The organism is Vibrio phycocola (genome assembly GCF_053850235.1).
This window is the reverse complement of the sequence record NZ_JBSQDJ010000006.1, coordinates 287,646-345,316: the sequence shown is the minus strand read 5'-3', so window position 1 is coordinate 345,316 and position 57,671 is coordinate 287,646. Positions and strand designations below refer to the sequence as shown.

General features: G+C 42.1%; 46 protein-coding genes, 1 tRNA gene and 2 pseudogenes (1 of these 49 only partly in view). 13 read left to right on the top strand and 36 right to left on the bottom strand.

Translation table 11 applies throughout. The features are described from left to right. Positions 1-71: the final stretch of a hypothetical protein gene (locus ACWU4D_RS10570; RefSeq protein WP_456051387.1), read on the top strand. 3,034 nt of this gene lie to the left of the window's left edge; only the last 71 of its 3,105 coding nucleotides appear in the window; its start codon lies beyond the left edge, outside the window; its stop codon occupies positions 69-71. A gap of 831 nt (positions 72-902) precedes the next feature. Here the strand turns inward: ACWU4D_RS10570 and ACWU4D_RS10565 are convergent. After that, entirely contained in the window at positions 903-1,841 is a 939-nt protein-coding gene (locus ACWU4D_RS10565) for a LysR family transcriptional regulator (protein ID WP_456051386.1), read from the bottom strand. Positions 1,842-2,022: 181 nt separating this feature from the next. Here ACWU4D_RS10565 and ACWU4D_RS10560 point away from each other — a divergent pair, with 181 nt between their 5' ends. From ACWU4D_RS10560 to ACWU4D_RS10550, 3 genes are all read left to right on the top strand, one after another. After that, complete coding sequence (locus ACWU4D_RS10560) at positions 2,023-3,336, top strand: aminotransferase class V-fold PLP-dependent enzyme (protein ID WP_456051385.1); 1,314 nt, start codon at positions 2,023-2,025, stop codon at positions 3,334-3,336. Between the two features lie 181 nt (positions 3,337-3,517). Continuing rightward, a complete protein-coding gene (locus ACWU4D_RS10555) occupies positions 3,518-4,483 on the top strand; it encodes a TAXI family TRAP transporter solute-binding subunit (protein ID WP_456051384.1) in 966 nt (321 codons plus the stop codon). Positions 4,484-4,780: 297 nt separating this feature from the next. Next, on the top strand, positions 4,781-7,576 hold the full coding sequence (locus ACWU4D_RS10550; RefSeq protein ID WP_456051536.1) for a TRAP transporter permease: 2,796 nt from the start codon (positions 4,781-4,783) through the stop codon (positions 7,574-7,576). Positions 7,577-7,974: 398 nt separating this feature from the next. On the opposite strand, the gene ACWU4D_RS10545 is transcribed toward ACWU4D_RS10550, so the two are convergent. Further along, positions 7,975-9,258: an aminotransferase class V-fold PLP-dependent enzyme gene (locus ACWU4D_RS10545; protein WP_456051383.1), complete on the bottom strand. Its 1,284-nt coding sequence runs from the start codon at positions 9,256-9,258 to the stop codon at positions 7,975-7,977. Positions 9,259-9,510: 252 nt separating this feature from the next. Between ACWU4D_RS10545 and ACWU4D_RS10540 the strand changes: the two genes are divergently transcribed. Then, positions 9,511-9,666: a hypothetical protein gene (locus ACWU4D_RS10540; RefSeq protein ID WP_456051382.1), complete on the top strand. Its 156-nt coding sequence runs from the start codon at positions 9,511-9,513 to the stop codon at positions 9,664-9,666. A gap of 329 nt (positions 9,667-9,995) precedes the next feature. Here ACWU4D_RS10540 and ACWU4D_RS10535 read toward each other — a convergent pair whose 3' ends face one another. From ACWU4D_RS10535 to ACWU4D_RS10510, 6 genes are all read right to left on the bottom strand, one after another. After that, complete coding sequence (locus ACWU4D_RS10535; RefSeq protein WP_456051381.1) at positions 9,996-10,757, bottom strand: LamB/YcsF family protein; 762 nt, start codon at positions 10,755-10,757, stop codon at positions 9,996-9,998. A 42-nt stretch (positions 10,758-10,799) separates the two neighbouring features. Continuing rightward, positions 10,800-11,783 carry a 5-oxoprolinase subunit C family protein gene (locus ACWU4D_RS10530; protein WP_456051380.1) on the bottom strand — a complete coding sequence of 328 codons (984 nt, stop codon included), beginning with the start codon at positions 11,781-11,783 and terminating at the stop codon, positions 10,800-10,802. Continuing rightward, positions 11,780-12,466, bottom strand: a complete 687-nt coding sequence (gene pxpB, locus ACWU4D_RS10525) for a 5-oxoprolinase subunit PxpB (protein WP_456051379.1) — start codon at positions 12,464-12,466, stop codon at positions 11,780-11,782. The genes ACWU4D_RS10530 and pxpB overlap by 4 nt, the downstream gene beginning before the upstream one ends. 152 nt (positions 12,467-12,618) lie before the next feature. Continuing rightward, positions 12,619-13,926, bottom strand: a complete 1,308-nt coding sequence (locus ACWU4D_RS10520) for a TRAP transporter large permease (protein ID WP_456051378.1) — start codon at positions 13,924-13,926, stop codon at positions 12,619-12,621. A 3-nt stretch (positions 13,927-13,929) separates the two neighbouring features. Next, positions 13,930-14,508, bottom strand: coding sequence for a TRAP transporter small permease subunit (locus ACWU4D_RS10515; protein ID WP_456051377.1), 579 nt, complete (start codon positions 14,506-14,508; stop codon positions 13,930-13,932). Between the two features lie 54 nt (positions 14,509-14,562). Next, a complete protein-coding gene (locus ACWU4D_RS10510) occupies positions 14,563-15,555 on the bottom strand; it encodes a TRAP transporter substrate-binding protein (RefSeq protein WP_456051376.1) in 993 nt (330 codons plus the stop codon). 549 nt (positions 15,556-16,104) lie between these two features. Here ACWU4D_RS10510 and ACWU4D_RS10505 point away from each other — a divergent pair. Further along, complete coding sequence (locus tag ACWU4D_RS10505) at positions 16,105-16,485, top strand: hypothetical protein (RefSeq protein WP_456051375.1); 381 nt, start codon at positions 16,105-16,107, stop codon at positions 16,483-16,485. A 44-nt stretch (positions 16,486-16,529) separates the two neighbouring features. Next, a pseudogene (locus ACWU4D_RS10500) lies at positions 16,530-16,847 on the top strand (DUF3394 domain-containing protein). A gap of 512 nt (positions 16,848-17,359) precedes the next feature. On the opposite strand, the gene ACWU4D_RS10495 reads toward ACWU4D_RS10500, so the two are convergent. The 9 genes from ACWU4D_RS10495 to osmF form a co-directional block, all read right to left on the bottom strand. Further along, a complete protein-coding gene (locus ACWU4D_RS10495; protein ID WP_456051374.1) occupies positions 17,360-18,994 on the bottom strand; it encodes an HAL/PAL/TAL family ammonia-lyase in 1,635 nt (544 codons plus the stop codon). A gap of 27 nt (positions 18,995-19,021) precedes the next feature. Then, the gene (locus ACWU4D_RS10490; protein ID WP_456051373.1) at positions 19,022-20,686 is read right to left on the bottom strand and encodes a urocanate hydratase; all 1,665 of its coding nucleotides are present in this window, start codon (positions 20,684-20,686) and stop codon (positions 19,022-19,024) included. Between the two features lie 95 nt (positions 20,687-20,781). Next, positions 20,782-21,870, bottom strand: a complete 1,089-nt coding sequence (locus tag ACWU4D_RS10485; RefSeq protein WP_456051372.1) for a DUF917 domain-containing protein — start codon at positions 21,868-21,870, stop codon at positions 20,782-20,784. 27 nt (positions 21,871-21,897) lie between these two features. Beyond that, the gene (locus ACWU4D_RS10480; RefSeq protein ID WP_456051371.1) at positions 21,898-23,142 is read right to left on the bottom strand and encodes a hydantoinase/carbamoylase family amidase; all 1,245 of its coding nucleotides are present in this window, start codon (positions 23,140-23,142) and stop codon (positions 21,898-21,900) included. After that, entirely contained in the window at positions 23,139-24,524 is a 1,386-nt protein-coding gene (locus ACWU4D_RS10475; protein ID WP_456051370.1) for a dihydroorotase, read from the bottom strand. Before ACWU4D_RS10475 ends, ACWU4D_RS10480 begins: the two co-directional genes overlap by 4 nt. 4 nt (positions 24,525-24,528) lie before the next feature. Then, positions 24,529-25,293 carry an ABC transporter permease gene (locus ACWU4D_RS10470; protein WP_456051369.1) on the bottom strand — a complete coding sequence of 255 codons (765 nt, stop codon included), beginning with the start codon at positions 25,291-25,293 and terminating at the stop codon, positions 24,529-24,531. Next, complete coding sequence (locus ACWU4D_RS10465) at positions 25,283-26,275, bottom strand: ABC transporter ATP-binding protein (RefSeq protein WP_456051368.1); 993 nt, start codon at positions 26,273-26,275, stop codon at positions 25,283-25,285. The genes ACWU4D_RS10470 and ACWU4D_RS10465 overlap by 11 nt, the downstream gene beginning before the upstream one ends. Beyond that, the gene (locus ACWU4D_RS10460; RefSeq protein WP_456051367.1) at positions 26,272-27,483 is read right to left on the bottom strand and encodes an ABC transporter permease; all 1,212 of its coding nucleotides are present in this window, start codon (positions 27,481-27,483) and stop codon (positions 26,272-26,274) included. The genes ACWU4D_RS10465 and ACWU4D_RS10460 overlap by 4 nt, the downstream gene beginning before the upstream one ends. Further along, complete coding sequence (osmF, locus tag ACWU4D_RS10455) at positions 27,483-28,469, bottom strand: glycine betaine ABC transporter substrate-binding protein OsmF (RefSeq protein WP_456051366.1); 987 nt, start codon at positions 28,467-28,469, stop codon at positions 27,483-27,485. Before osmF ends, ACWU4D_RS10460 begins: the two co-directional genes overlap by 1 nt. Positions 28,470-28,793: 324 nt before the next feature. Here osmF and ACWU4D_RS10450 point away from each other — a divergent pair, with 324 nt between their 5' ends. Further along, complete coding sequence (locus ACWU4D_RS10450) at positions 28,794-29,816, top strand: LacI family DNA-binding transcriptional regulator (RefSeq protein WP_456051365.1); 1,023 nt, start codon at positions 28,794-28,796, stop codon at positions 29,814-29,816. Between the two features lie 886 nt (positions 29,817-30,702). On the opposite strand, the gene ACWU4D_RS10445 is transcribed toward ACWU4D_RS10450, so the two are convergent. The 4 genes from ACWU4D_RS10445 to ACWU4D_RS10430 form a co-directional block, all read right to left on the bottom strand. Continuing rightward, positions 30,703-31,485: an amino acid ABC transporter ATP-binding protein gene (locus ACWU4D_RS10445; protein WP_456051364.1), complete on the bottom strand. Its 783-nt coding sequence runs from the start codon at positions 31,483-31,485 to the stop codon at positions 30,703-30,705. Positions 31,486-31,568: 83 nt separating this feature from the next. Beyond that, entirely contained in the window at positions 31,569-32,666 is a 1,098-nt protein-coding gene (locus ACWU4D_RS10440) for an amino acid ABC transporter permease (RefSeq protein WP_456051363.1), read from the bottom strand. Between the two features lies 1 nt (position 32,667). Next, positions 32,668-33,804: an ABC transporter permease subunit gene (locus ACWU4D_RS10435; RefSeq protein ID WP_456051362.1), complete on the bottom strand. Its 1,137-nt coding sequence runs from the start codon at positions 33,802-33,804 to the stop codon at positions 32,668-32,670. A gap of 76 nt (positions 33,805-33,880) precedes the next feature. Beyond that, positions 33,881-34,924 carry an amino acid ABC transporter substrate-binding protein gene (locus ACWU4D_RS10430; RefSeq protein ID WP_456051361.1) on the bottom strand — a complete coding sequence of 348 codons (1,044 nt, stop codon included), beginning with the start codon at positions 34,922-34,924 and terminating at the stop codon, positions 33,881-33,883. 442 nt (positions 34,925-35,366) lie between these two features. On the opposite strand from ACWU4D_RS10430, the gene ACWU4D_RS10425 reads away from it, so the two are divergent. From ACWU4D_RS10425 to ACWU4D_RS10410, 4 genes are all read left to right on the top strand, one after another. Further along, complete coding sequence (locus ACWU4D_RS10425) at positions 35,367-37,700, top strand: molybdopterin-dependent oxidoreductase (protein ID WP_456051360.1); 2,334 nt, start codon at positions 35,367-35,369, stop codon at positions 37,698-37,700. Positions 37,701-38,039: 339 nt separating this feature from the next. Continuing rightward, positions 38,040-38,792, top strand: coding sequence for an SDR family NAD(P)-dependent oxidoreductase (locus ACWU4D_RS10420; protein ID WP_456051359.1), 753 nt, complete (start codon positions 38,040-38,042; stop codon positions 38,790-38,792). A 161-nt stretch (positions 38,793-38,953) separates the two neighbouring features. Then, positions 38,954-40,162 (top strand): YbfB/YjiJ family MFS transporter, encoded by a 1,209-nt coding sequence (locus ACWU4D_RS10415; RefSeq protein WP_456051358.1) that lies wholly within the window; start codon positions 38,954-38,956, stop codon positions 40,160-40,162. A gap of 207 nt (positions 40,163-40,369) precedes the next feature. Beyond that, complete coding sequence (locus ACWU4D_RS10410) at positions 40,370-41,146, top strand: IclR family transcriptional regulator (RefSeq protein ID WP_456051357.1); 777 nt, start codon at positions 40,370-40,372, stop codon at positions 41,144-41,146. A gap of 129 nt (positions 41,147-41,275) precedes the next feature. Here ACWU4D_RS10410 and ACWU4D_RS10405 read toward each other — a convergent pair whose 3' ends face one another. From ACWU4D_RS10405 to ACWU4D_RS10365, 9 genes and pseudogenes are all read right to left on the bottom strand, one after another. Next, a complete protein-coding gene (locus ACWU4D_RS10405; RefSeq protein WP_456051356.1) occupies positions 41,276-42,922 on the bottom strand; it encodes a hydantoinase B/oxoprolinase family protein in 1,647 nt (548 codons plus the stop codon). Continuing rightward, positions 42,919-45,015, bottom strand: a complete 2,097-nt coding sequence (locus ACWU4D_RS10400) for a hydantoinase/oxoprolinase family protein (RefSeq protein WP_456051355.1) — start codon at positions 45,013-45,015, stop codon at positions 42,919-42,921. The genes ACWU4D_RS10405 and ACWU4D_RS10400 overlap by 4 nt, the downstream gene beginning before the upstream one ends. Positions 45,016-45,040: 25 nt before the next feature. Next, positions 45,041-46,330, bottom strand: a complete 1,290-nt coding sequence (locus ACWU4D_RS10395; protein WP_456051354.1) for an NAD(P)/FAD-dependent oxidoreductase — start codon at positions 46,328-46,330, stop codon at positions 45,041-45,043. Positions 46,331-46,661: 331 nt separating this feature from the next. Further along, positions 46,662-47,309, bottom strand: coding sequence for a VOC family protein (locus ACWU4D_RS10390; RefSeq protein WP_456051353.1), 648 nt, complete (start codon positions 47,307-47,309; stop codon positions 46,662-46,664). 34 nt (positions 47,310-47,343) lie between these two features. Continuing rightward, complete coding sequence (gene metC / locus ACWU4D_RS10385) at positions 47,344-48,525, bottom strand: cystathionine beta-lyase (protein ID WP_456051352.1); 1,182 nt, start codon at positions 48,523-48,525, stop codon at positions 47,344-47,346. A 480-nt stretch (positions 48,526-49,005) separates the two neighbouring features. Further along, a pseudogene (locus tag ACWU4D_RS10380) lies at positions 49,006-49,766 on the bottom strand (IS110 family transposase); the annotation flags it as partial. 95 nt (positions 49,767-49,861) lie between these two features. After that, on the bottom strand, positions 49,862-50,170 hold the full coding sequence (locus ACWU4D_RS10375; protein WP_456051351.1) for a hypothetical protein: 309 nt from the start codon (positions 50,168-50,170) through the stop codon (positions 49,862-49,864). Further along, positions 50,167-51,342, bottom strand: coding sequence for an Arm DNA-binding domain-containing protein (locus ACWU4D_RS10370; protein WP_456051350.1), 1,176 nt, complete (start codon positions 51,340-51,342; stop codon positions 50,167-50,169). The genes ACWU4D_RS10375 and ACWU4D_RS10370 overlap by 4 nt, the downstream gene beginning before the upstream one ends. A gap of 12 nt (positions 51,343-51,354) precedes the next feature. Beyond that, positions 51,355-51,567 carry a hypothetical protein gene (locus tag ACWU4D_RS10365; protein WP_456051349.1) on the bottom strand — a complete coding sequence of 71 codons (213 nt, stop codon included), beginning with the start codon at positions 51,565-51,567 and terminating at the stop codon, positions 51,355-51,357. A gap of 133 nt (positions 51,568-51,700) precedes the next feature. On the opposite strand from ACWU4D_RS10365, the gene ACWU4D_RS10360 reads away from it, so the two are divergent. Next, positions 51,701-51,922, top strand: coding sequence for a helix-turn-helix domain-containing protein (locus ACWU4D_RS10360; RefSeq protein ID WP_456051348.1), 222 nt, complete (start codon positions 51,701-51,703; stop codon positions 51,920-51,922). A gap of 211 nt (positions 51,923-52,133) precedes the next feature. On the opposite strand, the gene ACWU4D_RS10355 is transcribed toward ACWU4D_RS10360, so the two are convergent. The 6 genes from ACWU4D_RS10355 to ACWU4D_RS10330 form a co-directional block, all read right to left on the bottom strand. Continuing rightward, a tRNA-Gly gene (locus tag ACWU4D_RS10355) sits at positions 52,134-52,208 on the bottom strand. 138 nt (positions 52,209-52,346) lie between these two features. Beyond that, positions 52,347-54,314 carry a Fe(3+)-hydroxamate ABC transporter permease FhuB gene (gene fhuB / locus ACWU4D_RS10350; protein ID WP_456051347.1) on the bottom strand — a complete coding sequence of 656 codons (1,968 nt, stop codon included), beginning with the start codon at positions 54,312-54,314 and terminating at the stop codon, positions 52,347-52,349. Further along, the gene (locus tag ACWU4D_RS10345; RefSeq protein ID WP_456051346.1) at positions 54,311-55,243 is read right to left on the bottom strand and encodes an iron-siderophore ABC transporter substrate-binding protein; all 933 of its coding nucleotides are present in this window, start codon (positions 55,241-55,243) and stop codon (positions 54,311-54,313) included. Before ACWU4D_RS10345 ends, fhuB begins: the two co-directional genes overlap by 4 nt. Continuing rightward, complete coding sequence (locus tag ACWU4D_RS10340; protein ID WP_456051345.1) at positions 55,237-56,004, bottom strand: ABC transporter ATP-binding protein; 768 nt, start codon at positions 56,002-56,004, stop codon at positions 55,237-55,239. Before ACWU4D_RS10340 ends, ACWU4D_RS10345 begins: the two co-directional genes overlap by 7 nt. Positions 56,005-56,180: 176 nt before the next feature. Continuing rightward, positions 56,181-56,336: a hypothetical protein gene (locus tag ACWU4D_RS10335; RefSeq protein ID WP_456051344.1), complete on the bottom strand. Its 156-nt coding sequence runs from the start codon at positions 56,334-56,336 to the stop codon at positions 56,181-56,183. A 330-nt stretch (positions 56,337-56,666) separates the two neighbouring features. Further along, positions 56,667-57,578 carry a helix-turn-helix domain-containing protein gene (locus ACWU4D_RS10330; RefSeq protein ID WP_456051535.1) on the bottom strand — a complete coding sequence of 304 codons (912 nt, stop codon included), beginning with the start codon at positions 57,576-57,578 and terminating at the stop codon, positions 56,667-56,669. Between the last annotated feature and the right edge of the window lie 93 nt (positions 57,579-57,671).

Sequence of the window (57,671 nt, the reverse complement as noted above, 5' to 3'; positions counted from 1 at the left end):
TGTCATTTATCATGTTAGCCAAAATAAAAAATAAAGGGTCATGTTTAGGAACGCTAACTAAGGTGTACTAGCTCAGACCTGACAATTATCCAATTTTTATGGCGTTGATTGAATAGCCACCTGATTAATTCACATGTGTCGTGACGCAAAGCTGTAGCTCTATTTGATTCCTCTCAACCTAATCAGCCAATTGCATGGAAATAAACTCTGGCCGATTGTCCATACGGTTCTTTTGTGAATAACTACGTCAAGCGAAAGCTCGATTATATACTAGAAGTACACATTCTGCGGGAAACTCAAATCAATCCCAATTACGAGTGCTTCACGCTTAAAATTATCTAGAAAATTCAAGGTACGAAAGCATCTACCGTACGTTAACGAGCTCATTATAAAACCAATTACCTATCACTTATTTCCCTGCTTTAGAACGCATAACAGGATTGGGTTACGATCTGAAAATCGTTTCTTTCAACGTCGTCATTGGTTTAAGCTCAATAAACCGTATATTCGAGAAACTGAATCGCTAATGCTAGCTACTCGACACGCTCTACCTAAACCAACGTCATGTTCTTACTTTACATCATCAACCAGTTCACGGAGAACCGATAAGAGCTTTCGGACCACCGTATTTTATTTCTAGTTGTATTAAGTTGCATAATCAATACCGTATTCTCGGCACACATCTGAGACTTTTCGGCTGGCTTCAACTTCCGTCAAGATCTAAACAATATGTGATTCGGCATAGCGTAGTTTTTTCATAAGAATTCTCCGTTTGGATTAGTTTAAACGGACAACCTCTAAATCAGAATACAGCTATTTTAGGAGATAGCTACACTTCTAATCAATACTCATGTGGAAATTCAAACATTAACAATACCAACAGACAGATACCCAACTCAAAGCTAATGTGAGCCTGTCGGTGCGCTGCGAGTAGATGAATAATTATTTAGTAAAAATCGGCTAAAATCACATGCTTGTTTAGCATAACCTGATACATCTTTGTAGAACTGTGAATCTCGGTCTGAACGATAAACCGCAGCATACCGGACCAGAGGTAACTTCGGGCTAACATCTAAAATTCTGAGTTCATTGTTTTCTATTAGTGAGCTCATCGGTTTAAGTGGTAGATAAGTGACTCCAAAACCAGATAATGTAAGTCCTATTTGGGCTACGAGATCGTTGCTTACTAACGTATGACCAGCATAAATTTTATTTTGTGAAAACCATCTGTCGTAAATGACACCAGTTCCAGACCGTGGTCCCTGCATCAAAACATTAAACTGAGCGATATCTTGCAATGTAATTGTACCCTGCATATCAGTATATCCAGGAGTGCACATCCATGCATTTTCGACAGTTCCAAGTGGTTGTACCTTAAACCGAGCATCTTCATGGATATCTGGGACAATAATGAGATCAAGCGAGTCATCATTCATTCTTTCGAATAGGACTGAAGTTAATTCAACCTGTGGCTCAATAATTAACCGAGGATAATTCTGCTTGATCAATTTTACCAACTTTGGTAACCAAGTTAGGGCGGTTAACTCTGTAACTCCTATTCGAAAATGTTTACGTAAAACGGTGGGTGATGCCATACGCTCCAGCATGTCATCTCTGATTCCAATTAGGTCCTTTGACATGACCAATAATTCTCTACCTTTTTCCGTCAATTTTGCATTCCGACGAGAGCGGTCAAATATTTGAATACCAAATGCCTCTTCTAACTCATTGACTCGCTTAGATATCGCTGATTGTGTAGTGTGTAACTTGTCTGCAGCTGCGAAAAAACTACCCAATTCAGATATCCAATACAATGCTTCGATCTGCTTGAATGTGATCATTATCCATGGCCTAAGTTAATTAATATAAGTTGAATAAAAGGAATGTAAATCCATTCATTCTATTCGCTTTTATTTATATAGTATATTTTCTAGACTGAATATCAACTTATCAAAAACCAGTTTAATTGTTGGATAACTGCTGAGACTAGTGACAATAATTTATCCAATGCAGGGCTTATTAATGAATAATATCAACGAAACGATCAATGAGGATGTATACACCACTCCAATGAGTGCCAACTTGTTAGGTCAGATTCGTGCAAAGTTCCATTTTACTGAGCATTGCCCTTATTCCGGTCAGCGCGTATTTTTTGAAAGTGCTGGCGGCTCCTTGACTCTAAAGTCAGTTACAGAACGTACTGCGGAAATAAGTGCTATACCAGACAATGAGCATCGAAATAATCCCGCATCTCAAGCCATGAGCCTTGTCGTTAACGAGGGGTTAGAAAACCTAAAATTACTCTTTGGTGCAAAGAGTGGCATCGTCTTCGGTGGAGAAACAGGGTCAGAATGTCTTTTTCGTCTAATACGAAGTGCTGCACTCGCTAGCCTCGATGGCGGTTCAATTCTATCAAGTTCAGTCGAGCACCCTTCAACGTACAGTGCAACTCAAATCTGGGCGAAAAATACATCACGAGAGTGGGTTGAGGTTCCTTTCGATACCAAAAGTGGCATCGTTGATGCAATTGACTACGCGTCTTGTGTCCGTCCAGATACTCGCATTGCTACGATTATTCATACAAACCCGGTTACGGGGATTGTCATGAATGTTAAATCCATTGTTGATGCTATTCGAGCGGTTGCTCCTGAATGTTTCATTATTGTTGATGGCATACAGCACGCACCCCATGGATATCTGGATGTTGAAGCATATGGTGCAGACGCTTATGTACTGTCGTTATATAAGGTTTATTCGAAATTTAATAATGGTTACGCTTGGCTATCCACTCGAATGAGCGAAATACCGCATGATCGTTTGTTAGGAAAAAAAGCGAGTGAATGGGAGCTTGGTAGTCGTGACCCTTCTGCGCTAGCAGGGGTCACTGAAGTGGTTAAATATCTAACTTGGTTAGGTAAGCAATTTACCTCTGCGTCGGATGTAAGGGACCAACTCTATGCTGCTGGTAAAGCAATGCTCAGCCAAGAGCATTCTTTAATTTCACTGCTTGTCAATGGTAATACTGAATACAAAGGTTTGCTCAATATTCCCGGTGTGACAATTGTAGGGAGTACAGAGATCAACCAACGAGAAGGTGTTGTCTCATTTAGTGTCGAGAATTGGGATAGCGCTAGTTTAGTCGCTGCGCTTGGTGAACGTAGAATTCGTATTCATGCAAGATCAAACGACCTCTATTCGGGCAATATTTTACGTCCTCTTGGCCTTGAATCTGTCGCTCGCGTGTCTTTGGCTCATTACAACTCTGAAAACGAAATCATATTTTTTCTAGAACAACTTATTGAAATATTAGATACAACAATAAATGGAGAACATTAAACTTGAAAAAAATGCGCAACATTTGCAACGTAAGTGAGTTCTATGCACTAAGAGCATTGACTCTTTAAGAAAAATTACTCAATGCGATGTTGTTTTATATACCGGATCATTCTAGAAACAAAATAGTGTCTATATTTCAACTATCTACGAATGGCAAAATCTAAAATTAATGGAGTTAAGCATGATTTTAAAAAAAGTCGCTCTAGCCGCTATGGTTGGAACCACACTTATAAGTACTGCATCTATTGCTAGTACTAAACATGTTGTAATTGGCACTGGTGGGCAAACAGGCGTTTATTATCAGGTAGGTGGCGCTATTTGCCGATTAGTAAATAAAGGCACAACAGAGCATTCCGTCAACTGTACTCATAAAACCGGTGGCTCAGTAACCAATATCAATGGCATTCGCTCTGGTGATGTAGACATGGGAGTTGCACAATCCGATTGGCAATATCATGCGTATAATGGAACAACTCCAGATAAATTCCCTGATGGTGCATTTACTGATTTACGCGCTGTTTTCTCAGTGCACGCTGAACCGTTTACAGTGATTGCTCGTGCTGACTCTGGCATCAAAACCTTTGACGATCTAAAGGGTAAAAAAGTCAACGTCGGAAACCCAGGCTCTGGATCTCGTGGAACCATGGAAGTTATCATGGATAAAATGGGATGGAAGATGGACGATTTTGCCATTGCTTCTGAACTCAAATCGTCTGAGCAAGCTGCCGCTCTATGTGATGGCAAAGTCGATGCGATTGTTTTCACTGTCGGCCACCCAAATGGTTCAGCCAAGGAAGCAACAACGTCTTGTGACGCTATTTTAGTTCCGGTCGATAATGACGCTGCGCAGCAACTTGCCGCTGCCAACGATTACTATGCAATGACTACAATCCCAGGCGGCATGTATAATGGCACTGATACAGATACTGTCACGTTTGGGGTTGCGGCAACATTTGTAAGCTCAACGGCGACTGATGAAGAAACGGTTTACCAAATGGTAAAAGCCGTCTTTGATGACTTCAAACGCTTCAAAAAAATGCACCCTGCATTTGCCCATCTTAAGGAAAGCGATATGATCACTAAAAACTTGTCGGCTCCGCTTCATGATGGCGCGATTCGTTACTATAAAGAAAAAGGCTGGATGTAATCATTCAGTCACGCTAAGTGGGTTTTGATGACAACCTACTTAGCGTATTTGTGGGTTTTACCTCTTTTCTAACGACGCAATGCTCTCCGCTATTTATTGAAGCGAAATATTGTACAACAGGATATTTTGTGTCAGCGATTTCTGCATGATCGTCTCACTATAGCTTAATCAATTGGGTCAGAATTATAGGCCCCCCCCTGTCCGCTGTAAAACAAAGCCAATGTATAACTGATTCACCATTAGCTAATTGCGGTGCGTATTCAATAAGCAAACAATGGAATAGGACATCATAGGATGATGACAGACGATACGAAAAACACACAATTGGATGATAAGGAACTGCAAGACCTTGTTACATCAAATGATATGGGAGCGAGAAAGCCAAATAATAAGGCGATTGTTAAGCTCATGGCTGGCGTTGCCATCGCATGGTCTCTTTTTCAAATTTGGATCGCATCCCCTTTACCTTATATGGTTGGGTGGGGCGTATTTGCCAGTGGAGAAGCTCGCTCCGTTCACCTTGGCTTTGCTATCTTTTTAGCGTTTCTTGCCTACCCTGCTTTCAATAAATCACCAAAACACAAAGTGCCTAATATCGATTGGCTATTCGCGATTGTTGCATCACTGTGCGCACTATACCCATTAATTGCCGATTCTCAATTGGTTGATCATTTCTTTGGCATGCGCTTAAGTGATCGGCCAAGTGCGCCAAAATTTTTTGATATCCTAGTATCAATAGTTGGGATGCTTTTGTTGTTGGAAGCGACTCGTCGCGCTTTAGGCCCACCTTTAATGGTGGTTGCAATGGTCTTTCTTGGCTATACCTTCTTAGGCCCTTATGCTCCCGATCTAATTGCGTGGAAAGGCGCAACATTTGGTGGTGTCATGGATCACCAATGGCTTTTCTCTGAAGGCGTCTTTGGAATCGCATTGGGCGTGTCTACTGATATGGTGTTTCTATTTGTCTTGTTCGGAGCGTTACTGGACCGCGCGGGTGCAGGCAACTACTTTATTAAGGTTGCCTTTTCATTGATGGGGCATTTACGGGGCGGCCCGGCAAAAGCTGCTGTTGTGGCTTCTGGTATGACTGGTTTAATATCGGGCTCTTCAATTGCAAATGTCGTTACCACAGGAACGTTTACGATTCCAATGATGAAGCGAGTTGGCTTTTCTGCAGAAAAAGCAGGCGCGATTGAAGTTGCTTCTTCGGTTAATGGTCAGATTATGCCACCGGTTATGGGTGCAGCCGCATTCTTGATGGTGGAATACGTTGATATTCCGTACTTTGAAGTGGTTAAAACAGCGTTTTTGCCCGCCATTATTTCTTACATTGCTTTGGTGTATATCGTGCATTTAGAGGCAATGAAGTTGAATATGCAAGGATTGGAGCGTGTTGGCAATAAGCGTACCGCTAAAGATGTCTTGGTCTCTTGGGCGATGACATTGTTGCCGATCGTTGCATTAGCTGGAGCAGCGGTTTACCTTTCCGAACTCTATGAGGTGCTAGCGAGCTCAGCAGCGAGGCTGTTGTTTGTACTAGCTCTCGTTGCGATTCAAATTACTGTGCTGCGCACAGTGAAGTCCTCATTGGGCGAAAAACGAATCGCAAAGATCTTTTCCGTGGGAGCAATGGTATTATGCAATACTGTTATTTGCGCATTTGGACTATTTTTCTTGGTCTCGTTGATTAAGTCTCATCTGCCAGGCGGACTGATTCCATGGACGATGATTACTTTAATTCTTGTTGCGTATGTCGTGTTGGCCAAAATAAGTTCTAACTATCCAGATTTAGAGCTTGATGATCCGAACTCGCCGGTTCAATACTTACCTGAGGCAGGGCCGACAGTAATGTCAGGATTGCATTTCTTGCTACCAGTATTGGTGTTGATTTGGTGCTTAATGGTTGAACGTAATTCACCAAGTCTTTCAGCTTTTTATGCGACCGCATTGATGGTATTCATTTTGGCCACTCAGCGTTATTTGTTTGATTTCTTCCGTGGAATTAATACAACAACAGCCCTTAAACGAGGCTTTAGCGATTTGATCGAAGGCTTAACTGGTGGTGCACGAAACATGATCGGCATTGGTATTGCGACTGCAGCGGCGGGAATCATCGTTGGGGCAGTTTCTCAAACAGGTGTCGGTTTGAAGCTGGCAGCGTTGGTTGAATTCCTTTCGATGGGACACATCTTACTTATCTTACTCTGGACCGGTATTTTAAGTTTGATTTTAGGGATGGGTCTCCCAACAACCGCAAACTATATCGTTGTATCGTCGTTACTGGCTCCGGTGATTGTCAGCTTAGGGCAGCAAAGTGGCTTAATTGTGCCATTAATTGCGGTACATATGTTCGTTTTTTACTTCGGGATAATGGCCGATGTCACGCCTCCTGTTGGGCTGGCGTCATTTGCCGCGGCAGCTGTATCTGGGGGGAACCCTATTCGCACTGGTTTTGTCGCCTTCTTCTATTCACTTCGCACTGCGCTATTGCCATTTTTGTTTATTTTTAACACCGATTTGCTATTGATTGATGTAACGTTCCTACATGGAATTATGATCTTTATCTCGTCGACAGCTGCAATGTTAATCTTTACCGCCGCGACTCAAGGATACTTTATAACTAAGTCGAAAATGTGGGAATCGTTTAGTTTATTGCTGATCGCGTTTACTTTATTCCGTCCTGGTTTTTGGTTGGATTACGTTATTCCTCCATACGAAGAACATTCGGGTAAAGACTTTGCACAAGTGATGGAAAATACCACTCCTGGTACGGAGCTTAGAGTACAGGTGAGCGGACATAACGATGTCGGTGACCCAGTTACCTTAACCATGATGGTTGAAGTGAGTGAGGGGGATACGGGTTTAGAAAGACTGGAGAATTACGGTCTAGAATTACTCTCTCAAAACGATGGTTCTATGCTTGTTGATAGTATCGGCTTTGACAGCTCGGCGGAAAGAGTTGGTTTTGACTTTGACCAGGTTATCGATATCGTTGGTGTTCCAGCACTGCGTCCTGTTAGACAATGGTTCTATGTTCCAGCGCTATTATTACTTAGTGGAATTATTGTGTTGCAGAGACGTCGCCGTCGTTAAGTGCATGGAAGTATTAGACTAAATAAAATTGTTAAAGCAACCGCACCAGAACTTGGTGCTTGCTTTAACAGAAAGTGAATCGGTTATTTCACAAAAACATAGGGAGTCGAAAGAGATATTTTGATATCTAAGGTATAAGGTTGGCAAATAGAACTGATGGAGTTATTTTCAATTATGTCGTGTTTCCTCAACTAGCACGGTATGCTCAATTATCTAAATAGCATACCTCTCAAATTGTAAAACTTGAACCAGTACAAATTGTGTAATTGTAAATTCTACGGTTTTTTATTCTATTCCTACATTTCTAACTTACCGAAAACCAAACAGCCCGACTGATATTCAAATGGGCTGCTTTACTATTACCGCAATTATATAAAATCGGTCGCCATAAGCGTCAACTATATGCAACACAAAGATTTGGTAATACGAAGGAATTCTTCTATATCTGCCGGACTGTGGCAATGAATAGGAGAAACACGAATTGCACCTTCAAGTCCGAATGACTCAAGCATTCTTGATGAATATGGACTTGATAGAAGTCGTTCAAAGGTAATCACACCAGCTTCTTCATAAAGTCTTACTGCTTGTTGGTGTTCTATTTGGTCGAAACCAATCGCCATAATGAAATCTTTTTTTGTCATATCCTCAGAATCTAGATACACATGAACCCCTCGAATGTTTCTTAAACCCTCAACATCATCGGTTCCCTCTAGCATCATATTCATTAGCGCTCTTTCATGCAGCTTAATCCGCTGCATGCCTTCAACAAAGAGCGCTCTGCGAGCATTTGACTTACTAAACTGTTCACCAATCCAACATACATAATTGACAACTTCAGTAAGAGCGGCGAAATGTGCAGGAGCAGAGCTGCCCAGTTGCCAAAACGCCTGAGGTTTAGCAATTAACTTATTATGTGGAAGATTCGCCAATCTCTCAGAAATAAATCCGACACCAAACCCTCGAGGTCCAAAAAATTTATATGGAGCAAAATTGATTCCATCAACTGGAACCTGAGATACATCGATAATGCCATGAGGAGCATGCTGCACCGCATCGGCAATAATGTAGAGATCCGGTTTAATTTTACGCGCTTGTTCAACTATTTTCTTTTCTTCAAGCAGAGCACCAGAAATATTTGATGCGTACATAAAACTCAATAAACAGGTATCTTCATCAACTAATTTGATGATCTCCTCGACATCGACTCCCCCAGTCTGCGGATTCGTCTTGGCAATACGTAACTCTTTGCCGGTTTTTTTTGCATAAGAAACCATCGCATCATACGCTGAAGGGTGCTCTAGCACCGTAGTCACAACGTTACCTCCAGGAATATTTTCCATAACGGATTTTACCATTTCAAACATAACCATTGATGCGGTTAAAGAGGTCACAATACTCCCTGATTCAGCATTTAAAATAGTTTTTATCGATTCATACCCTTTCTTTTGCTGATTCATAAGCCATGTAGCAGTTTGGTTTCCGTGGTCTGGACAATCAGGTAGCTGGTCTAGCTTTTGGAAAGTACTGCTTGCCGCTTTTAGTCTAAACGCACCGCCAGAATTATCGAAGAACAGTCGTTTTTTGTTCTCGATTGGATCAATATCAATATGATGAAATTTGTCTTTTATTTCTTTCATCAACGATTCACTAAAAAACTCACCGTTGTCTGAGTTATATTGCATCAACGTTTCCTTCTTGATTTATAGACATATGCTTAACTGACTCTGCAAAGTCTTAAGCTTTTACTCTTTTATAACTGGAAATAGGTTATCGATACCTTTCTATTTATCTCGATTGCTACATAAAGAGCGAATCATTATTCAACAGTTTCGCGTAAAATATTGAACACAAATATGACGGCTAAATACAAATAACATAGCCGAATCAAGAGCCTTTCTTTTATCTATTTACCTTAAAAGTAGGTCTCTTCACTATTGATTCAACTCAAGCAACTTGAAGCGATGTATTGGATATTTAAATGGGGTAACTTGCCACAGCCGCAGAAAAACTTCGCACTACTCAATTCGCCATATCCAAACGGACCACATTTAACCGTTCTCGACGCCAAGCTAACAGCCAAAGCTCCATAATCTAGCATCGATGTATCTATTGACTGATGTTTTTTACATAATAAAATCTACACAGTTCAGACCTTAGTAAGTAACAACCTTATTGCACAAATAGTGCTCACATTGTCTGATTTTTGGGTTCACTTACTTGTCTCTTAAAGCAATGATATTTTTATTTGATAACAATGAAATGAGCACGATAGTTATTCGACTTAAACTACCTTCACTTTTGCATACGACGGTAGATAACTCCGATAACGATTCGCAACATCATCAAAACGTTTCTGACTACTCTAAGCACGCATGTAGTTTTAGCCACTTCCTGCTAAACAGTTATTAACTCGTAATTATTAATATCCAAACTGACTAATTTCACTACCAGACTCTAGAACGGCAGCTTGAATAGTATTTGCTAGTTGCAGTGCACCAACAGTATCGCTGTGTATTAAGATTGAGTTAATTGGCATAGCCAACAATGATCCGTCAATTGTTTTGACAACACCTTCAGATACCACACGACGTACACGTTCGGCTACGGCGTTAACATCTTTGACGACCGAATTTGCTTCTGAACGAGGTACCAGTAATCCTTCAGAGGTATAAGCGCGATCAGCCAAGAATGAGAACACCACTTCTAATCCTGCATTTTCAGCTTCCTGTGCAGCGGCTGTATGCGGAAGGCCGATATACTTTAAATTTGCGTCGAACGCTTTAATTGTTTTAATCAGCGCACGTGCAACATCACGATCAACAAACGACAAATTACCAAGTGCGCCATGAAAATTCGCGTGTTTAAGCTCCGTACCAGCAGCTTGAGCAATGGCCTGTAATGCACCTAATTGATAGGTTGTCATCAATTCAAGTTCTCGAATGGTGAAATTCATTGTTCGACGACCAAATCCTTGCATATCTGGGTAGCCAATATGTGCTCCCACAGCCACTCCACACTCAATAGCTCGTCGTATGGTCTTATCCATAACCATTGGATCACCTGCATGGTAACCACATGCTATATTCGCAGAAGAGACTATTTCAAGTAGCGCATCATCTTCAGCAATCGTATAAGGTCCAAACCCTTCTCCGAGATCAGAATTCAGGTCAATGGATTTCATAATATTTCACCTTGTTTAGCCTATTTGTATTTATTGCTAATTTCAAAATTGAACTTGTTGCAGTTGAGTACGGATCGACTCAGATTGCCACCTCAGGTCATCAAGCTCTCTGCGCCGATTGCGAATTGCTTCGACAGCATCATTTGGCGAACAAAGCCTAAATCGAATGGAACCCCCTGGTCTAATTTGCGCTAATTTTCTCAGATCAGATTGAATAACCACACCTAATTTGGGATACCCACCACAGGTATTAGCGTCATTTAATTGAATCACAGGCTGGCCTGAAGGTGGCATTTGTACACAACCCGGTAAAATTCCATGTGAAAATAATTCCAAGCGTTCTTTTGGCTCTATAATTGGTCCACTTAGACGGTAACCAAGTCTATTACTTTGTGGCGTAACAACCCAATTTGTCTGCAAGAAATTTGTTTGATTTTCATGACTATAACTGTCCCATTGAGCAGCGGGAATCATTCGGACTTCAACAGTCACATCGGGTTTAGCACAACGAAGTACACGGCGAGATATCCCAAAACCATTGGTCAAACACGATGTAAATGTTGGATTGAGCAATTCAATTTGATCGCCATCTTTCAGCGCTCGTCCATTTAACCCACCAAAACCAGCTTTTAAATCAGTAGAACGCGAGCCCATTACTATCGGCACATCAATGCCGCCAGCAATCGCGATATACGCCCGTAATCCAGATGTCGACATCGATGTCTTTAATATTTGGCCCGCCTTAACGCTAATTGCTGACCAAGGAGGAATAGAACATCCATCTAGTGTGGCACCAACATCGCATCCAGTGAAAGCAACAGTTGTATCACTATGAAATTTTAATACACAGCCACCCAACGTTATTTCCAAACCTGCAGATGTTTCCGAATTTCCTAATAAAATATTAGCAACGCAGTATGCAAATTCATCCATCGCACCACTCTGCCCAACTCCAATTTGACGATACCCATGTCGACCGAGATCTTGAATGCTAGTGAGCATGCCAGATTTGACAACCTCAATCATTTCAGCTCCTCTTTAACGTGAAATCGAACAACGTCACCAGGCGAAAACAGGGCTGGTGGCTCACTATTAGGGTTAAAACATTCAACATCGGTCTGGCCAATAATGTGCCAGCCGCAAGCCGAGGTACATGACAAAATACTCGCCTGTGACCCGCCAATAATAATCGCACCTGCTTCTACTCGAGTTCGAGGAACCTCTCTTCTTGGCATCGCAAGCTTTGAATCTAACCCACCTAGGTAAGGTAGCCCTGGTTGACTTCCAAGTGCATAAACTGTGTATTCCGCTTCACTATGTCGCTTGATAACCTCTGCGACACTTAATCCGGCGTAAGTTGCCAAATCTAAAATGTCCTTAGCAACTTCTCCTCCGTATGAGACTGGAATAACATGCACTCGAGCTGTTGCAAGTTGAGAGGAAGATTTCGTTGTTAGTGACCAAAGTAATTTAATCTCTTTTTGTATCGTTTCGACAGACTCTTCCATTGGGTTAAATATGATTAGAATATTATTCATACCGGGAACCACCTCGAGCACACCGTGTCCCTGTGATACAGCACCTCCAAGCTTCCATACTTGTTGTTGGATATCTAGTTGAAGTCGTCCATCGCTACTTACAACCTCACACAGTAACGCACCTTCTCCCATAAAGCTGAACTGAAGTAATGGTTCATGTTTAAGACTCATAAATTCATCGTGTTCCGAATTAAGTTTCCATTATGATAGGTCTGAGATTTAACATTACTATGAATTACACCTACCCTTGAATTTTGGTTGGACAAACATTAATCACCAAGAAGTTCAACCCATCTACGTTGTATATATGTAATACAATAGTGTCACATCAAAGAAGGAAGGAAGGTAGCCAATTCAGGGAATACCGCCAAGACAAATACAAACACGACCATTAACACAAAGAATGGTGCAATTGAACGTGCTATTTTTCCAAGACTTTCACCGGTTAACCCCTGTATTACATAGAGATTCATTCCTACAGGTGGTGAAATTTGTGCCATTTCAACCACAATAATCAAAAAGACACCAAACCAAATTTTATCATAGCCAGCGCTCGTAATGAGTGGTAACACAATAGGAAGTGTCATTAAAATCAGCGACATTCCTTCTAAAAAACAACCTAATACGATATAACTTACAACTAATAATGCGACTAATTCCATTGGACTTAAATCCATGGATTTAACGGCCGTTGATATTGCTTGTGGTAACCCTAAAAAGCCCATGGCAGTAGAAAGAAATGCGGCGGCTGCAATAATAAGTCCCAGCATACTTGCGGTTTTAGCTGCTCCAATACACGCACCTTTCAATCTACTGAAATTTAGACTCCGCTCAACAGCCATGATGATTAGCGTCACGCCAACACCAATCGACGCAGCTTCTGATGGGCTCGCAAAGCCTCCGTATAATGAAACTAGTAATACACCCATTAAGACAAAAAATGGAATTAACGAAGGCAATCCATCAACCCGTTCACGCCAGATCGATTTTCCAGTGCCGTTTTTATCAGTTGCTGATTTTGGATAGCGGCGCTTGGTTATCACTGCATGTATAGCAATATATGACATCAGCAATAATGCCAATAACAAACCAGGTATCAAACCAGCTGCGAATAGTTTAAGTATCGAGGTTTGCGACAATACCCCATAAATAATCATAATAATGCTTGGCGGAATTAGAAATCCTAGTGTACCCGCTCCGCCCAGTGACCCCATCGCCATTGAACGATCATATCCACGATTTTCCAATTCATCGATGGTAAGTTTACCTACTGCACTAGTAGTAGCCGCAGAAGAACCTGAAATTAGCGCAAAAAAGGTACAACCTACAATGTTAATGTGCATTAATCCGCCAGGCAATTTACGAACCCATGGCTCAAGTGCACTAAAAAGACCATCAATAAAGCGAGAACGCATCAGCAATTCTGCCATTAAAATAAATAATGGTAATGCAACAAGTTCTGGGGAAGATAACCCATTCCAAATCGACTGTGAAAGGAGTTTATCGACAGGCATATTTCGAAATAACGTAAGGCTGGATATTCCTGCTCCCATCAAGGCTAGCGCGACCCAAGCACCAGATGCTAACAATCCGAAAACCAATAAAATGGTTGATAGTATAGGTAAAGGCATGATTTAGTCCTGACTTTTGGTTGATGATTCAGAATTGTCGGTGGTGTTACCATCCGTATCAAAATGCTTGATTTCAACTGGTCGCCCAATCAGACTATTAATCAAACGAATAATGAGTTGTAATGTAAGCATCACGGAACCAAATGCCATAAAGCTTCCGGGTATAACGAGTGCTACATCGTTTACTGTACCTGAGGTACGACCATTTGTGCCATATCGCCATGCAAGCCCTATCATTGCCATTGTCATAAAAGCACTAACAATTAATGCTACTGACGTCGCCACACATTCGAAACCTCGCGGGTGAATTCTTTGAAATAAAGTGACACGAATATGACCACCAGTGCGAAGGGTATAAGCAGCTGCGAGAAAAATAACTCCCATATGTAAATATGCAGCATATTCCCATACAAACGGTAAACTATAGTTAAATGCATTCCGAAGTAGAAGTTCAAGAAGTTGCATCAAAGCAATGCTAAGGATCGCCATCCCTGCGATATAAGCCAACAAGCGTGAAAACTGGTCAGCTATAAGACTCACTCTGTCCCACATAGGAACCTCGATCAATCGGAGTATTGACATGACTCTCATGATCAATATTGAGAGTCACTTTTAGAAGAATTAAGTTAAAGCAACTTAACGTTTAGAGTTAAACTCATCAACAACAGCTTGAGCTTTAGGCCCGAGTTCACTCAATGCGGCTTCGCGTAATGGTGCTGCACGTTTTGCCAGTTCAGCTCGTAATGCATCGTTAAGATCACCATTGGTCATACCATTTTCTGCCAAAAATTTCATCTTCTCTGCATCGACAGTAATGGCTGTTGCCCAAAATTCTGGTTCAAGCTTTTTAGCCAAAGCTTCAATCGCATCACGACCTTCATTAGAAAGCGTTTGCCATGCGTCTAGATTGACACTAACTACATTGGTGTTCCAAGTTTGTCGAGTCGGATAACCAAATTCCAGAAACTCCCAGAATGAACCATCTACTGCAGAAGGAGATGAGGTTGCAACAGCATCGATTGCACCAGCCGCTAAAGATGGAACTACCTCACCCCATGGTAATTGTACTGCGGTCATACCACTTGCTTCTAAAATTTCAGTTGATGACTTGTTGTAAGTACGAATTTTTATACCACTCATGTCCTCAATCGTTTCTATCTTTTTACTTGTGAATATTTGTTGTTGTGGCCAAGGAATTGTGAACAAAATCTTTTGGTTACCTTGTGCGTAAATATCATCAAGTAATGGGCGATAGACCGAGCCAAACGTTCTCAGCTCCTCCATACTTCCGATCAAGTAAGGTAAAGATTCCAATCCAAGCAGAGGATTTGCTCCAGATTGTTGATTCAACAACATGTCACCGATCATTACGAGACCATCACCAACAGCTGCAAACATTTCTGGTCCTTTAAAGCCTAAAGACCCACCGGGATGAAGTGTAATAACAAGCTCGCCATCAGTTGCAGTTTTAACTTCACTAGCAAATTGATCAACCGATTTTACAATGTAGTTATCCGCTGGCCATGCAAGCGGTAAGTCCCAATTTGTTGTTGCGTTCGCATTAACACTAGCACCGATCAACGCTGCTATAACTGTCACTTTAGAAAATACTTTCATTCCTTTGAACATAGGTTTTACCTCATTGTATATTTATTTAAGCAACCTAATTTTTAGCCAATTGCTTATCAAACTGACGGTATGTCAGAAGCAGGAACTAGACTAGTTGTTAGTTAACCTTAATTATGAGGCGAAAAATAGTGATATAAATTCATACAAATAAATTCCTTTAAGGAATGTTTTAATCGTGTTAATTTGCATATGAATAAATATAAGATCTCCGTCACTGACGAGTACGTAATTAAATGCCAAAAGCATCGCCCCCCATGTAAAGTAAGTTCAATTCAAACCTTGAAAACGACAAATCATACATCACGTGTGAAGGTATAAATCAAAATGGTAAAAAAGACTTTCTATGTCTAAGCTCAAACGTTTATATTTGGTCGTTCTAGTTAGTATTATCTGCGCAAGAAACCAATTTTTTAAACGAATTTATATTGGCAATTCGAAGGGCTCATAAGATTTATGATAGAGATGTACTGATATACGCACTAACCTTGTTATATGATATTAGTCTATACATATTTCAGCTAATTGGGTTGTGGTCGCATACGACCAGTTATGGGCGCAGCTGCATTCTTGATGGTGGAATACGTTGATATTCCGTGCTTTGAAAGAGTTAAAACGGCATTTTTGTCAACCATTATTTCTTACATTGCTTTGGTATATATCGTGCATTTAGATGCTATTAAATTGAACATGCGAGGATTGGAACGTGTTGGCAATGGACATTCCACTAAAGATGTCTTGGGCTATGACACTTTTACCGCGACAGCGGTATCTGGGGGCAACCCTATTCGCACTGGTTTTATTGCCGTCTCCTATTCACTTCGCACCGCGCTATTGCCATTTTTGTTTATTTTTAACAACTACTTACCATTGATTTATGTAACGTTACTACATGGAATTATGCTCTTTATCTCGTCGACAGCCGCAATTTAATCTTTACCACCGCGACTCAAGCATATTTTATAACTAAGTTGAAAGTGTGGGAATCGTTTAGTTTACTACTCACCGCATTTACTTTATTTCGTCCTGGTTTTTAGTTGGATTATGTTATTCCTCCATACGAAGAACATTCAGGTAACGACTTTGCGCAAGTGATGGAGAATACTACTCCTGGTACAGAACTCAGACTTAAGGTTAGCGGACATAACGATGTCAATAACCCAGTTACCTTAACCATGATGGTTGAAATGAGTGAGGGAGATACGGGTTTAGAAAGACTGGACAATTACGGTCAAATATTGTCTCTGGTATGCATAAAACGAGTGTTTCTGCCGCTGTCGAACGAACTGGAGTAAGCTGAGCGTTTATTCATCGTGATTTCCCTTACCTATTAGATAGAGTGCATTAAAGGTGTCGAGAACAAAGGTACTCGACAGCAGCGTGATTCCAAGCAAACTGAGCTGAATGAATACAAAGAGCACAATCGAGAACTTCGTTCTGAGATCGTAGAGTTAAAAGCCATATTATCTAAGGTTCAATCGAAAAACACTATATTAATACGGGAAAATAAGGTGTTAAGTGGTATTCGTGCTAAAAACAGCGATTTAACACAGTTGTCTTACGGCAATTAACTGCGTCAAAAGGTAAAACCATATAAAACAAAAACTTAAATTAATCAACATGTAACGTGGTATTTGGTATTTACAAAGTTTGATCATTTTAGTAGTAGAATGGTGATTCTGAACTAGAGAACACTATAGTTTAAATCACCACCAAAAAACCATTATTTAATAACCAGTTGGAAAATAAAACGTCAACCGTAGCAGGTTGATTAAAATTATAATAGGAAAAAGTGTAGGATTAAGAATTAGCAGTTCGGCTCCCAATGACGTAAAAATTTGACACCAGCGCTTATGTCTATAGTAAAGATGCGATCTTTCGTTACGATTGGCACACTCTTTCTGTATTCAACAAGCAACTGCCTAGTTAATGAGCTCATTTTGAATTTGGGCCGAAGATCGATGGCCTGTGAAACGTGTAATAGATGCAGTGACGCCATTTCATACAAGTTCTCCATGATCTGCTCGACGTTTATGATCGCTAGCATACCAAATGAGCCTACATCTTCAATTCCACCCGCCATTGCTGAATGCCCTAAACTCACCGTTGAGGCCAAAAACTGATTCTCTTTATCGAGTGCAATCATCGGCTTTTGTAATGCACCAAAAGCATGCCCGTTATTATCAGAATGAGCTAAAAAGCGAGGAAGCCCTGTCTGCTGTGGTAGGCTAGTTTCAACGAGCTGCGTTGCCAATACATTCGATATTCCTCGTAATCCCGACAACAGATGCTCAGTGGCAATCGCAAGAGGTTGGCCATCATAATTAGCAGAAGGAAAAATACTTCCGATAATAATACCTTTCTCATCCTGAACCTGATATTCGACATCCAAAGGCGTAGAGCTATTCACTTTGCCTAAGACAACAAGCGGATTATCATCGGAATGGTTAATATGCGTAGACAAGCTAGTGTACGCCTGTTGATGTGCTTCAACTAGCTGACCCAGTGTATAAGCGATTTCTCTCAACGAAAGAGAATCTTGCAAGTGACGCCTTGGATCTGGAACCCATAAGTCGCTGCCTTGTAAAACATGACACATTCTTTTAGCAGCTTGCTTCATACCGGAATAAGGACGAGCCGACGTCACTACCTCAATAAATGGTGTCAAGTTTCCATTCATTCCCTCCAGTGCTAACGGAAATAGTATTTGCAAACGCTCAATGAACAACGCTATATCTTCAATAGCAAGAGCGAGCCTTGCAGCAGTAATATTATTGCTGCTAACTATTGCGAGAAAATCCTTCCCAACCAATTTAACGGGTTTGAGTCCTACCAGTTCCATTGCTTTTTTGGCTGGCATCCGCTGATCTTGATATAAAACATCCCATTCACCAATCAGAGCTAAACCAATATGTGCGTTTTGCGTAATATCGGCCTTCCCCATGGAGCCTTTGCCTGGAACAATAGGAGTAATTCCATGTTTGAGAAACTCACAAAGCAGTTCGGTAACAGCTGGCTGCACTCCCGAACTACCAGTAAGCATCATATTCACTCTGATAAGCATTGCTGCTCTTACCGTTTCTATGCATAACGGTTTGCCAACACCTGCCGCATGAGCTCTTAAGCTTGACAGATTATGTTGGCGAGATACCTCCAATAAAGCATCGAATTCACCTTCGGTTGCAGCAAAAACAAGCTTGTCTTTATTCCAACCAACACCAACGGTCAACCCATAAATTGGTTGATTATTACGTATGGCCTGCAAAACAATATTGTGACCTTGCTTTACTCTTGCAAGAGCCAAATGATCGAGCTCAATCGCCAGCTTTTGGTGAGCAACCTGATAGATTTGCTCTGATGTCATCAGCGAAGCCTGAGATCCCAGAACCAACAATGGCTTTGTAGGATGTTCTATTGTTGTAGAAAATGATTGTGTGTTCATAATTCCCGCATAAATTTGAGTAGCTTCTTACTGATGATGTAAATCGATGTAATCAATAGATTTCACCGCAACTTCATCTAATGCATCTTCATACCCAGCATCGGCGTAACGCATAACACCTAAACCAGTATCATTGGTTAACGATATACTTAATCGCTCTTCGGCCGCTTCTGTTCCGTCTGCGATAATCGTCACGCCCGAACTTGTCATATAACCTGAATAACCACCGCCCCCTGAGTGAATGGTGACTAAATCAGCTTGTGAAGAACACATCGCCATCGCATTGATTAGCGGCCAATCAGCAATTACATCGGAGCCATCACGCATATTTTCAGTCATGATATTAGGATGAGCCATTGCGCCTGCATCTAGGTGGTCCCGACTAAATGCGATAGGGCCAGACAATTCGCCATTCGCGACCATCTTATTGACGGCTAGAGCCAGTGCGGTGCGCTCACCGTGACCTAACCAGGAAATGCGCGCCGGAAGTCCTTCAAAAGGCACTTTTTCTTTAGCAAGACGGATCCAATTACTAACAATTTTATTGTCTGCAAAGGTTTTTAAAATATAGTCATCAATATAAGCGATATCCGCTTCACTATTGGTCAAACTCATCCACCGGAATGGGCCAATTGCTCTGGAAAATAACGGACGTAAAAACGCTTCGGTAAAGACAGGAATATCAAACGCGTTTTCAATACCACCCTTCTCTGCTTGCGTTCGAATCAAGTTGCCATTATCGAAAACAACACTGCCTTGCTGCTGAAAACCAAGCATCGCATCAACATGTTCAGCGATTGAGGAAATTCCATCTTTCATCAACCGTTCATTGTCCTTGCCACGCAGTAATTTGGTTTGTTCGGCGGTATAACCTTTTGGCACATATCCATACACTAAATCATGAGCTGAGGTCTGATCCGTAACCACGTCCGGGATAATACCTCGACGTAATAATTCTGGATACACTTCTGCAGCATTACCAAGGAGACCAACCGAAATAGCCTCGCCTTTGTCTTTGGCTGAATTGATCAGGGCCAATGCTTCATCTAAATCTGTTGCACTGTGTTGCAGGTAGCCGTTATCGATACGTTTTTCGATTCGTTCTTGGTCGACCTCCACAACTAAAATACAAGCATTCGCCATCACTCCGGCAAGCGGTTGGGAACCGCCCATTCCACCAAGACCGGCCGTTAATATAAATCGACTGGTAAGATCACCGCCGAAGTACTGCTCTGCAATTCGACAGAAAATTTCGTACGTTCCTTGAATAACTCCCTGGCTGCCAATATACTGCCATGCTCCGGCGGTTAATCCCCCCCAGCAAGTTAAACCTTTCTTCTCTAGCTCATAGAATATTTCTGCTTTTGCCCACTGCCCGACTAAGTTGCAGTTCGCCATGATCACCTTAGGTGCCTTTGCGTGGGTTTTTAATATACCAATCGGCTTACCCGATTGAATAACCAGTGTTTCGTCTGCTTTTAGCCTTTTTAAACCTGCAACAATTTCGTCATGGGAATCCCAATCACGGGCTGCTCGCCCTAAGGCTGCATAGACAACAAGCCGTGAAGGATCTTCACCGACAGACAATACATTTTCTAATAACCGTAGAAGGCCTTCTTCACGCCAACTACCACAACGCAGGTCAGTTCCCGATGTTACGGTAAACTCAGAACGATTTTTATTGGAAGTCATGTGTTTTTCCATTTCAAATTTTTTAGAATTTAGATGCATCGAGCCAAACAAAAGATTGATAAACCCGATGCAGAATGATCATCACGTTACTTTAATTATTTGAGCGCATAGTCACTCAAATTAATCCCTAATGCTTCTTCAACTTCCGGGTATACCAAAGGATCTTTCACTGAACTAGATAGTGGAATATTGTTCATTGGGATATGAAACACATGAAGTTTCATTCCCTCTTTTACTCGTCCAACACTCACGGGTGAGCCATTTTCATCGAGTGTCGTGATGACATCGGGATAGGTTGCAAGGCGCTCGCCGTCTAAGGTTTCTACTGCCATATATTCATTCATTACATGCAGAACCAGAGTACCTTTGTCTGTCTTCAGCTGAATGGTACCCACATCAAAAGCTTGACCTGTATAAACAATATCTCGTTTGCTTACGACACCAGTGGCTAAAATATTGCCTTCGGTGTAGTTACAAATTGCATCTAGCAGGGCGGATGTACCTTTTCCTTCATTGGCTGCGACGGTTTGACCAAGTCCAAGTGCCATTGAAATACCACCTAGAGCAGCGTGTTTTTTTACATAACTAGCTCGAATCGGATTACGACAACTGGCAATAAAGCCGCCCGACATATCTGAAGCCTTACGGAGAATTGGCGACACTTTTGCAGTTGCACCACGAACCGTCAATTCAATATATGAGTTGCTGTCTCGGTGCCCGCCCACAACGGTTTGAATCATTTGCTCAGTCGATGATGCAAGCCCAAGCGAGCCCATATCTCCGGTTGGGTGAGCACGTAAATCACCAACAGCATCAATAACTTTTGTGCCCATCACTGCACTTGGCAGCCAAGCGTTCAGCGTTGAGGACATGCCATTTTGACCAATTATCAAGCCATGTAACGGAGCACCTAACTCCTCTTGTAATAGCTGCGCTGCTTTAACGTAATCCATACCCAGCATTTGCCAATTGGTACTTTCACCGGGAGCGCCGATCGCTGCTGCCGTTGCAATCCAGGCGTCATCTTCTACTTCATCCATAGTCACCAGTTCAGGTTGCCCAGCACTGACTGCAGCGGTGCCCAACATACGGCCATGCTCAACCCAACCACCACCACCACAGGCATAAATAGAACCACCTTTAATGGCAAAATCGACATCTTCTAACGTTAAAATACGTCCCATTGTTCTTCCTTATTTAAATTCGTTTAATTAAGCTTGGTCAAAGGATTCAACTGCCGTCATTAATGCGGCGGTGCCCTTTTCAAATTGTTCTGCTGTTGTCCACTCATCTGGACGATGACTGATGCCTTTATGGCTCGGTACAAAAACCATCGCCATCGGTGCAACATGAGCCATAAAAGCAGCATCGTGACCTGCTCCGCTTGGCATCTCTTTCATCTTCAGTTTATGAGCTTCACAGGAGTTGCGCAGATGATTCATCAATGTGCGATCGCTCGTTACCGGGTAGGTATCGGTCATGCGTTGGAATTCAGCGACCTCAACGTTGGCTAATGTTGCAGACTCATCAGCGATGCGTTGCAACTCGGTCGCAAAAACTTCCATCGTTTCTTTATCGTCAGATCGTATATCGAAGACAAGTTCGGTTTTACCCGGGACAACATTGCTTGCATTGGGATAGTTAAAAATTTGCCCGCAAGTCGCTGTTAAATAATGCCCACTCTCATCCCAAATTCGTTTGGCAGCCTCACTGGCCATCCAATGGGTACGAGCAGCGGCAACGGAAGCATCTCGACGTATATCCATTGGTGTCGTTCCTGCATGGCCCGCTGCCCCCTCAAAAACGATAGACAGGCGTAATATACCGACAATACTACTCACAATCCCCACATCCAAAGACTCGGTTTCTAATACTGCACCTTGCTCAATATGGAGCTCGAAAGCAGCGACCGCATCTTCACGTTTACTCAACTGTTCGGGGTTACCCCCAACCCTTCGAATTGCATCAGCTAGGCTTTCCTGGCTTTCAGGATGAGGCGTGCTAAGCAACTCATCGGTTAAAAAACCGGTAATTCCTCGACTACCAACGCAGGAGATACCCCATTCACTCGGCTCTTCTGCAAGGTAGTCCACGATTTCGATGCTATGACGAAGCGTCTTGCCCGAATCTTTCCAGCTGGCAATACACTCTAAGCCTGTAATAATGCCCGCCATACCATCAAAGCGGCCTCCATTAGGAACGGAATCACTATGAGAACCAATCATTATGGTTCCAGCTTTAGGATCACTTCCTTCCAAGCGACCAATAAGGTTTCCCGCTGCGTCGATATGGGTTTTAAGGCCTAACATTTCCATCTGCTTCGTTAACCACTTTCGGCCTTCTAAAAATAAAGGGCTGAAGGAGCGGCGAGTATAAAGTCGGTCGGATTCCGTAAACTCGGCCAAGGCCATGATCCAGTCCCAATAACGCTGTTTATTTGGATAGCTAAGTTTCACCCGTTATTTCTCCTTGTCTGCGGGGAGACAAATTGGCCGCTGCCTGGTTTAGCAGTGACATTTTCCCCATCAAAAATCCAATGCCCTCGCAGCATAGTTTTGCTTACTCGATAGTTGATAGTTCTACCGTCATAGGGAGACCAAGACGTGAAATTATTGCCGCTCGCCGTCGCTTGGTATTGGTAGGGGGATCGACGTACTACGACAAGGTCAGCATCTTTGCCAACTTCTAGCGCGCCTTTGCAATGATCTAAGTTGAATAGTCGTGCCACATTCCAGCTCAGTGCTTTAATAACTTTAGGGAATGCAATTTTTCTGTTTTCTGCTCCGGTCAGCGTCAAGGTAAGTAAAAGCTCTAACCCGGTTGCACCCGATGAGTTCTCAAACATGTTGGCATGGCTTTTTCGATCTTCAGACCAGCTTACATGGTCTGTTGAAATAGCGGTCACGTTACCTTTGTCTATTTGTTCCCAAAGCGCTTCACGTTCTGCAGACTCACGTATCGGAGGATTAACTTTTGCTTTTCCAACTAATTTGGAAACATCTTCCTCTTCACACAAGGTTAAATAGTGCAGACATGTTTCTACCGTGCTTTTAAAGCCCTGTTCTCTAAAACTATTACAGATATTAATTCCACGGTTATTGGAACAGTGAACCACATGCGCACGACAATCTGTGTCAGCACCCAATTCATATACCTGCTGTATAGCAAGGTTTTCTGTGTACTTTGGCCGGGAAAGAGTATGCGCTTGGTAATCCGTAATACTTTGTTCTTTTAGCTGAGTAATAAGGTGTTTGATACTCTCATCATCTTCATTGTGAACCCCAGCAACGAGACCAAGCCGTGCGATCTCTTCAAAGCACTCATGCATTAAGTATGGAGGGATGCGCGGGAAACGTTCAGGGTCCGTACCAAAAGTAGAAAACTTAAAGCCAATAGCACCAGCTTCCGCTATCTCCGATAACTTACTGCTGCCTTCATCAGGGTGCGCCGTTCCATACAGTGCGAAGTCTACTCGGGCTTGATCGGAGGCTTCTTGCTTCTTAAGATTAAAGAGCTCCGCATTACTAATAAGACGTCCTGCATCGTATGGCATATCAACGATAGTCGTTATTCCACCTGCAGCTGCCGAACGGGTCGACCAAATAAAGTCTTCATTATCCTTTTGGCTTCGGCTATGAGTTTGAGCATCAATACCACCAGGCATGATGTAATCTTTGCCAAAATCCTCAGTATTATGCGCAGCCGGAAAACCGTCTTTCACGTTACCGACAGCTGCAATCAAGCCATCCTGAACGGCAACGAAACCTTGTGGAATTTCTCGATCTGAAAGCACGACGTGTCCCAATAACACGTGATCATAGATAAACGTATCTTGCATATTATTAATTCTCTTCTTGAAGGGAACTAGAGCGATTCAGACGTCGCTGAAAGTACTCAAATAGTTGATCGGTCGTGATAGCCAACAAACCAACCACAATAGCTCCTTGAATGACATAAGCAGTGTTAAACCCAGTTAAACCAATAATAATGGGTGTGCCGAGTGTTTTCGCTCCAACAGATGAAGCAATAGCAGCGGTGCCAATATTGATGGTGACTGAAATTCGAATGCCGGCTAGGATTATGGGCATCGCCAACGGGAGCTCAATTCGACGTAGTCGTTCTAAAGGCGACATGCCGAGACCGAGAGCGGCTTCTAGTACTGCAGGATTAACACTTGTAAGCCCCGCAATGCTGCTTTGAACGACCGGTAGTAAGCCATAAAGCACGAGTGCAATTAGCGCAGGAGTGGCGCCCATACCAATAAGCGGCGCTGCAATAGCGAGGACAGCAACCGGTGGAAATGTCTGGCATATCGCAACGATCGTCTCAACCATAGGCCGAAAGGAAATACCCATAGAGCGTGTAACAAACAGAGCGATGGCGATACCAATAATCACAGAAATAAGACTGGATAATGCCACCAGCCAGACATGAGAAAAAAGCAAATCCAGAAATGTCGTCTGGGTATAAACCGGGCGATCCAATTTAGGAAACAAGCTATGAAATACACTTTCTAAATTAGGCATTCCAATACTAAAGGCGATTAGCAAAATAAACGCCAGCCACAACGGCCAAGTACGGGCTGTAACCGTTACTTTACTCACCATATTGAAGTTCCTTTTCTTTATGGCTAACCGCAATCTTGTCTTGCTTTAGTGAAGGTAATTCCAGCAGATCATTAAACGTTATTATCCCCAAATGCTGATGTTGAGAATCAACAACATTTAAAGCTTCATGTTGCTTAGAAATAAAGTACGAAAGCGCTTCGTTTAAACTGGCTTCAGCATCGATTTGACCACACCCCTGCAGCGGAGCTTCTTCCCTTAAATGGCTTTCTACGGTTTGCAGCGACAGTATTTTCAAACCAATATCTTTACTACCAATAAAATCCCTGACGAATTCGTTTGCTGGTTGAGTCAAAATTTCCATTGGCGCGCCTTGCTGAACAATAGCGCCTTTATCCATTAGGATTATATGATCAGCTAGGTACAAAGCTTCATCGATATCGTGCGTAATAACGAGGATGGTTTTTCCATATAAGCGATGGATTCTACGCACTTCTCTTTGCATGCTCGCACGCGTTACTGGGTCAAGTGCACCAAAAGGTTCATCCATCAGTAAAATTTCAGGATCCGCTGCCATTGCACGAGCAACACCGACTCTTTGTTGCTGTCCACCAGACAATTGATGTGGCATTCGGTCACGGTATTGATCAGGCGATAAATCCAACACGTCCAATAACTCGTCAACGCGAGCGGCCGTTTTCTCTTTATCCCACTTCAATAAATTAGGAACACAGGCAATATTTTCAGCCACACTCCAATGCGGAAATAGCCCATTTGATTGAATGGCATATCCCATCCGGCAGCGAAGTTTTTCTACTGGAATTTTGTAAATCTCTTCGCCGGAAAATAATATCTTTCCTGAGTTATGATCTTCGAGTCGATTTATCATCTTTAACGTTGTTGATTTACCCGAACCAGAAGAACCAATAATTACCGTGATTTTTCCTTTTTCTATACGAAGAGATAAATCTTCAATAACGCTCTTGCCATGATAACTTTTATTAACATTCTGAAATTCGATCATTGGATGATAGCTCCCTCTATTGGCTGTTTCTTTCCCTGTTTGGGAGTCGGTTCAGTCAGTTGAACCAGCAATTTAAATAATGTGTCTGCTAAAGCTGCCATGATGACTACAGGAATAACGCCTAGTAATACTAAGTCGATAGCACTACCCGATAATCCACGAAACATAATGGCACCGAACCCACCAGCACCGATTAATGCCGCAACCATAGTAAGGCCGATCGTTTGTACAGTGGTGATTCGTAGGCCAGACAAAATGACCGGTAAGGCTAGACGGAAGTGGATTTTCCACATGCTCTGAAAACGAGTCATGCCCATACCGTATGAAGCCTCGATCATCAAAGGAGATACCTGTTGAAGTCCAGCTTGAGTAGAGCGAACCATGGGTAATAAGGAATAGAGGAACAACGCGATAATGGCTGGTGCCATTCCAATACCACTGATACCAAAATCAGAAAGCCAAGGTGCTTGCTTTGCTATGTAAGATAACGGCGCAAGTAACAGACCAAATAAAGCGATAGATGGTACTGTCTGCAGTAGGCTCAAGGTTCCCAAACAAGAACGACCAAAATTAGGATGCCGATAGCTAAGAACGCCTAACCACATACCAATAACCATCGTTAATGCCAGCGTGACCAATACAATCTGACAATGCGCCCAAAACGCGGCGTAAAAGGCATCTTGATTAGCTCTGAATTCAATAAATAGCGATAAATAGTGAAAATGGTCTTGCATCAACATGATGAACAAAGGCACCCAAGGCAGTATCGCTAATGTGGTATTCAATAGTTGGCTCTGACACAATATGCGAAGTGACTCCAGAGACATCAGCCAAAAAAGAAGCATCAGAACCCAAAATCCAGCACCAAACGAGCAACGAACCCGAGAAACAGATTCGACATTGGTTGTGGCAAACTCACCAGAAAACCAACACAGATAAGTAACACCAACACCACTCAACAAGTAAACCAATCCATGACTGAGCTTTTCTGACTCTATTGATTTACTCGCTGGAATCAACACTGAGATTGTGAGTAAAGCAGCGATAACAATCAACATTACCGACGCAGAACTCCCAATATCCGCGAACAGATATTGCCCTTTCGGCGTTAGAATACGATTGGGGGCCATCCCCATTAGTGGGAGACCAATTAAAGCCCCCCAGATCAATATCGCCAACGTCGATTGGACGGTGTTAATGCGCTTCATTACAAGAAACCTTTGCTTGTCAGATAGTCACGTGCAACGGTTTTAGCATCAATGCCATCAATACTAATTTGGCTATTTAGATGCTGAAGCGTTTCGGTTGTTAACGTAGCAAATACTGGATTTAATAGTTCTGGCAATTGCGGATAACTTTCAATAATGCTCGCTCTAACGACTGGAGCAGGCGCATAGACAGGTTGAGCCCCCATAGGGTCATCAAGAACTTTTAAGCCCAATGCTGCAAGTGATCCGTCAGTACCGTAAACGACGGCTGCATTGACACCAGAATTATATTCCGCTGCGGTTTTTATAAACACGGTAGTATCATTTCCTGGGAAAGGTAGGATTTGATCTTGTGATAATTTGAATTGATACGTCGTTTCAAAACTTGGCAGCGCATCGGCACGTTCTACGAACTCAGCGCCTGCTGCAATTTTGAACGCCATGCCATTGTTTAACGCAGGTTGTAAATCTTTTAGTGAGCTTAATTGATATTCCTCTGCAAGATCTTCTCTCACTGCAATCGCCCATGTGTTATTTGCCGGAGACGGTTGTAGCCAGATCAGTTTGTTTTGTTCGAAATCAAGTTTCTTTGCTCTGTCATAACCTTGTTGCCAATTTTTCCATGCTGGATTGTTTGGATCATTAAGCATAAATGCCGCATTTCCCGTATATTCTGGATAAATATCAATCTCTCCAGCTAGCAATGCTTGACGAACAATATTGGTCGCCCCCATTTGTACTTTATCTACATACGGTATTTGAGTATGGTCAAAAATAGCGACTAATATATTGCCTAACAAAGAACCTTCGCCATCTATCTTAGAAGCGATAACGACAGGTTTCGCATCAGCAGCCAAAGCTTGAGTAGAAACCGTTCCTGTAATGAATAAGCTAACCGCTAATATTGCACCAAATACACCTATGCCAGACACTTTGCTTTTAGTATTAGTAAGCAATCTAGAACCCATTGATATTGATAATTTCATAACAATCCCTTGTATTAATTAGCCAAATAACTGTGATAAAAACCCTATAAAAAGAACATTACAAAGATTGCAACCATGGTGCCAATTACCGAAATCGATTCAAATCGCTTTAATTGATTTAAACGTCCTATAAAAAGTCAAAAAACAACCAAATTGGTGCATTGTGCACCATTACTGATCATTATTTTCGAGAAAAATTTGCGCTGCTGCTAAAGAGATATTATTGATATTGATGTTGATATTGGGCCTAATATATTTGAATTGTCTTTGAACTTTCGCTACTGCTATACTTTTGTTGTAACTTTAAAAACCAAGAGATTAATCATGTCCATATCTCAACTCGCCAAAGATCTTAATCTAGCTAAATCGACCGTATCGAGAGCGTTAAATTCTTATCCAGATATTTCGTTAGAAACGAGAGACAGAGTGCAAAAACGAGCTAAGGAGATTGGCTATGTCCCTAATTCGGTAGCTCAAAGGTTAAAGCTTGGAAAATCAAATACCATCGGTGTCGTATTACCCCCCCCCTTAGCCAGTGGTTCATATATCGAACCTTTTTACTCCACTATGCTCGGATCTCTAGTTCCTGAATTAGAGAAGTCAGGGTTTCAACTTCTTGTAACAACACAAAATACAGCCGTAAGTGATGATGATGTCGGAAGTTACCAAAAAATGGTTCAGCGTGGACATGTGGATGCATTACTAATTCTCAGAACTAGAGTAAATGATAAAAGAGTCGCCCTGGCAGTACAAAATGACTTTCCATTCATCACTTATGGTCGAACTCAAAATGAGATGCCTTATGCATGGGTGGACATAGATCATGAACAAGCGATATATATGGCAACAACAAGGCAAATTAAACGAGGCCATAAACAGATCGCTTTTATCAATACAAAATCACATTACAACTACGCTAAGCTACGTAACGAAGGCTATTTGTCTGCATTAGAAGAAAATAACATCCCATTTTATACCCGCTGGTTAATGGAATCCGGATTAACTATTCAAGATGGTTATAACACAGCAATGGAGTTACTTCGCATCCAGCCTAGACCCACATCTATCGTGTGTACAAGCGACGATATAGCAATAGGTGTGATGACAGCTTGCCGTAAATTAGAAATTATTCCAGGAAAAGATATTGCGATTATGGGATTAGGCAATAGCCCTGCATCAAAACATTCTTCTCCTCCTCTAACGAGTATAGAGACATTTCCTAACTTACTAGGAGAGAAAATCGGTCAATTCATATTGCAACGCATTGAAGGAAAGGCACCGAAAAGCCTTCACTACACACAAGAAACTAAGATCGTTGAACGATTGTCAGATCCAGTATTGTATTAGTTTTCTAGTAGCCTAGCCCTGATCTGGCAGTTACTCAATTTTATAGTGCCGTTGTCAAACTAGATTTAAACTAAATTCTCTTCAGCCCAAACTTGTTTACCATCTGCTAGTGTTGCTATTGATGTTTGCCCACAGCACATTTTGTTGCCCTGATGAGTTTGCTTATTGTTCTAATAATCTAGCCAGCAGTCCAGATCTTTTTTAACCCTTTTAATGAAGCATAGATTTTCTTAAGGAACGTGATTCGATAAAACTCATTGGAGCATCTTTCACAGATACCATTTGTTTGATGCTGTCTAGCTTTTATTCGTATGGTCAATATTATTTATCGCTAGATATAACCGGTAAGCATATTGTTCTACTTTGCTGCAATACTCAGTGTCTCTAGCAATGAGAATACGCTACATAGGTGTCGACAAAGGTCTGTTTTAAATTCTGCCTACTCCCGTCAAGCTTCAAATATAAAAGTTGGTTTTGTGAACCAAGATACTCAAAATAGTGAGTATCTATTTCACAACAAACTTCGTCATCCTGTTGCTTTTTCTCTAGAACAACAACCTGCTCGTCGCTCGAGATAATACCATTACGTGCGCTTTATCTTATACAGCGACTATTCATTTGTTATGATTTTCTAAGTTGTGGCATAGCCAAATAGAACGAGCTCCGCCACTCGAAACGAATACTCCGTTCTGGCGAAGTTCGTAACTGGTTCTTGCCTGATCATGCTCAGGGAATTCGATAGTGTTCTCGAGGACAGCTACTCCGCTGTCTTCTACAAAACTTTAGAAGTCCTGCCATGGCATTGGTTAACTTGACAGTACCGTGATTAATACTAGGTACTAGGCTCGTGTCGATCAACTCCAACGAGCCAACATATTGGTACTCATCAATGATTAAGCACCTGGCTCAAAAACAATTTTGTACGTTCCGATTTGGGATTATCGAAGAAAGTGTTGGGTTCACCTTGCTCTACAATCTCTCCTCCATCCATGAAAATAATTCTATCCGCAACTTTCCGAGCAAACCCCATTTCATGAGTCACGCAAATCATCGTCATTCCCATGTCAGCAAGGCTAACCATAACATCCAGAACTTCAGCTATCATTTCAGGATCAAGAGCTGAGGTCGGCTCGTCGAACAACATTACTGATGGATTCATACAAAGAGATCGAGCAATAGCAACCCTTTGTTGTTGCCCTCCAGAAAGTTGCTTAGGGTACTTATCCGCTTTATCTGGAATTCTCACCTTTTCCAAAAACTTCATTGCGATAGCTTCAGCGTCTTCTTTTGAGATTCCTTTTACTAGCATTGGAGCTAACGTACAATTTTCCAAAACAGTCATATGAGGAAATAGATTAAAGTGCTGAAAACACATCCCAACTTCTTGTCGTATCGATTGGATGTTTTTAGTGTCGTAATCCAATAAGGTACCGAGTACGTTAATTTTTCCACCTTGATGTTGTTCAAGATTATTAATACAGCGGATCATTGTAGACTTTCCTGAACCAGAAGGACCACACACAACGATTTTTTCGCCGCGCTTCACAGTCAGGTGAATACCCTTAAGTACATGAAAATCACCATACCATTTATTTAAATCCGTGATTTTTACTGCCACGTCGTCGGCCAATTTATTTTGTTTAACCTTTCTTTCTAGGGTAGCGTCCATATTTACATTACCTTTTTATCTAATAGAGTGTGTATATTGTCTAATTATTCATAGACCCTGTTATGATTGATTACTCGTCAGCATTAATGATTTGTAATCGTCAACCTGCGCTTTAAATACGCTCCATATTGACCTAATGAAAAAATGAAAAACCAATATATAAACCCAACAAACACGTATACCTCCATATAATAGGGAGCCCATTCAGCAGTACCCACTGCCGCGTTAGCAGAAGCTAGGACATCAAAAAAGCCAATAATGATAACGATCGCTGTTTCCTTGAACGTCACCACAACCATATTAATGGTACTGGGCAAGGCATGACGAAACACTTGTGGGAGTATGATTCGACTTAGAACATGCCATGAAGACAAACCAAGCGCTTCGCCTGCTTCAAACTGACCTTTTTCGATAGCTTGAAAACCACCGCGAAATACTTCAGCTTGATAAGCGGCAAAAAACAAAGCAAACGCAATAATGACGCGCCAAAGCTTGTCGCCTTCCAGCCACTCAGGAAGTAAGATCGGAACAACAACAGCGGCAGTAAAAAGTGTTGTCAATAAAGGTAACGAGCGAATGACATCAATAAATATTGACGTCCCGACTGAAATTACCGGCATTTTTGAACGTCGCATCATTGCTAATGCCAGCCCTAAAGGTAATCCAATTAACACCACCGACGAAAATAAAAACAGTGTTAGCGCTAGCCCCCCCCAATCGTCTGTCGTTACCTGCTGCATTCCCAACCAACTGCCTTCCATAAGCAGGTAAAAAATAAAGAAACCCACTACCCACAAAACGCTAAGTCGAACTGCGGACCAGAACAACGGAATGCATGACAATACGATGGTAGTAACTATCGCAACACAAGCTAATGTTGCTCGATATTGTAAGTCATATGGATAAAGCCCAAAAAATATCAAGCGAGATCTTGCATCAATTACAGACCAACATGCACCACTTGCTTGTTGGCATAACTCGACATCTTCTGCTCTCCATATCGAACCTATAAAGATCCAATTTATGGCCAAATAGGCGAGATACAGTAAAGCACTTAAAAATAGAAGCGATACTGCGCTATCAAATGGAGTTGAGAAAGCTCGTTGTTTTAACCAAGCCAACGCCTGTTTCGGGAATTTAACCTGGATATCGGCGCGTTGTGTTTCAACAATAACATTCATATTAATGCCCTTTAAGTTTGAGCTTGTTATTCAGTAAGTTGACCAATTGAGCAAGCGTAAAGTTGATGATTAAAAACACACCCATTAGAATCGCGATTAGCTCTAAGGTTTGTCCCGATTGCGTTATTGAAGTAGATACAATCATAAACAGGTCGCTGAACCCGATAGCGACCCCTACGGTTGTTGCTTTTATGAGGAAAATCCATTGATTACCAAGCGGAGGAATAATGGTACGTAGTGCCATTGGCATCGAAATCTTGAACCATATTTGTCGCTCACTGAGCCCCAATGCTCTGCCAGCCTCAATCAAGCCTTTTGGTACTTCTTCCAATCCCCCTCTCACTATTTCCGCAATATACGCCCCACCATACATAATGATAGCAATTAACATTGCAGCGAGCTCAATACTAATAGACAGACCTCCAACGAAACGAAGACCCTTTAGGTGAGGGATTGAAACAAGAGATTCTGTCTGCGGTAGGAATGTTGTTGACACGGCAAATATAATGATAGGAGCAGAGATTAGCCACAGCAACCATTTAACCATTGGCTGAAAAAACCTTATGCGAGACAATATGAACCACGAAACAACAATCAACCCTGTAGCAGTCAAAACCCCAACCAAAGATAAGTTTAGTGTCGGAATAATCAGCCCACGATTCGATATAAAGATGACATCAAAAAAGTTTAAGGCTTGTCTTGCGCTTGGCATATGCACCAAAATCGCGTACCAAAAAAGTAACTGAAGAATTAAAGGTATGTTTCTAAAAGTTTGAATAAAAATAGTAGAAACTGCCTGGATAGAGAAGTTTTTTGAGTCTCGACCTGTCCCGACAATAAAACCTAAAATCGTAGCAAAAATAATTGAAAGAAACCCAACAAACAGCGTGTTTAATACCCCGATAAACAGTGTTCTGCTATAAGGGTCATCGGACGAACTGTCAATCATACTAAACGAATAAGACCAACCGGTGGAGCGGTCTAGAAAATCAAATCCATTTGAGATACCCATTTCACTTAAGTTGGTGTGAGCACTCGAATAGGCACCAATGATGACAAACAAACAAAATGCTAGAAATACTGCTTGTAGCAGGCCTTCTTTAAATTTTAACTGGCGAGGACTTTGCTTAAGAATCATTACATAACCTCCATAATCTTACGAAAAAATGTGTTTGAAATATGGAGGGAGCAACCCTCCATATTTAATAACGTGATTAGTCTAAGATTGGAGAATATAAAACCCCACCATGGCTCCAGAGGTTGTTCATACCACGATCAAGATTATAAGGTGATTCAGCTCCAAGATTACGTTCGTAAATTTCACTGAAATTACCCACAGCAGAAATAACGTCTTTCGCCCATGTTTCTCTCAACCCAAGTCGTTCACCAATACCAGGGCTTTTGCCTAGTAGGCGAGCAACGGTTGGGTTCGATGGTTTCTTATACATCTCTTCTACGTTCGCTTTGGTTACACCGTGCTCTTCAGCCAATAACAAACTAGCGATTACCCAGTTCATGGTGTCAACAAACTCTTCATCACCTTGTCGCATGGCAGCAGCAATTGGTTCACTTGAAAGCTGATCGTTTAAGATAATGTGTTGATCAGGGTTATCAATTTCAGTTGCACGAAGTACGGCTAGATTTGGTCCCCAGCCTGCAAAAGCATCACACCGTTCTGCAAGATAAGCAGCCCGTAGCTCTGAAGCTTTTTCATACGAGACAATACTATGTTCTACCTTTATGGTTTTTAGGTAATCTGCGACTATCCGTTCGTTGGTAGTGCCAGCTTCAACACATACTGTTCCACCTTCGAGATCTTTCGCTGAGTCAATACCCAGTGCACCATGTGCCATCAACTTCGTTCCACCAAAGAAATACGGCAAGCTAAATTGCAAACCTAGTTCGGTATCTCGGCCCATTGTCCAACCCGTCGCTTTAATTACGATATCGACATCACCAGACTGTAAAGATGGAAAACGTTGCGCCCAGCTTAACGGAACAATCTTAGCTTTGGACGGGTCACCTAGAATGGCCGTCGTTAATGCTTTACATAAGTCGATATCCAACCCTTTCCATTCATTTTTTTCGTTTACTTCTACGAAGCCAAAATAACTGCCATTGTGACCACTACAAGACAACACACCTTTAGCTTGTATTGCTTCTACTGTTGGGCTTTTCGCGGAAGCTCCTTGAGACATAGAAAGCAAAGATGTCGTAGCAGCTATGGTTAATAAGGATTTCATCATTGATTTTTTCATCGCAATTCTCCGTTGCATATAATCCAAATGTCGGCACAAATATTTTCTATTTCAGCACAACGCTCAACATCACACATTGCAATGTATATGCCATGATAGCCATTCAACTCATCGGACTATTTAGAATATTCTCAATATTTTCCGTCACACCTACGTCTAATCGTTTCATCACTCGCTCCAAATGTTACTATTTTGATCATCGCTCCTCTTTTATTCATCAATATGGCGTTCCTTATTGGTGCAAAAATAAATAGAAACAAACCAATTTGATGCAAAGTGTCATTATTTGAAATTAATATTTCACTATATGGCACAAAAATCACTATCACACAGAGTAAAAATCGGTCAAAATGTAGGAGTAAGGAAACAACGATGTTGTAAATTCGTAACAACATTTATTCCTTGCGATAAATGACATTATTGACTTAAGGAAGAGGTATCAATGAGTTCAGATAAGAGTACACAGACTCACAAATTTGTTACGTCCAATCACTGGGGAGCTGCTATCGCTGAAGTTAAGGACGACAAACTCGTTGCGATTCATCCACATCGAGGAGACAACGATCCTTCTAAGATAAATGATAACTTGGTTGGCATGGCCGATAGCGAATCACGAGTAAGAAAACCAGCCGTTAGAAAAAGCTACCTCGAGCACGGCCCTATGCCCGGAGCTACTCCGCGCGGAGAAGACCCTTTTATAGAAGTATCATGGGAAGTCGCGTTTGATTTGATCGCCAAAGAGATAAGTAGAGTCCGCTCAGAATACAGTAACGAAGCGATATTTGGCGGCTCGTATGGTTGGAGTAGCGCTGGCCGTTTTCATCACGCTCAAAGTCAATTAAAACGCTTTTTAAATTGTGCCGGCGGGTTTATCAGAAGCGAAGGGAACTATAGCTATAATGCAGCATTAACTCTCCTGCCTTATATTGTGGGGAATTTTCGTCAGCATGTAAAACACGCGACAAGGTGGAAATCAATAGCGAAGCATGGCGAACTTGTCGTTATGTTTGGCGGTATACCTATGAGAAATGCTCAAGTCGGTGGAGGTGGAATGTCAAAGCACCGATTACGTGATGATCTGTTAGCATGTAAAGATTCCGGTGTTGAGTTCATCAACCTTAGTCCCTTAAAAAATGATGCACTTGAAGATCTTGATGCTCAATGGATCCCGATTAAACCAGGGTCTGACACGGCTCTAATGATGGGAATTGCGCACACATTACTAATTGAAGAGCTCCATGATCAAGCCTTTCTTGACCGCTATACCACTGGGTTCGACCACTTTCGACGCTATCTTATTGGAGAAAGTGATAGCATAGTAAAAAGTGCTGAATGGGCCGCCGAGCTTTGTGGGATCTCCTCAGAAGATATTACGTCGCTGGCTCGTCGTATGGCCGGTTCAAAGACACTGATTTGTGCAGCCGTTGGCTTGCAACGAGCGGAATATGGCGAACAACCGCTATGGATGACCGTTACCCTCTCTTCTATGCTAGGCCAAATTGGTACTCCAGGTGGAGGTTATGGCATTGGTTATGGTGGTGACGCCAGTATAGGAACAACTGATCGCCCTATGCGTTGGCCATCCTTTCCTCAAGGCAATAACCCGATAGAGACCTTTATCCCTGTCGCTATGATTACCGATATGCTGCTCAACCCCAAACAAAGCTATCAGTATAATGGCCAAACGCTCTCTTATCCTGATATTAAGCTAATCTGGTGGGCTGGAGGTAACCCATTCCACCACCATCAAGATCTTAACCAATTACTCAAAGCATTTCAGCGACCTGAAACAATAATCGTTAATGAAATTTATTGGACCGCAACCGCAAAGCACGCCGACATAGTATTACCGGCAACATCCCCTCTAGAGCGAGAAGACTTTGGTGGTGGCACACAAGATACTAGTCTCGTACCCATGCCCAGAGTGTTGAAACCAATTGGTGAAGCCAAAGATGAATATGACATTTATGCAGAACTTTCTTCACGACTCGGCTTTGAAGAACATTTTACGCAAGGTAGAAGCTCTAGAGAATGGCTAGAGAAAATGTGGCTAGAGATGCAAGAAACCGCTTCACAGTCCAATTATTCATTGCCAACGTTCACTGAGTTTTTAAAGGGAGATGTCATAGAATTCGATGATCCTTCACCAGAGCATGTTTTTTTAGCCGATTTTCGTGAAGACCCGTTAGATAATCGCCTCCCTACGCCAAGCGGGAAAATCGAAATCTATTCCGAAATCATTGCCAGTTTCAATTATTACGATTGTCCTGGTCACCCTACTTGGCTTCCTCCGACTGAGTGGCTTGGTAGCGATATATCGACTACTCATAAATTCCATTTAATTTCAGGTCAACCAGCAACGCGCTTACACAGCCAATTGGATCCAGGGGAATACAGTAAAAGTAAAAAAATACATGATCGAGAACCTGTATTAATTCACCCCGATAATGCAAAGAAATTGGGAATTGAGCATGGCGACATCGTAAAACTTCATAACGATCGCGGAGCCTGCTTGGCTGGTGCTGTCGTGACCAACCGTATTCTAAAAGACGTGATTTTCTTATGGACAGGTGCTTGGTATGACCCCGAAAAACCAGGAACAATTGGTTCGATGGATAAACACGGGAATCCAAATATGTTAACCCATGACCGTCGAACTTCACGACTTTCACAAGGTTGCGCCGCTCACAGCACGTTAGTGAGTATTGAGAAATACGTTGGTGTCGCGCCAAGTGTCACGGCATTTAAAGCACCGCTTTCTCGCTACCAACGTTAACTACGAAACCAAATCATTAAGTTGAGTACATCAATTACTGACATTTCAATGTTGGTATTGATGAACTCAATACGATTTACTCGTGTAATTTTAAAAGATGTTACCAACTAAATTAAAATATCAAAATACGGTACTAGTGTTTTACATATTGACACCGAGTTAATAGTTGTGCATCATGACTACTGTAGGAATTGGGTATTTCACACTGATCTTTTTACTGCATACCGCGACGATGGATAGTCGTTTCTTTTAACAATTACTTTTAATTTCTTAACATTTATTCCGGATTTATTTTTAGCCCATAAATACTTAAATAATCTCAGCGCCAGGGAGGCAAATATGAAATCAACATCTATCGCATTAGTCACAGGGGGCGCCAAAGGTATTGGTCTTGCGTGCGCAGAAGCACTTGCCGAAGATGGGATGCAAATCGTAATCATAGATATTGATGTACAAGCTGGTGAAGCAGCAGCGAAGGCGCTTGGAAATGGAGCACAATTTTTACCTTGTAACATGGGTAATAGTGATGAAATACTAAAAACTTTCGACATTATCGAAGAGGAAGTCGGTCCTGTATCTGTTCTCGTCAACAATGCCGGGATTGCACGTCCAGGTGAGTTCTTAGATACGACAATCGAACAATTTACTTCGGTTATTAACGTCAACTTAACCGGTTCGTTCATTGCGGCTCAGCGAGCTGCACAAACCATGATTAAGCATGAAATAGCTGGCTCAATTGTGAATATGAGCTCTGTCAATGCCAAAGTCGCCATTCCAACTATTTCAGCTTACTGTGCGTCGAAAGGCGGGATTATGCAGTTAACCAAGGCAATGTCACTTTCTCTAGCGCCTCACGGTATTCGGGTAAATGCAGTAGGTCCTGGCTCAATCGACACTGAAATGATGGCTGGCGTCAATGCGAATCCAGAAGCGATGAAAATGGTAATGTCACGCACTCCGTTAAAACGCATCGGTAACCCTCGTGAAATCGGCGATGTTGTTGCATTCTTAGCTAGTAAGAAAGCCAGCTATATAAGCGGTGAAACTATCTACGTAGATGGTGGCCGACTAGGAATGAACTACACCTGCTAGAACAATCTCTTGATCATTCGTACACATAAATAGCATTCGTGATTGATAACTTCATTGAGTTAATTGGTCACGAATCCGCTATTTTATTTAAGGCTTTTCAGTCTATATTTCACAAGTATTCGCACTCATCCCATTAAACTCACCATCAATAAGTAGAGCTCATGACACAACAATACGAAAAGCAACTCCAACGATATAAGGTTCTGGCTGCTGGGGTATTAAGCATGGTAGTAACATTAGGAGTCGCCCGCTTTGCTTATACCCCTTTACTTCCGATCATGCAGAGTCAAACGGGCCTAACCGACGCAGCAGGTGGTTGGCTCGCAGCATTCAATTATGCTGGGTACATGAGTGGCGCTGCTTTAGCGATGTCGATCAATAAGCTATCAATTAAAGACGTACTGTATAAAGTCTATTTGCTTATCGCCATCGTAACGACATATGCCATGTCATTAACGGATAATGTCTTGGTTTGGGCTGTACTCCGTTTCCTATCTGGATTAAGCAGCTCAGGAGGGATGTTGATTGCTTCTGCTATTATTTTGAACTGGCTAATGAAAAATAATTACCGTGGCGAACTTGGCGTCCATTTTGCTGGAATGGGGATAGGTATCATCATTACATCGTTATTAGTCGAAGTTATGTCGTACTTTACCTTTACATGGGAACAATATTGGTTTTGGTGCTCAATCGCAGCTATTGTCTTTGCAATTCCGGCTTGGCGGTGGATCCCTCACACATCATCGGCTCCATCCAACCAATATGCTCATTTAATTACCGATAACCCACCGCATCGCTACTTTTTACCAATTATGCTCGTCGCGTATTTTTGTGCTGGTTACGGGTACGTTATAAGTGCAACCTTTATTGTCGATATCATCGAAAGCCAGAATGGTCTTGAAGGTAATGGTTCCTTGGTATTTTTTGTAGTCGGTATTGCAATTGTTCCAGCAGCCGTCATTTGGGATAAGATTGCTCGAAAAATTGGCTATTTACATGCGATATTTCTCGCTTATGTCATCCAAATTATTGGCGTTATATTACCTGCCATTTCTCAAAGCCTCTCTAGCGTAATAATCGGCTGTCTACTTTATGGAGGGACATTTATTGGTTGCGTAAGTTTAGTATTAACTATGGCGGGCCAGTTTTATCCAAGTAAACCGGCTAAACTTATGGGCAAACTCACCTTAACTTATGGTACAGCGCAAATTATCGCTCCAGCATTAACCGGAACCATTGCGCAAGAGACCGGTAACTACGATTTAGGCTTATACCTCGCCAGTGGTATTCTTGGAATAGGCTCACTGCTAATCATAGTGTTGATTATCATTGAGAGAAGTATCCATAAAAATACTCTTATTGCTGAGTAAGCAATACTCCTTTGCTCAATTCATGCCATTACTGGATTGATTCAGCATTCCTATTTTATATTTACATTCGACTGAGTTGGGGCTCACCAGAATATAGGTAGTCCGATCAAATTCGATGCAATTAACTCTTTGGTTTATTACTTAGAATCGGTACACTTTCGTTTATCAATATTTGACACAACAAGAGAGAACGATAGTTTGAGTACAATGACCGATAAAACAGGAGAAACTGCGCAAGTAAAAGTGGATTCAACCCTTTCTAAAGGATTAAAAATACTTGAAGCACTGGCCAATTCTGAAACAGAAAAAGGTGTGACAGAACTGTCGCTAGAACTGGGTATGACTAAATCAAATACATTCCGTTTACTTCGTTCACTCAGCGTCCTTGGTTATGTAAAACAACCTGATGGAAAGAACTATTCCTGCACAATGAAAGCGTGGCAGCTTGGTCAACGAATTATGGATCATCTCGATCTCCCCGCAATTGCTGCTCCTCAAATGCGTAGATTGTCTAGAGCTACAGGAGCTACAATTTACCTCGCCGTTCTTGAAGGAATGTCAGTGCTTTATATTGATAAAATTGAGAGTACTAACCCAATACGCTCATGGTCACCAAAAGGGGCTATTGCTCCACTCTACTGTGTGGGCCCGGGTAAAGCGATTTTAGCTGAACAGTACGACCTTTTTCGCGAACAGTTGAAAGGTGAGTTAACTCGATATACCGATAAAACCATTACGACTATTCAACAGTTAGATGCGGATATGGCTGAAACCAAAAAACGGGGTTATTCCATCGACACCGGCGAATACCGAGATCAAATTTTAAGTTTTGGTTCTGTTATTAAAGCACCAAATGGAGAAGTGTTAGGCGCATTAGGGGTTTCAGTGCCAAATATAAACTTGTCAGATGATGATATTGAAAAGATTTGTCTTGCGGTTCGTGACGCTGGAATTATTGTTTCCGATGCGGTTGCTCAGAATTAACGTATGATAAATCAATCGGTTTGATATTCGCATTTCCGAAATACAACTTAGAGTACAAAAAAAAGAGTATGGAGTTTAACTAACGTTACTCTTCATACTCTTTTTTAGTTGTCTCTTAAACTCGTATCACTATAAGGCTAAATTATATTCATCTCTCGCTTGGACAGATGTAATATAACCCGACTCTAAATCCGCACGAACTAATGCTGCGCTTCGATCTTTAGGGTCGCCATATCCTCCTCCACCGGGTAACTCGAGAATAAGTCGAGAGCCAGCTGGAATTTTTTGTCGGCCCTTCCCTTTCAAAATGGTGCCGTCATCGAGCATAACCTTACCCGCTGATCCATTTTTACCATTGTTACGCCCACGAGCGGGATAGTGAATACGGTCAAACATGGCATTGAAGTACAACTCATAACCTTCGCTTGCACTCAATTCGATTATTTGCCCTAAACCTCCTCGATATTCACCACTGCCTCCCGAGCCTACCAATAACTCTTTACGCCATATTGTTAATGGTCCTACTTGCTCCGTTGCTTCAGTGGACATTGTGCTCACCCCAGAAGGAAAGGCGGTAGCACTTAACCCATCAAGACTTGAGCGAGCTCCCATGCCTCCGGAGTTAAACATCGATATTTCAACCGGAGGTAGCCCAGATGAGGGATCAATAGGCCGAGCACTAACTAGAATATTCCATAACGCACTTGCCCCTTCAGCGGGAGAAACACCTGGAATGCAATGATGTAACGCCCCTAATACGACATCTGGAACTAAATGTCCCAATACGTGACGAACAGAGACCGGAGCCGGGTGCGGCGCATTCAAAATACACCCTTCTGGTGCAATGACCGAAAATGGAGTAAGAGAACCGGTATTATTCGGAATATCCGCTGCAATCGCACATTTCAATCCATAACACGCATACGCTCGGGTATAAACTATTGGAACGTTGACACCAAACTTGCTAAGACCTGATGTACCATCAAAATCGGCTAGAAGTGTGTTTCCAGTGATCGTTAAACTCACTTTCATATCAACTGGCGCTTCGTAGCCGTCTACCATCATTTCATTTAGATAAACTCCGTCTGGTAAATCAGCGATACGTGCCAATGTCGCTTCACGGCTGTTATCGATAATAAAGTCCGATAGTCCTTCAAGTTCGGTCAACTGGAATTCATCCATCATATCCATTAAACGATTATCGCCCGAAGCATTACACGCGACTAAGGAATACAAATCGCCGATCACTTGATCTTGTTCGCGTACATTATGACGGATGATTTTGACCAGATCATGATTCATTTCACCTTCAATCACAAACTTCATTATGGGAACAAGCAAACCTTCTTCATAGACTTCGTTCGCATCAGGGCCATAACCTCGGCCGCCAATATCAACCACATGCGCTGTTGCCGCGAAGAAGCCAATATGTTTTCCGTTATAAAAGGAGGGAGAAACCATTGTAAAGTCATGTAAATGACCCGTTCCTTTCCATGGGTCGTTGGTGAGATATACATCCCCTTCTTTGATATTATCTATGCCAATTTCACGAATAAAATGTGGTACGGATTCGGCCATTGCATTCACATGACCTGGTGTACCTGTAACGGCTTGAGCCATCATTCGACCACGTTGATCGAATACCCCAGCCGAAAGGTCTCCAGCTTCCCTTACTGATGTCGAAAATGCAGTACGAATTAACGTGGTTGCTTGCTCTTCCACTACTGCTACCAGACGCGACCACATTATTTGATAGTCAACATTACTTAAACTCATGCTTGCGCCTCCATTTTTGCTTTACTCACTAATAAGATCGACCTATCATCTTGCGCGATTGCCGTATAACTAGACGTGACAATGGTTGATGTTTCATCTTCCACAATAACCGCAGGCCCACAAACCGCATCACCGGGAGTAAGAGAATCCCTTTCTACTTCGCTAGCTGTAACCGTTTGTCTAAGAGCCGCATCGAAAAATACGCGCGTCTTCGTTACGTCAACTTGTTTACCTGAACGACGTAACGTAATTGTCTCAACTGGACTAAGTTTAGAAGCAACCGTAATCGACCAGTTCGTAATCTCTATCGATAGCCCCTCTATCACACGACCAAATAAAGTATGGTAGCCTTGTTCAAATTTATCCCTGAACATGGAGACATCAGCATCACAGTACTCTTGATAAGGAATATCTATCGAGATTTCTCCACCCTGACCGGTATATCGCATAAAGGCTTGAACATGAGTCACAGTGTCTATATCTCCAGCGCCTTGTTTAACGAACTCTAGTGCTTCTGAACGCAGTTCTGCCAACACTTCATTTACGTGCTCTGCGTTAAAGTCACTCAGGCGTTGATACATTCCTAAAGTCGCTTCATAAGAGAATGGCGCATTTAGGAAACCAATCGCTGAACCAACACCCGCACCAGGAGGAATGATGAGTGAGTCAATACTCAATTTTTCACAGAGACGACAAGCATGCAGTGGAGCACCACCACCAAATGCAATCATAGTGAACTTAGCAACTTCACGACCATTTTCAACAGTATGAACCCGTGCAGCATTTGCCATATTTTCGTCGACAACTTCTGTCACACCAAATGCCGACTGTTGCGCATCAAGGTCAATCGCAGAGGCGACTTTATCTACCATAACTTGCTCTGCACTCTCGACCGAGAGTGGAATCGCACCGCCGGCAAATAAATCAGGGTCTAAGCGGCCGAGTAGTAAGTTAGCATCTGTTACTGTTGGATTCTCTCCCCCACGCTGATAACAGGCAGGTCCGGGCTCAGAAGCAGCGGATTTTGGCCCTACACGTATTTGTTTCATATCATCAACATGGGCAATTGAGCCACCACCAGCTCCGATCTCAACCATCTCAACAACAGGTGTCGACAGTGGCATTCCTGACCCTTTTGCAAAACGGTAGGTCCTCGCCACTTCAAATGTATTTGCCGTTTTAGGTTTACCATTTTCAATCAAACAAATTTTTGCGGTGGTACCTCCCATATCAAAAGACATGACTTGGTTATTACCATAACTGTTGGCAAACTTAGCCGCAAAAATCGCTCCACCAGCGGGGCCAGACTCTAACAGGCGTACCGGGAATTCTGATGCTGTTGCAACGCTAACCAAGCCACCTGCAGAATGCATCATGAATATTGGACACTTGATACCCATTTCGTTAAGCCGATGAACCAATCGATCTAAATAAGTCGACACTTGCGGGCGCACATAGGCGTTAGCAATCACGGTATTGAAACGTTGAAATTCTCGCATCTGTGGAGAGACGTGACTCGAGATTGATACCGACAACTCCGGCGCTATTTCTGCAAAGGCTTTTGCAACCTGCATTTCATGTGCGTCATTGACATATGAATGCATAAATCCGACAGCCACAGCTTCGTAGCCCGATGAAACCACATGTTTTACTAAGTGGTTTAATTCATCTGCATCCATCGGTGTAAGGACGTTACCCGATGCATCGATGCGTTCGTTGATCGTATAACGAGATGCTCGACTCACTAAAGGTGTGGGCAAGGTCAAGTTTAAGTCATACTGCTCAAAACGGTTTTCAGTGCGCATTTCTACAACATCGCGAAAACCCTGCGTGGTGATAAAAGCTGTCTTTGCTCCTCTGCGTTCAATAAGTGAATTCGTAACCAAAGTTGTTCCGTGGATCACCGTCGACACTTGACCTACTTCAATACCACCTCGCTCACACACTAGTTGAATCCCATCGAGAATGGCTTGTTCAGGCTGTGAATAATTGGTTAACACTTTGCCTGTAAACAACTCACCATTAAGATCTAATGCGACATCGGTAAACGTACCACCGATATCAACTCCAATTCGTGCTACTTTAGACGTCATATCCTTCTCCAATAGTTTAAATCCGTTATACGCTTTTGTAGTGACGCCATACCTTGAAGCACGTTTCATAAACGGGCTCGCGGACAGGTGCAATAATATCTGCTTTCATATTTGTGATTGGCAATAACAACTCTTTTTCCGGCATCCCAGTAAGAAGATTCGCCATTGCTCGACCAAATATCGAGCCTGTAGTAATTCCGCGTCCATTGAAGCCAAGCGCGCTATACAAGCCAGGTGACAAATTATGAATACGTGGAATATGTTCAGGTGTAAGTGCAATGATCCCATGCCATGATTTTTCAAAACGTACTTTCCCTAAGTGTGGGAACATTTTACTGATTTGTCGTTGCGCCCAAAATTCAGTACTAATAAAAGCTTTATCGGCAAGTTTACCCATGCTACCTAAAATCAAACGACCAAATTTATCCTTACGTACCGAGCACATCACTAGCCCTGTATCCCATACACCTTGTCCTTCAGGGAGAATGTTATCCGCAAGGCTGCCTAGTGGTTCAGTCGCAATTTGATGGAAATAGATATCTGACCACGATTTATTTAAGTTTGGCCATAGGTCATCGCTATATCCATTGGTGGCAATCAACACGCGGTCTGCGGTGACCGAACCACTTTCTGTGTTTAATACCCATTTTTCGCCTTTAGGGGTTAGTTTTGTTACGCGAGACTTTTCATGAATTTGCGCTCCTTCGCTCGCTGCAGCGAGTGCTAAACCTCGCGCGTAACCCATTGGATTAACCGTCCCAGCATTGCGGTCCAATAACCCGCCAAAGTATCGAGACGTACCAATTTTTTCTTCCGCAGCGCGTGCATCCAATAATTCGACTTCACGGCCACGACGTTGCCACTCTTCAGCACGAGCGGCCAATTCACGATACCCTGATGGCGCGTGTGCCGCATGAATGGTTCCAACGCGAGTCGCTTCACAATCAATATTGTATTTTTCTATCAATGAAAAGACGTAATCTGGACCGCCAGCCATTTCTTCTAGAAACACATTCGCGCTTTCTTCACCTAGATGCTTGCTGACGTCTTGTGGTGGAATCCAAATTCCAGGATTGACCATACCGCAGTTGCGGCCTGCACCACCAAACCCTATTTGCTGTGCTTCTAGTACTCGACAATTAACGCCTTTTGCTGCGAGGTTTATTGCTGTCGAAAGACCAGTATACCCACCACCAATGATTGCAACCTCGGTCTCAATATCATCAGTAAGCGGTAAGTAATCAGGAATACTAGGAGCGGACATGTTCCATAAACCTAAGTCTTCTGATAAAGCTGCTGCACTATTATTAGCCATTTTGATTCCTTCCAAGAGTGTTAATTCTAAAATCCATTTGGTATTAATATGCGGAACATTAATGCCACATAACAAAACACTATAATAAAATCATATAAAGATCCAGCAACTTATTTAGACTTAGGTCGATCAAATTGATAATTGGAAAAAGTGACCACTATCACTAAGAAATGGTGTGTAATTTTGATACAACTGTTGGTGAAATTATTGATGTGTAAATTGGACTATCAAATGCTCTGTCGAACCAAGAAACCAAATGCATTTATATCAAAAAGCCCCCTAACTTCATCTAAGTAAGGGGGCCAGAGTCATCGAGTAAAATAGCACTAGATTAAGATACAGTGACAATTTCACCATCTGAGCGAACTATTTTGAAGGATATGGCTTTATCAATTCCTGCACTCACAGACGCCAAATCGCCAACACCAAGCTTAGTTAGAATACCAGTCAACCATTCAGGTTCTGGATGAGTAATTTCAATAGATTTAAGCGTTAAACCTAGATCAGTCATAGCCGAGGATGGATGTGCGCCGGGCGACCATTCAATAAATGTTGGAATAACGCCCTCTTCCAACATTGATCCATCACTTGGAATATTTAATCGCCAACTGCGTTCCCCACGAGTAAACGTGACAATTTCTCCTAATGGAACTGGACTACTTTCTATCAATGCATCTAAATCGTCAGTGCCTACTACCCAGTGATGCGCGTAGGCCGACTGTTGTAGCTTTGTCTTAACGTCCTCTTCATCCATCGCAAACCAACGAGCCCGACCAGGATTTGGTGCATCAGGATCAATTGACAATATTTCGAGAAACGAATCATTTCCGGTAGGTGCAACACAATTATGCGTACTCATCGCTTCATGCTTACTCGCTTTCGGTAAGGTAACACCTAAATTCTTCCTAAGAAAATCAATACCTTGTTCCAGACTTTCTGCTCCAACCACAATATGATCAATTTTGTTTGCTACACTCATCAATTACCTCCATGTTTTGTTGTACTTAGGCACATTATGTTAAATAACGAAATCCAGTCTGTAGATCACTAATCAATGTTTCTGGGTCTTCCAGTCCAATGCTTAAGCGAATTAATGGACCTCTATTTTCCCACTGGGTTGCAACGCGAAATGGGGCTGGTTCGACAGGGATAACAAGACTTTCAAACCCACCCCAACTTAATCCAATCGAAAAGAGTTCAAGACTATTGATCATTTTTCGCAGCCGATCTTCAGAAAGAGATACGAACTCGACACTAAATAATCCAGTTGAACCATTAAAGTCGCGTTGCCAAAATTCATGACCGGGGCAATCTGAAAAAGCGGGATGGAGAATTCGTGATACTTGAGGTTGAGCTTGTAGCCATTCGATCACTTTATAAGTGCTTGCTTGATGTTCGCGCAATCGAACCGCCAAAGTACGTAACCCTCGAAGTGCGAGAAAAACATCTTGCGACCCCGCTCGGTCACCAAAGGCTAAACTCATTTTACGAACTTTGTCATAGTGTTCATCTGAAGCCGTAACAATAAATCCTATCATTGCATCAGAATGCCCACTGATATACTTGGACCCAGAATGAACTACGACATCAATCCCTAAAGTTAATGGCTGGCAACAAAGTGGTGTAGCCCAAGTACCATCAATAATAGAAACGACGCCAGCAACCTTGGCCGCACTAGCAATAGCTGGAATATCGGGGATTTCAAACGTACCAGAACCTGGCGCTTCAAGAAATATTACCGCAGTGTCAGGTTGAATAAGCTCTGATATTTTATTGCCAATCATCGGGTCAAAATAGGTGACATCTACACCGTATTCTTTTAAAACATTATCACAAAACATTCGCGTCGGCCCATAGACCGTGTCGGCCACTAATACATGTGATCCGGCAGAACAAAATGTCATCAGTGATGTTACGCAAGCCGTCAGACCAGATGATAAAGCAATGCAGCCAGTTCCCTGCTCGAGTTGCGCCATCATGCTCTCAAGTTCAAAAATCGCCGGATTGCCATAACGACCGTAATAGAGTGTGCCTTTTTCATATCGGGCACTTTTTGCTTCTTCAAACTCTTCCAATGTATTGAAAAGCATGGTTGAAGATTGATGTAGTGGTAGATTAACAGCTCGCCCTACCGAGTGGTTATCACGCCCAAGATGAACCAGTTCATTATTGAGGTTAGTTTGTTTTGAATTCACTTTAACACTCCTTATCAAAGGTAAAACTACATTACCGGAGTAAGCATTTTGTGTCAATATACAACATTACAATGCCAATATGGAAAACTAACAAGCATGACACACTTAAATGATGCCGTTGTTTCTCAGTTAAAGACTCATTCACTCGCGTTGACGCCAGACCATCTAAGAAAGGCATCCGATCTTCGATTTTAGTAAAATTCACCGCTACACCAGTATCTTTGTTAATTAAAAGTGTTATTTAGTGACGAGAAAATACTTCGCATGTGCTTTACTATTAAATTTACACACTTACCGCTCATTCGCCATTATTGGTTTTGAGAACTTTCTCACCAACTAATTGTGTTATTTACTATAATTATGCATTGAATCTAAAATTGGTTCCGGCAAGCTGCATCACAACTGCGAAGTTTATCTGGTACATTTTTCCTTGATCTAACTCCTTGAATTTTCTCAAAAATGAGACGTAAATATCAATAGCTAATTTTCAGCTTTTGGTGCTCCCCAAATCACACCATCTCTTAACCCTGAATTTAAGATCACGAACATCTTTCGAATACAGACAATGAGAGCTACTTTTTGGGGTTTTCCAGTAGCAACTAGTCGCTGAAATTTCGCCTTAAAAACAGGATGGGACTGTATTGCAAGCACCATTACCATGTATAAAACTGTTCTAATTTGATGCCTTCCTCCTTAGACTTTTCATTGTCCTTGGATGCACCCACTTTCTTTGTTCATTGGCACTACTCCAACTAGAGAGCTTGCTACTTGATTAGTGATAAATCCTAGCTCTGGCAGGTTACTAATTATTGAACCCGCTGCTATTTTCCACACGCCTTTCATACTATACTGGCTGATGTTTTTCGCTATATAATTTGAGTCGATCTCAATAAGAGCAACGATTTTCCTTTCAATTTTATCTATCTAGTTTTTAATGAACTGTAAGACCTGAAGTCGATTCTTCTTCATGGTTTGCATGACCAGAAATTGGTTTTTCTCTCGAATAAATAGCTCATAGCTTGTATGACATCCGGCTCCAAGCTCGACAACTTAGGTTGTATAGCCTCTGCGTTGTGTGCAATTAACTAAGCACCAAGTTTATCAGTTTTTGCGCGTTGTTCTTTAGCGCCAGTGTAGCGTTTTACGTGTATGGGGTGAGCGATAACAGAGGGAATTTTGTTTTGAGAGCGTGTGCTAATAAATGGCATTTCCAATCATCCTGCTGCTTCAATTACGATTCGCAGGCACGAGCAATAACAATGAGTCTCTCATTGATTTCAATGTTACGAATATGAGATAAAACAGTGCGCACAAATTCATGTACGCACAATTAAAACTAGATGTTTCTGTATCTATTGGAAATCGCGTTCTCTAACGCACACAGAATTCTTTCTGAATCGATATTTTCAGGGTGCTTATTCAGAAAACACAACACCCCTAATATTTTTTGCGTTACATTTTCTGTCTTAGATTCAATATGCTCACATTTATCGTGCACTGTATGTAATCGCTCGTAAACCATATCATAAACGTCAGGGTAGAAATCATTGATATCACTGTCAGTGAGTTTAGAAAACAAAGAACTGTAAGCTACGTCCAAGCACAGACTAGTACAATGCACTGCTAAGGGTGAATACTTCATCATTGGCCTCCTTTTTGTAAAAAGGCTTCAAATGCACTGCCATCATCTCTGGTTAAGTTGGGAACAAATCGGGAGTAAACTCGAAACAACATAGTCGTAGTTGTATGCCCCATTTGATTGGCAATCCACTCTGGTGATTCTCCCGATGCCAACAGTAATGTGGCAAAGGTGTGACGCGTTTGGTAAGGGTTACGCTTTTTTAAGCCTGCTTTCTCTAATGTCGGGTACCACATAGTTCGAGAGACTACTTGATAATTAAGAGGCAACCCTTTTTCATTGGTGAACACAAACGAGCTATTATTACCAGATTTCAATTTATGCTCACGCAGTGCGTTAACCACGCGGTCTATAAGTGAAATAGTTCGATAAGAGCCTTGAGTCTTTAGTCCAGAGACTTCGCCACGATTTAAGCTTTGGCTTACCGTAATCACCTTGTTGGCTAAATCCACGTCTTTCCACATTAAGCCATCAATCTCTCCGGTACGCATTCCAGTAAAGAATCTAGTAATTAAGTAACACTTAAATTCATCAGGAGCACTTTCAATAACCTTTTCAACTTCCAGTACTGAAAATGGAGCGACATCGGTTCTTCCCACTTTCAGCGCTTTGATATTTTTCCATGGTGACGTAAAATTATAACGATCAGCGGCTTCATTAAGAATCATCCTAAGCGGCGTCATAATATGATTGATACGTGATGGGCTAAGAAAGCCTCCAGTTCGTCCCGGTACTTTGGCGAGGATGGTACGAAACTGTAGGATTTGCTGTTTAGTGATGGCGCTGGTCTTCTTACTACCGAACATTGGAATTAGGTATTTATTCACTATCCCTTCTACATCAATAATATGCCCCTTTGACCATTCTATTTTCATTTCCATAAGCCATGTCTGAGCAAACTCTTCGAACTTCGGTGATTCCGGCGAATCAAAGTAGCTTCTCGCGGATACCTCACGACGCTTTACATCTGCAAAACGTTTAGCAGCACTGCTATTTGGAAAGTATTTAGAATAGTCAAACGTATCTAGAACAATCTCAGCTTCAACTTTCTTCATAAGTCGTTCTAGGCGATTTCTGTTAGTTTTATTATCAGCTAACTGGGTTTGTTCTCGACATCTCTTTCCTTTATAGCGAAATTGCAAAACCAATTTCTCATTGCGCACATTAATAACTCCCATAGTTCTCCTCCCCTATAATCCCGTGAATAGAGAATGAGTCGAAATACCTGACATCATTTCTTCTTCTACTCGTTCCCAAATAAATAAGATCTTACGTCCGCCAAATGGGCGAATATAATGAACTCCTTCGAATAAAACAGAGTCCTTCAACTGTTCTCTAATTACTCGAGCGTCATATTTAATTCGTACTGCCAATTCGGCAGTTGTAAGGTAAGTGTTATCCATCGTACAATCTCCTATTGATATTATTTATCTACAATTGAACTTAATAACCTTCTACAGAACAAAATGTATCACAGGAATTACCTTTTGCAACCATTTTTAACCTGTAGAAGAACATTTTAATTAGAGGAAGAGCATGCTGAAGTGTCACCTATCGAAGATAATGGGCGAAAAAAGGTTAAAAATTGCAGATGTTGCTAGAGAAACTGGGATCAACAGAGGAACTGTTACTCGCATGTATAACGAAACGGCAACTCGAGTGGAAATCGACGTGATAGATGCTTTATGTAAGTATTTGGATATTCAGGTCGGTGAACTCTATGAGCACATAGATAAAAGCACTGATGATAAGATTTGAACACGATAATCAACTTACTAGTCTCAGTTAACCCCATTTAAACTTTCAGCGAACTAAAATTAAATGTGGCCACCGATTTGGCCACCAAATGGCCACCGCTAAATATCTAGTTGTTCTATTTGACTAGACCACAAACGGCAGAAACACAAAATAACGCAACAAAGCGTTTAATTTTCAAAAACTTGGGAAGTTAAAAGTAGAAAGGAAAACTTGGAGCGTGCACCGGGAATCGAACCCGGATCATCAGCTTGGAAGGCTGAGGTAATAGCCATTATACGATGCACGCTACATCGTGGAACGGGTGTTAATATGCCACAACTGGATGAAAAGAAAAGAAGAATTTTGCGTTACTGTGTTTGAATGGCCATCTTTTCATCAGTTTGGCTATAATCCGAACGAGATACAGTAATAAGTGCTCGCAAGTTTACAAATTCCGGCTTCGAGTTAATAAGAAAATAAAGTACGTTCCCCCAATAACCGATACCACCGTTCCCGCTGCGATTTGAGCAGGAAATACGATCCACTGCCCGATTAAATCTGACGAACACAGTAAAACCGCACCAATCATTGGGGCTAAAACTAATTGCGTTTTCACATGCCTCGCTCCCAACAAGGTCGCAATATGTGGTGCGAGTAATCCGACAAAAGCAACCGGCCCCATGGTTGTAGTTACCGTCGCGCAGAACACTGCAACTAACGCCAGCAAGCTAACATAGCTCATCGATACAGGTAAGCCTCGTGCCCGCGCGAATCGATGCCCTGTCGATAACAATGTTAACCATCGGCTGAATTGCAAGCTGAGTCCAATGCCAGCCAGTACAACAACAAATGCGATCAGCGCTTCACTCGCACCAACTCGATAGGTTGAGCCCGAGAGCCAACCGAGTATGACGTATTTATCCGACCCTACTCGAGTTAATGAAAATTGGACTAATGCCTCTAATGTCGCGGTTAATGCAACACCGGTGAGTACAAGCATCGACGGTGAAAATTGATGTTTACGTCCTAAGAGCAACAACCCAACCAACGTGATAACACTACCGGCAATGGCAACACCATAGCTGGTTTCATGAATCGAAACACCCGTCACCAAGCTCACTGATACCAACGCAAATACGGCTCCCGATGACACCCCAAGAATATCTGGGCTAGCTAATGGGTTATAAACCAAACGCTGCAAAATAACACCTGCCACTGATAGCCCTGCGCCAGAAGCCATTCCTGCAACCAATCGTGGCCACAAAATACTCCATTCAAAACTGTCTGGAATGCGAAATGAAGACACATCTCCCACCGGTACAAACAGCATCACCACAACAATAATGAACGCAATTGCGCAGACCGCGGCATAAACGCCAGTCGATAAATAAAGCCGGCCTTTTGGCAACGTAAGAGACAATACATCTTGAGCTACGAATTTACTTCTTGCGATCACGATAAGCAGTGGTGCCCCAATAATTGCGGTCGCGGTTCCCGTTGGGATCAGATCCAACGACCACTGGCTAATATATACAGCCAAGCTGTCAGTGATCAGCAAGACCGAAGCTCCACAAACCATCGATGCAATCAATTCGTGCCGCGAGCGCGTAAAACCAAATGATCTTGCTAGGTTTGGAGCAATAAGACCCACAAAACTGATCAAACCAACGCTTGTCACCGAAACCGCGACAAGCCAAACGCCAATAAGCGACAAAATAAAAAAGGCCATACTGGTGTTAAGACCACGACCTTCCGCTCCTTTCGATCCTAAGCTTAATATGGTTAATATTCTTGGTGCAAAGACAAGAATACCAAGACTTAACGTCAATTTAGGCAATAGCCATTTAACGGATAACCATCCATTTTGCGCGAGGTCTCCTGCCCCCCAGATAAAAAGGTTATCGGCGTATTGCTGGTTGAGCAAAATGATCGCAGTGGCGAACGCGCCCAATAATAGATTAACCGCCATACCCGCAAGAATGACTGGTAACCCGGTTAAGTTGCGAACACCGACAATAGACACAACCAATGCCATCGAAAGCAGTGCTCCAAATAAGGCAAAGGACGGTTGCCACGACGACGATAACGTTGGAAACATAACAGATAAAACCACTAACCCTAGCCAAGCGCCCGCTGAAGTACCTAACGTAAGCGGCGACATTAAGCGGTTTTGGGTAAGCTGTTGGAATAGACTTCCAACCAAACCAAACATCCCGCCAACCGCTATCGCCATCACCAATCGTGGAAGGCTGGCATCCACAAATGTAGTCCATTCAAATGACTCATTAAGGGTTTGATGGGCAAATAATACCGTGTTAAAAAACGCGAGGCTGGGGCCAAACTGATTTTGAATCGTTGTCAGGTGCAATATTACCGCGCTGCAAAATACACCAATGATAAAACCTAACTTCATTGAGTTTCAGCTACCTCATTTAACGTATTCGCTATCGCTCTGGCATTGTACAAAATGGACATCGCGCCACCATAGCTCCACACCGCAGGCACCGAGTTTACCAAATCAGATTTTACAAACGGCATACTTTGCCAGATCGCAGATTGAGCGAGAAAATCTTGCTGATCGAAAGGTTCAAAATAAAGGGCAATATTCTCTCCGATCTTATTTAGCTGCGTAATGCGCATTTGAGTAACACCCCATTGAGAACTCGGGCGAGGTAAAGCACTTTCAAACCCCAACTTAATTAACGCGTATTGTGGCATTGAGTTATCCGCATACAAGTAAACCGACGTTGTGCTAGCAAATCGAAATAAGGACACCTTTGGCTTACCTTGGGGAAATGCGACGGACAATTGCTGATTCAACTGCGCCAACTCCGCTTCCATATTGGCTAATTTTGTTTCTGCTAGATCGGATTTCCCCAACACATGGGCTATACGTTTAAAATTGGTAATAGCGGTCGCGGCGTTGTCGTGAAGTTCACTGTACGTTTCGTAATACAAAACTGGTGCAATTTCGGAGAGTTTAGGCGCTAAATCTTTCTGTGGAGAAGCGACCAAAATCACATCAGGCTTTAATTCTCGTAACACAGAATAGTTGGGTTCGCCTCGAGAGCCGATATCCTGCGTTTCCGGTGGAACTGCTGGGTTTACAACCCATTCGGTGTACCCTTTAATATCCGGCATTGCAACAGGAGCTACGCCAAGTTCAATTACCTGCTCTGCAATATCCCAATTTAACGCAGCAACGCGAATCGGCACGTCTGGCAAGGTTTGTTCTCCCAAGCTGTCGACGACAAGATGCTGCGCAAATGCGGCACTATTTATGGAAACAACGAGAAGCACAATCTGAAAAGCACTTCTCCAACAATTAAATGAAATTAACATACGACGGCGACCTTATGTTTATGGATTGGATGATCGACCAACTTGATTGGTTTTTGATATAAATCTGACAACGTATCTTCAGTCAGCACCTCTTCAGTACAACCTTCTATACTGACCTGACCACTTTTTAGAGCAATGACATGTTCGGCGTAACGCAAAATCAAATTAAGGTCGTGCAATATCACAATGACTCCTCGGTTTTGCTCTTGGTTTAATTGAGTCAGTAGATCCAAAATCTGATACTGGTGTTGGATATCTAATGCCGAAGTCGGTTCATCGAGGATTAAAATGGGAGAATGTTGAGCGATCAGCATCGCTATCCACGCACGCTGACGCTCTCCCCCGGATAGATTTTCAGCAGAGTCCTGCTCATATTGACTCACACCTGTGCTACGCATTGCTTCATCTACGATATTGTCGTCTTCTTGGTTAAACCGTCCAAACACACCCCGCCAAGGATAACGCCCAAGTTTGACTAACTCCCGAACAGTTAACCCTGACGCTTGGGGTAAATATTGAGGTAAGTACGCAATCTTTTGAGCGAGATGTTTCGCCCCAAGTGAGGTGATACAGGTGCTTTCAAGCTTGACCATCCCGCGATCGGGTTGTAATTGCCCCGCGAGTAAATCAACAAGTGTCGATTTCCCTGAGCCATTGTGGCCAAGAATCACCGTAAACTTATCCGTGGGTATTTCCAAGGCAGCAATATCGAGTATCGTTTTTTCGCCTTTTACAACACTGACACCTTCAAGCTGAAACATAACTACTTCTCTTTTAACTAAAAACGCTCAAAAACAGCTTCGCAACTGTTTTTGAGCATCATAACAATGGTTTAACGGTCAGGTTAGAATTTAAAATCTACATTAAATTCGAATGAACGTTCTGCGCCATATGCGCAGTATGTTTTGTCGATACACACATAGGATTCATTAACATACTAGCGACCTTCTAACTCCAAGCCTTGCGAGGTAAGTTCACCAGCTTGTAGCGCAGCAGCCCAAGGATCATCTAGGTTCGGCATTAAGGCGTTGAACCCCATGACTAGGGCATTTTGGTAATAAAGGCTAAAGTTAACCAAAGTGCGATCAGACACTTGCCAGTTAAGCGACGGCACAATGACGTGACGGTTTCTAAGTCTTCGCTTACCACTTCATCTGCCACTGCAGCGCCAGATAAAAACCAAGTAATGCAATTGAAACAGCTGAGCGTTTAAATAAAATTGAACTGTCCATTGTGTAAGACCAATCATGTAAATGATAATTAATATCGTTTTTGGGAATTTTACAAAGTTTACATTTATAAAGTTAACAATTTGGTGCAAAGTTTAATTTATATATAAATAATTCTCATTACCACAACCAACGGGCAAAATTTTACTAAAAAAAATGCTCATCTAGCCCCATATAACTGAAAACAAAAGTCATTAGCATGCTTGAATCGGTATCCAATACTCCAGAAGGTGTTCTTGTGTACTTTGTTCAAAGTTGGCTGGGTATTTCTCTATTTCGTAACCATCAATTGCGGTATACCCAGAGTTAGGTAACCAATGCAGCAATACCCATTCAATCGAAGATGCAAGTTCATGAATAGGCCCTGAATGTTTGATCACTGCATAGGTTTGCGCAGGAATATCTAATCGATGTAACGAACTCATTAATTCAGGTGACGAGAGACCCTCGAATAATTCTAACTCGATCCCTGCCCAATACTTAATCTGGGTTTGGTCATTAGAAATTAAATCAAACACACCGATGTGGTTTATAGGTCGACAATCGATCAATTGATTTAATTCAATCCAAATTTCCGGGACTCGCAAGTGGAAATCAGGGTTACTATCGAAAATACCATTAATTTTTCCGCAGATGCCAAACATTGAGAATGCTTGAGAACTGTTAATTCTGACATCAACCAAGGCGGTAGCAGTTTTCGTATATTGGAGTGGACGTGTAGGATAATGCAAGGGTTTACGTAATCCGGTTCTGATTCCTGCTTTTCTGTAGCCGCGTGGACTGACGTTAAACATCTGCTTAAATGCTCGGCTAAAACTGATCTCAGAATTAAACCCATGTTCAAACGCGATATCGATAATTTTATCGGACGTATCGAGAATTCGTTCTGCGGCATTACTTAGACGAAGCTCACGTACATAGGTTGCAACACCAATCCCTGTTTGGTGTTGAAATACACGCTGCAATTGCCATCGTGACCAACAACTATGAACCGCAATTTCTTCCAGAGAAATGGATTCAGAAATGTTTGCATGGATGAATGCTAACACGCGCTGTATACGTTGATGTCTAGCATGAATTGATTGCGGTGCTTCCATTTCGTCCATCATTTAATTCCAATCACAAATTCGTGACTCATTTTATCAAATTATTAAATGAGAATTAATCTCTTTTAGCTCAATTCAATTTTATTGTTGGTT

Coding starts and splice junctions, on each gene's coding strand:
- ACWU4D_RS10400 (WP_456051355.1), bottom strand. CDS start 45,015: ATGACGTCTAAAGTAGCACGAATTGGAGTTGATATCGGTGGTACGTTT.
- ACWU4D_RS10440 (WP_456051363.1), bottom strand. CDS start 32,666: ATGAATGTTATTGTTGAAACACAACGCGCCGATATCCAGGTTAAATTC.
- ACWU4D_RS10425 (WP_456051360.1), top strand. CDS start 35,367: ATGAGTTCAGATAAGAGTACACAGACTCACAAATTTGTTACGTCCAAT.
- pxpB (WP_456051379.1), bottom strand. CDS start 12,466: ATGAGTCTTAAACATGAACCATTACTTCAGTTCAGCTTTATGGGAGAA.
- ACWU4D_RS10515 (WP_456051377.1), bottom strand. CDS start 14,508: ATGTCAATACTCCGATTGATCGAGGTTCCTATGTGGGACAGAGTGAGT.
- ACWU4D_RS10510 (WP_456051376.1), bottom strand. CDS start 15,555: ATGTTCAAAGGAATGAAAGTATTTTCTAAAGTGACAGTTATAGCAGCG.
- ACWU4D_RS10465 (WP_456051368.1), bottom strand. CDS start 26,275: ATGATCGAATTTCAGAATGTTAATAAAAGTTATCATGGCAAGAGCGTT.
- ACWU4D_RS10520 (WP_456051378.1), bottom strand. CDS start 13,926: ATGCCTTTACCTATACTATCAACCATTTTATTGGTTTTCGGATTGTTA.
- ACWU4D_RS10330 (WP_456051535.1), bottom strand. CDS start 57,578: ATGGACGAAATGGAAGCACCGCAATCAATTCATGCTAGACATCAACGT.
- ACWU4D_RS10430 (WP_456051361.1), bottom strand. CDS start 34,924: ATGAAAAAATCAATGATGAAATCCTTATTAACCATAGCTGCTACGACA.
- ACWU4D_RS10490 (WP_456051373.1), bottom strand. CDS start 20,686: ATGACTTCCAATAAAAATCGTTCTGAGTTTACCGTAACATCGGGAACT.
- ACWU4D_RS10445 (WP_456051364.1), bottom strand. CDS start 31,485: ATGGACGCTACCCTAGAAAGAAAGGTTAAACAAAATAAATTGGCCGAC.
- ACWU4D_RS10435 (WP_456051362.1), bottom strand. CDS start 33,804: ATGATTCTTAAGCAAAGTCCTCGCCAGTTAAAATTTAAAGAAGGCCTG.
- ACWU4D_RS10420 (WP_456051359.1), top strand. CDS start 38,040: ATGAAATCAACATCTATCGCATTAGTCACAGGGGGCGCCAAAGGTATT.
- ACWU4D_RS10460 (WP_456051367.1), bottom strand. CDS start 27,483: ATGAAGCGCATTAACACCGTCCAATCGACGTTGGCGATATTGATCTGG.
- ACWU4D_RS10475 (WP_456051370.1), bottom strand. CDS start 24,524: ATGCAAGATACGTTTATCTATGATCACGTGTTATTGGGACACGTCGTG.
- ACWU4D_RS10405 (WP_456051356.1), bottom strand. CDS start 42,922: ATGAGTTTAAGTAATGTTGACTATCAAATAATGTGGTCGCGTCTGGTA.
- ACWU4D_RS10415 (WP_456051358.1), top strand. CDS start 38,954: ATGACACAACAATACGAAAAGCAACTCCAACGATATAAGGTTCTGGCT.
- ACWU4D_RS10550 (WP_456051536.1), top strand. CDS start 4,781: ATGACAGACGATACGAAAAACACACAATTGGATGATAAGGAACTGCAA.
- ACWU4D_RS10495 (WP_456051374.1), bottom strand. CDS start 18,994: ATGAACACACAATCATTTTCTACAACAATAGAACATCCTACAAAGCCA.
- ACWU4D_RS10360 (WP_456051348.1), top strand. CDS start 51,701: ATGCTGAAGTGTCACCTATCGAAGATAATGGGCGAAAAAAGGTTAAAA.
- ACWU4D_RS10395 (WP_456051354.1), bottom strand. CDS start 46,330: ATGGCTAATAATAGTGCAGCAGCTTTATCAGAAGACTTAGGTTTATGG.
- ACWU4D_RS10340 (WP_456051345.1), bottom strand. CDS start 56,004: ATGTTTCAGCTTGAAGGTGTCAGTGTTGTAAAAGGCGAAAAAACGATA.
- ACWU4D_RS10530 (WP_456051380.1), bottom strand. CDS start 11,783: ATGATTGAGGTTGTCAAATCTGGCATGCTCACTAGCATTCAAGATCTC.
- ACWU4D_RS10560 (WP_456051385.1), top strand. CDS start 2,023: ATGAATAATATCAACGAAACGATCAATGAGGATGTATACACCACTCCA.
- ACWU4D_RS10485 (WP_456051372.1), bottom strand. CDS start 21,870: ATGGGACGTATTTTAACGTTAGAAGATGTCGATTTTGCCATTAAAGGT.
- ACWU4D_RS10370 (WP_456051350.1), bottom strand. CDS start 51,342: ATGGGAGTTATTAATGTGCGCAATGAGAAATTGGTTTTGCAATTTCGC.
- ACWU4D_RS10535 (WP_456051381.1), bottom strand. CDS start 10,757: ATGAAATCCATTGACCTGAATTCTGATCTCGGAGAAGGGTTTGGACCT.
- ACWU4D_RS10410 (WP_456051357.1), top strand. CDS start 40,370: ATGACCGATAAAACAGGAGAAACTGCGCAAGTAAAAGTGGATTCAACC.
- ACWU4D_RS10365 (WP_456051349.1), bottom strand. CDS start 51,567: ATGGATAACACTTACCTTACAACTGCCGAATTGGCAGTACGAATTAAA.
- ACWU4D_RS10345 (WP_456051346.1), bottom strand. CDS start 55,243: ATGTTAATTTCATTTAATTGTTGGAGAAGTGCTTTTCAGATTGTGCTT.
- ACWU4D_RS10390 (WP_456051353.1), bottom strand. CDS start 47,309: ATGAGTGTAGCAAACAAAATTGATCATATTGTGGTTGGAGCAGAAAGT.
- ACWU4D_RS10450 (WP_456051365.1), top strand. CDS start 28,794: ATGTCCATATCTCAACTCGCCAAAGATCTTAATCTAGCTAAATCGACC.
- ACWU4D_RS10545 (WP_456051383.1), bottom strand. CDS start 9,258: ATGCAATATAACTCAGACAACGGTGAGTTTTTTAGTGAATCGTTGATG.
- ACWU4D_RS10505 (WP_456051375.1), top strand. CDS start 16,105: ATGGGCGCAGCTGCATTCTTGATGGTGGAATACGTTGATATTCCGTGC.
- ACWU4D_RS10375 (WP_456051351.1), bottom strand. CDS start 50,170: ATGATGAAGTATTCACCCTTAGCAGTGCATTGTACTAGTCTGTGCTTG.
- fhuB (WP_456051347.1), bottom strand. CDS start 54,314: ATGAAGTTAGGTTTTATCATTGGTGTATTTTGCAGCGCGGTAATATTG.
- ACWU4D_RS10555 (WP_456051384.1), top strand. CDS start 3,518: ATGATTTTAAAAAAAGTCGCTCTAGCCGCTATGGTTGGAACCACACTT.
- ACWU4D_RS10470 (WP_456051369.1), bottom strand. CDS start 25,293: ATGGTGAGTAAAGTAACGGTTACAGCCCGTACTTGGCCGTTGTGGCTG.
- osmF (WP_456051366.1), bottom strand. CDS start 28,469: ATGAAATTATCAATATCAATGGGTTCTAGATTGCTTACTAATACTAAA.
- ACWU4D_RS10565 (WP_456051386.1), bottom strand. CDS start 1,841: ATGATCACATTCAAGCAGATCGAAGCATTGTATTGGATATCTGAATTG.